General features: G+C 68.1%; 49 protein-coding genes (1 of these 49 running past the window's edge). 12 read left to right on the plus strand and 37 right to left on the minus strand.

From position 1 onward, the window contains the following. The first annotated feature begins 429 nt into the window (after window positions 1–429). Window positions 430–2106: a cache domain-containing protein gene (locus FZ983_RS14230; RefSeq protein ID WP_247883751.1), complete on the plus strand. Its 1677-nt coding sequence runs from the start codon at window positions 430–432 to the stop codon at window positions 2104–2106. Window positions 2107–2125: 19 nt separating this feature from the next. Here FZ983_RS14230 and FZ983_RS14235 read toward each other — a convergent pair whose 3' ends face one another. The 9 genes from FZ983_RS14235 to FZ983_RS14275 form a co-directional block, all read right to left on the minus strand. After that, entirely contained in the window at window positions 2126–2356 is a 231-nt protein-coding gene (locus FZ983_RS14235) for a hypothetical protein (protein WP_149224177.1), read from the minus strand. A 4-nt stretch (window positions 2357–2360) separates the two neighbouring features. After that, a complete protein-coding gene (locus FZ983_RS14240; RefSeq protein WP_149224178.1) occupies window positions 2361–2888 on the minus strand; it encodes a hypothetical protein in 528 nt (175 codons plus the stop codon). A 1-nt stretch (window position 2889) separates the two neighbouring features. Continuing rightward, entirely contained in the window at window positions 2890–4872 is a 1983-nt protein-coding gene (locus FZ983_RS14245) for a BCCT family transporter (RefSeq protein WP_149224179.1), read from the minus strand. Window positions 4873–5195: 323 nt separating this feature from the next. Then, window positions 5196–6872: an ABC transporter ATP-binding protein gene (locus FZ983_RS14250; protein ID WP_149224180.1), complete on the minus strand. Its 1677-nt coding sequence runs from the start codon at window positions 6870–6872 to the stop codon at window positions 5196–5198. A 55-nt stretch (window positions 6873–6927) separates the two neighbouring features. After that, window positions 6928–8922 carry a Fe(3+)-hydroxamate ABC transporter permease FhuB gene (gene fhuB / locus FZ983_RS14255; RefSeq protein ID WP_247883752.1) on the minus strand — a complete coding sequence of 665 codons (1995 nt, stop codon included), beginning with the start codon at window positions 8920–8922 and terminating at the stop codon, window positions 6928–6930. Continuing rightward, window positions 8915–9805, minus strand: a complete 891-nt coding sequence (locus tag FZ983_RS14260; RefSeq protein WP_149224181.1) for an iron-siderophore ABC transporter substrate-binding protein — start codon at window positions 9803–9805, stop codon at window positions 8915–8917. The genes fhuB and FZ983_RS14260 overlap by 8 nt, the downstream gene beginning before the upstream one ends. Further along, window positions 9805–10599, minus strand: coding sequence for an ATP-binding cassette domain-containing protein (locus FZ983_RS14265; protein WP_149224182.1), 795 nt, complete (start codon window positions 10597–10599; stop codon window positions 9805–9807). Before FZ983_RS14265 ends, FZ983_RS14260 begins: the two co-directional genes overlap by 1 nt. 4 nt (window positions 10600–10603) lie before the next feature. After that, complete coding sequence (locus FZ983_RS14270; protein ID WP_149224183.1) at window positions 10604–12739, minus strand: TonB-dependent siderophore receptor; 2136 nt, start codon at window positions 12737–12739, stop codon at window positions 10604–10606. A gap of 198 nt (window positions 12740–12937) precedes the next feature. Beyond that, window positions 12938–13804, minus strand: coding sequence for an AraC family transcriptional regulator (locus FZ983_RS14275; RefSeq protein ID WP_149224184.1), 867 nt, complete (start codon window positions 13802–13804; stop codon window positions 12938–12940). Between the two features lie 159 nt (window positions 13805–13963). Here FZ983_RS14275 and FZ983_RS14280 point away from each other — a divergent pair, with 159 nt between their 5' ends. Further along, window positions 13964–14701 (plus strand): siderophore-interacting protein, encoded by a 738-nt coding sequence (locus FZ983_RS14280; RefSeq protein WP_247883753.1) that lies wholly within the window; start codon window positions 13964–13966, stop codon window positions 14699–14701. Window positions 14702–14728: 27 nt separating this feature from the next. Here the strand turns inward: FZ983_RS14280 and FZ983_RS14285 are convergent, their stop codons facing one another. After that, window positions 14729–15541 (minus strand): class I SAM-dependent methyltransferase, encoded by an 813-nt coding sequence (locus FZ983_RS14285; RefSeq protein ID WP_149224185.1) that lies wholly within the window; start codon window positions 15539–15541, stop codon window positions 14729–14731. A 241-nt stretch (window positions 15542–15782) separates the two neighbouring features. Between FZ983_RS14285 and FZ983_RS14290 the strand changes: the two genes are divergently transcribed. Further along, window positions 15783–17801 carry a BTAD domain-containing putative transcriptional regulator gene (locus FZ983_RS14290; RefSeq protein ID WP_149224186.1) on the plus strand — a complete coding sequence of 673 codons (2019 nt, stop codon included), beginning with the start codon at window positions 15783–15785 and terminating at the stop codon, window positions 17799–17801. Window positions 17802–17816: 15 nt separating this feature from the next. Here the strand turns inward: FZ983_RS14290 and FZ983_RS14295 are convergent, their stop codons facing one another. The 11 genes from FZ983_RS14295 to FZ983_RS14350 all read right to left on the minus strand — a co-directional run bounded on the left by FZ983_RS14295 (window position 17817) and on the right by FZ983_RS14350 (window position 29249). After that, on the minus strand, window positions 17817–19250 hold the full coding sequence (locus FZ983_RS14295; protein WP_149224187.1) for an FAD-binding oxidoreductase: 1434 nt from the start codon (window positions 19248–19250) through the stop codon (window positions 17817–17819). 4 nt (window positions 19251–19254) lie between these two features. After that, a complete protein-coding gene (locus FZ983_RS14300; protein WP_149224188.1) occupies window positions 19255–19962 on the minus strand; it encodes an ABC transporter ATP-binding protein in 708 nt (235 codons plus the stop codon). Then, the gene (locus tag FZ983_RS14305; protein WP_149224189.1) at window positions 19955–20746 is read right to left on the minus strand and encodes an ABC transporter ATP-binding protein; all 792 of its coding nucleotides are present in this window, start codon (window positions 20744–20746) and stop codon (window positions 19955–19957) included. The genes FZ983_RS14300 and FZ983_RS14305 overlap by 8 nt, the downstream gene beginning before the upstream one ends. After that, complete coding sequence (locus tag FZ983_RS14310; RefSeq protein WP_149224190.1) at window positions 20743–21747, minus strand: branched-chain amino acid ABC transporter permease; 1005 nt, start codon at window positions 21745–21747, stop codon at window positions 20743–20745. The genes FZ983_RS14305 and FZ983_RS14310 overlap by 4 nt, the downstream gene beginning before the upstream one ends. Next, window positions 21744–22622, minus strand: a complete 879-nt coding sequence (locus tag FZ983_RS14315; RefSeq protein WP_149224191.1) for a branched-chain amino acid ABC transporter permease — start codon at window positions 22620–22622, stop codon at window positions 21744–21746. The genes FZ983_RS14310 and FZ983_RS14315 overlap by 4 nt, the downstream gene beginning before the upstream one ends. Window positions 22623–22832: 210 nt before the next feature. Next, window positions 22833–23972: an ABC transporter substrate-binding protein gene (locus FZ983_RS14325; protein WP_149224192.1), complete on the minus strand. Its 1140-nt coding sequence runs from the start codon at window positions 23970–23972 to the stop codon at window positions 22833–22835. A gap of 90 nt (window positions 23973–24062) precedes the next feature. Continuing rightward, the gene (locus tag FZ983_RS14330) at window positions 24063–24923 is read right to left on the minus strand and encodes an isocitrate lyase/PEP mutase family protein (RefSeq protein ID WP_247883754.1); all 861 of its coding nucleotides are present in this window, start codon (window positions 24921–24923) and stop codon (window positions 24063–24065) included. Further along, window positions 24907–25455 (minus strand): 3-isopropylmalate dehydratase, encoded by a 549-nt coding sequence (locus FZ983_RS14335; RefSeq protein ID WP_188092328.1) that lies wholly within the window; start codon window positions 25453–25455, stop codon window positions 24907–24909. Before FZ983_RS14335 ends, FZ983_RS14330 begins: the two co-directional genes overlap by 17 nt. Window positions 25456–25463: 8 nt before the next feature. Further along, window positions 25464–26720, minus strand: coding sequence for an aconitase family protein (locus tag FZ983_RS14340; protein WP_149224194.1), 1257 nt, complete (start codon window positions 26718–26720; stop codon window positions 25464–25466). A gap of 26 nt (window positions 26721–26746) precedes the next feature. After that, window positions 26747–28336 carry an FAD-binding oxidoreductase gene (locus tag FZ983_RS14345; RefSeq protein WP_149224195.1) on the minus strand — a complete coding sequence of 530 codons (1590 nt, stop codon included), beginning with the start codon at window positions 28334–28336 and terminating at the stop codon, window positions 26747–26749. Between the two features lie 22 nt (window positions 28337–28358). After that, window positions 28359–29249 carry an MBL fold metallo-hydrolase gene (locus FZ983_RS14350; protein ID WP_149224196.1) on the minus strand — a complete coding sequence of 297 codons (891 nt, stop codon included), beginning with the start codon at window positions 29247–29249 and terminating at the stop codon, window positions 28359–28361. A gap of 381 nt (window positions 29250–29630) precedes the next feature. Here FZ983_RS14350 and FZ983_RS14355 point away from each other — a divergent pair, with 381 nt between their 5' ends. Then, the gene (locus FZ983_RS14355; protein ID WP_149224197.1) at window positions 29631–30479 is read left to right on the plus strand and encodes an IclR family transcriptional regulator; all 849 of its coding nucleotides are present in this window, start codon (window positions 29631–29633) and stop codon (window positions 30477–30479) included. 69 nt (window positions 30480–30548) lie between these two features. Here the strand turns inward: FZ983_RS14355 and FZ983_RS14360 are convergent, their stop codons facing one another. Then, window positions 30549–32135 carry an alpha/beta hydrolase gene (locus tag FZ983_RS14360; protein ID WP_149224198.1) on the minus strand — a complete coding sequence of 529 codons (1587 nt, stop codon included), beginning with the start codon at window positions 32133–32135 and terminating at the stop codon, window positions 30549–30551. A 248-nt stretch (window positions 32136–32383) separates the two neighbouring features. Here FZ983_RS14360 and FZ983_RS14365 point away from each other — a divergent pair, with 248 nt between their 5' ends. After that, a complete protein-coding gene (locus FZ983_RS14365; protein WP_149224199.1) occupies window positions 32384–33991 on the plus strand; it encodes a class I adenylate-forming enzyme family protein in 1608 nt (535 codons plus the stop codon). 7 nt (window positions 33992–33998) lie between these two features. Here the strand turns inward: FZ983_RS14365 and FZ983_RS14370 are convergent, their stop codons facing one another. The 6 genes from FZ983_RS14370 to FZ983_RS14395 all read right to left on the minus strand — a co-directional run bounded on the left by FZ983_RS14370 (window position 33999) and on the right by FZ983_RS14395 (window position 41214). Next, window positions 33999–35081: an alpha-hydroxy acid oxidase gene (locus FZ983_RS14370; RefSeq protein ID WP_149224200.1), complete on the minus strand. Its 1083-nt coding sequence runs from the start codon at window positions 35079–35081 to the stop codon at window positions 33999–34001. Further along, the gene (locus FZ983_RS14375; RefSeq protein WP_149224201.1) at window positions 35078–35758 is read right to left on the minus strand and encodes a tetratricopeptide repeat protein; all 681 of its coding nucleotides are present in this window, start codon (window positions 35756–35758) and stop codon (window positions 35078–35080) included. Before FZ983_RS14375 ends, FZ983_RS14370 begins: the two co-directional genes overlap by 4 nt. Then, entirely contained in the window at window positions 35758–36444 is a 687-nt protein-coding gene (locus tag FZ983_RS14380; RefSeq protein ID WP_149224202.1) for a Fe2+-dependent dioxygenase, read from the minus strand. Before FZ983_RS14380 ends, FZ983_RS14375 begins: the two co-directional genes overlap by 1 nt. An 86-nt stretch (window positions 36445–36530) precedes the next feature. Further along, entirely contained in the window at window positions 36531–38828 is a 2298-nt protein-coding gene (locus FZ983_RS14385; protein ID WP_149224203.1) for a TonB-dependent siderophore receptor, read from the minus strand. A 356-nt stretch (window positions 38829–39184) separates the two neighbouring features. Beyond that, entirely contained in the window at window positions 39185–40612 is a 1428-nt protein-coding gene (locus tag FZ983_RS14390) for a glycosyl transferase family protein (RefSeq protein ID WP_247883755.1), read from the minus strand. A gap of 164 nt (window positions 40613–40776) precedes the next feature. Beyond that, window positions 40777–41214: an EamA family transporter gene (locus FZ983_RS14395; protein WP_149224205.1), complete on the minus strand. Its 438-nt coding sequence runs from the start codon at window positions 41212–41214 to the stop codon at window positions 40777–40779. A 298-nt stretch (window positions 41215–41512) separates the two neighbouring features. Here FZ983_RS14395 and FZ983_RS14400 point away from each other — a divergent pair, with 298 nt between their 5' ends. Genes FZ983_RS14400 through FZ983_RS14415 form a run of 4 tightly spaced genes read left to right on the plus strand, consistent with a single transcriptional unit; the run spans window position 41513 to window position 45179 of the window. Next, window positions 41513–42463, plus strand: coding sequence for a siderophore ABC transporter substrate-binding protein (locus FZ983_RS14400; protein WP_149224206.1), 951 nt, complete (start codon window positions 41513–41515; stop codon window positions 42461–42463). Window positions 42464–42506: 43 nt separating this feature from the next. Then, complete coding sequence (locus tag FZ983_RS14405; RefSeq protein WP_149224207.1) at window positions 42507–43466, plus strand: ABC transporter permease; 960 nt, start codon at window positions 42507–42509, stop codon at window positions 43464–43466. Beyond that, window positions 43456–44424: an iron chelate uptake ABC transporter family permease subunit gene (locus FZ983_RS14410; protein ID WP_149224208.1), complete on the plus strand. Its 969-nt coding sequence runs from the start codon at window positions 43456–43458 to the stop codon at window positions 44422–44424. Before FZ983_RS14405 ends, FZ983_RS14410 begins: the two co-directional genes overlap by 11 nt. After that, the gene (locus FZ983_RS14415) at window positions 44421–45179 is read left to right on the plus strand and encodes an ATP-binding cassette domain-containing protein (protein WP_149224209.1); all 759 of its coding nucleotides are present in this window, start codon (window positions 44421–44423) and stop codon (window positions 45177–45179) included. Before FZ983_RS14410 ends, FZ983_RS14415 begins: the two co-directional genes overlap by 4 nt. 1 nt (window position 45180) lies before the next feature. On the opposite strand, the gene FZ983_RS14420 is transcribed toward FZ983_RS14415, so the two are convergent. Next, complete coding sequence (locus FZ983_RS14420) at window positions 45181–45834, minus strand: DUF6655 family protein (RefSeq protein WP_149224210.1); 654 nt, start codon at window positions 45832–45834, stop codon at window positions 45181–45183. Between the two features lie 169 nt (window positions 45835–46003). Beyond that, window positions 46004–46570: a histidine phosphatase family protein gene (locus FZ983_RS14425; protein ID WP_149224211.1), complete on the minus strand. Its 567-nt coding sequence runs from the start codon at window positions 46568–46570 to the stop codon at window positions 46004–46006. Between the two features lie 100 nt (window positions 46571–46670). On the opposite strand from FZ983_RS14425, the gene FZ983_RS14430 reads away from it, so the two are divergent. The 3 genes from FZ983_RS14430 (at window position 46671) to FZ983_RS14440 (ending at window position 49302) form a co-directional block, all read left to right on the plus strand. Continuing rightward, a complete protein-coding gene (locus FZ983_RS14430) occupies window positions 46671–47054 on the plus strand; it encodes a DUF6152 family protein (RefSeq protein ID WP_211102907.1) in 384 nt (127 codons plus the stop codon). Beyond that, window positions 47054–47557 (plus strand): DUF6644 family protein, encoded by a 504-nt coding sequence (locus FZ983_RS14435; RefSeq protein ID WP_149224212.1) that lies wholly within the window; start codon window positions 47054–47056, stop codon window positions 47555–47557. Before FZ983_RS14430 ends, FZ983_RS14435 begins: the two co-directional genes overlap by 1 nt. Before the next feature lie 92 nt (window positions 47558–47649). Then, a complete protein-coding gene (locus FZ983_RS14440) occupies window positions 47650–49302 on the plus strand; it encodes a caspase family protein (RefSeq protein WP_149224213.1) in 1653 nt (550 codons plus the stop codon). A gap of 93 nt (window positions 49303–49395) precedes the next feature. Here FZ983_RS14440 and FZ983_RS14445 read toward each other — a convergent pair whose 3' ends face one another. From FZ983_RS14445 to eno, 7 genes are all read right to left on the minus strand, one after another. Beyond that, a complete protein-coding gene (locus FZ983_RS14445; RefSeq protein ID WP_149224214.1) occupies window positions 49396–49641 on the minus strand; it encodes a hypothetical protein in 246 nt (81 codons plus the stop codon). A 46-nt stretch (window positions 49642–49687) separates the two neighbouring features. Beyond that, window positions 49688–50695, minus strand: coding sequence for a type I glyceraldehyde-3-phosphate dehydrogenase (gene gap / locus FZ983_RS14450; protein ID WP_149224215.1), 1008 nt, complete (start codon window positions 50693–50695; stop codon window positions 49688–49690). Window positions 50696–50813: 118 nt separating this feature from the next. Beyond that, window positions 50814–51551 (minus strand): phosphoglycerate kinase, encoded by a 738-nt coding sequence (pgk, locus tag FZ983_RS14455; RefSeq protein WP_149224216.1) that lies wholly within the window; start codon window positions 51549–51551, stop codon window positions 50814–50816. 109 nt (window positions 51552–51660) lie between these two features. After that, on the minus strand, window positions 51661–52623 hold the full coding sequence (locus FZ983_RS14460) for a DMT family transporter (RefSeq protein WP_149224217.1): 963 nt from the start codon (window positions 52621–52623) through the stop codon (window positions 51661–51663). Window positions 52624–52777: 154 nt separating this feature from the next. Further along, window positions 52778–54004, minus strand: a complete 1227-nt coding sequence (locus FZ983_RS14470; protein WP_149224218.1) for an acetate/propionate family kinase — start codon at window positions 54002–54004, stop codon at window positions 52778–52780. A gap of 12 nt (window positions 54005–54016) precedes the next feature. Continuing rightward, the gene (locus FZ983_RS14475) at window positions 54017–55459 is read right to left on the minus strand and encodes a bifunctional enoyl-CoA hydratase/phosphate acetyltransferase (RefSeq protein WP_149224219.1); all 1443 of its coding nucleotides are present in this window, start codon (window positions 55457–55459) and stop codon (window positions 54017–54019) included. Window positions 55460–55876: 417 nt separating this feature from the next. Further along, window positions 55877–56661: the 3' portion of a phosphopyruvate hydratase gene (gene eno, locus FZ983_RS14480; protein WP_149224220.1), read on the minus strand. It continues 493 nt past the right edge of the window; 785 of the gene's 1278 nt are visible here — the last part of the coding sequence; its start codon lies off the right edge, out of view — the gene reads right to left on this strand; the stop codon is at window positions 55877–55879.

Raw genomic sequence — 56661 nt, forward strand, 5'->3', positions numbered from 1 at the left:
GCCATAAGGGCATGCCTGTAACGCTTTGAAATTGCTTGGTTCCCGCAGCGCGCGGCAACTACAGAAGCCGTATATGCGCCGGCGGATCAGGCGGCGGACATCTTGGATGTCAGGGATTTATGACTTTCGACGTAAACGCCGGTATGTGTCCTTGAGAAAACCTGCGGGTGACCAAATCGGACACGCCGGTCGCCCTTGTCGGTAATGATGTTGATCCATGGTGATGGCGAGTGAACGAACTTTGCGCAACAGCCATGGCCTACCAATCAATCAGTGTGACTGATGCAAAATCCTGAAGGCGAATCAGGGAATTCTTCTAACTTTTTCTTAACTGCTGTCGCTTTTTTCTTGATAGACGCTTGCCTCAAAGGCAGGGGTCGGAAAAAGAATAACACACAGTCAGCGGTCGGACCAAACCAGGGGTTGGGTATGAGGATGAAGGCTTTGTCGCTGGCGGGCAAGACGGTGGTGCTCTGTGGGGGCGGATTGCTGTTGCTTGCCTTCGCCACGTTCGGTGTCAACGAGTTGCTGCTGACCCGCTATGCCGAACGGGTGGCGATGGAGCGGCAGGAGACCAACATGCGCGTCGCCTGGGACGTGCTGAACCAGTACGGGCAGGCGTTCGACCTGCGCGATGGCAAGCTCTACGCCGGCGACCGCGCGCTCAATGACTTCTTCGAGCCGGTGGACCGGGTCAAGCGGCTGGTCGGCGGCACGGCGACCCTGTTCATGGGCGACCGGCGCGTCGCCACCAACGTGCTGAAGCCCGACGGCAGCCGCGCGGTCGGCACCACGCTGGCGAAGGGGCCGGTCCATGACGCGGTGCTGGGGCGCGGAGTGCCCTATCGCGGGCAGGCGGAAATCCTCGGCACGCCTTTCTACACCGCTTACGATCCGATCAAGGCGCCGGACGGGCGCGTGGTCGGCGTGCTCTATGTCGGCATTCCGAAGGCGGAGTTCTTTGCGACCATCCGCGACACCCAGACGATGATCGCCGCCATCAGCGGGGCCGTGACCCTGCTGGTCGCCGCCTGCTGCCTGTTGCTGGCCCGGCGCATGTTCCGGCCGCTGTCGGGCATCCGCGGCGCCATGGAGGATCTGGCGCGCGGCAACCTGTCGGTCGCCATCCCGGCGCTGGGCCGCAAGGACGAGATCGGCGGCATGGCGAAGGCGCTCAGCGTGTTCAAGGACAACGCCATCGAGGTCGCCAAGCTGCACGAAACCCAAGCGGAGGAGCGCGCCCGCTCGGTGCAGGAACGGCGCAAGGCGATGGATGCGGTGGCGCACTCCTTCGAAGGGTCGCTGCTGGGCGTCGTCGAGGTTCTGAGCGCCACCACCACGCAGTTGCAGGCCAACGCCCAGCGCCTGCACGACATCGCCGAGACCGGCAGCGTCCGCGCCGCCGCCGTCAGCACCGCCGCCGGTGAGGCGAGCGACGACGTCCGCACCGTAGCGGGTGCTTCGGAAGAGTTGAGCATCTCCATCGGCGAGGTCAGCCGGCAGGTCGAGGAGTCGGCCCGCATGGTCCGCAACGCGGTGGAGGAGGTGACGCGCACCAACCGGACGATGGACGGGCTGGCGGCGGCGGCCGGCAAGATCGGCGAGGTGGTGACCCTGATCCAGGACATCGCCGGCCAGACCAACCTTCTGGCGCTGAACGCGACCATCGAAGCCGCGCGGGCGGGGGAGGCCGGCAAGGGCTTCGCCGTGGTAGCCGGAGAGGTGAAGACGCTGGCAAACCAGACCGCGCGCGCGACCGACGACATCGCCCGGCAGGTGGCGGAAATCCAGGCGGTGACCGGCCATGCCGTGGAGGCCATCGAGGGGATCGGCCGCACCGTGCTGTCGGTCAGCGATCTGGTCGGCCGCATCGCCGTCTCCGCCGACCATCAAGGCGTCACCACGGCCGACATCGCCCGCTCGATCCAGCGCGCCGCCGACCGAACGACTGAAGTCACCCACAACATCCGCGAAGTCTCGCAATCCGCGCACGAGACCGGAACGATGGCGTCGGAGGTCAGCGCCGCGGCCGCCGACCTCGGCCGGCAGGCGATGGCGCTGCGCGATCAGGCGGAGGAGTTCCTGCGCCATGTGCGGGCGGCCTGACGGCCTTCCGGTCCACGCCTCAGTCCGTCTCGATGGCCCGGCGTTCGGCGGGGTCGATGAGAATGGCGAGTTCCTCGTCGGCCATCGTCAGGCGCGGCGCCACCGGCAGCTTGAGCAGCTTCTGCATGTCCCGCTCCTGCCGGGACAGCTGAAGGCAGGCCGGACGCAACCGGAAATGCGACCAGGGCGGCACCGGGCCGAAACAGTCCTGCATGCGTCGGCGGGTGAGGATACGGTCCAGCCAGAGCATGGGCTCAACCCTTCAGATGAAAGGGCAGCAGCAGAAAGCCGGCCGCCAGGAAGGTCAGCGACAGGATCACCAGTCGCAAGGCACGGGTGCGGCTGCGCGCGCTGACCGTGTTGCCCCAAAGATACTGCTCGAAGGCGATGGAGTAGCTGGCCGTCATCAGATCCATCATGCCGGCCGCCACCTCCTCCTCCCCTTTGCCGGCGCGCAGGCTCTCTTCCGCCTGGACCAGATCGGTCAGGCGGGGAGGTTCGTGATGGACGAACAGCCATTCCACCATGAAGACCTGATGGACGGCCCCGAGCAGGGCCAGCACGCTGACCGCGGTCAGCGCGGCGATGGCCACGGCGATGGGCTCGTTCAGCCGGGAGGCGTCGAAGCGCACCGCCAGGTTTCCCAGGGCGAAGACCGCAAATGAGATCGCCGATACCGGCGTCCCGATGCTGCTCCGGATCGACTCCCGGCGTGACCGCTCGCTGAGGAAGATCTGCCGGAAATGGTCGTGGCGGAGTTCGCGGGACGACGGCATCGTCATCTCACCAGCCCATCCATTTGCCGTATTCGCGGATGAAATCATGGCGGATGGCACTGCGGCTCATTCGCTCCTGCGGAAGTTGCTTGTGCAGGCCGCCGCGCAGGATGACCTCGGCCCGCGTCTGCCAGGGCTCGTCATCCTTCTCGATGCCCGAGAAGGCGAAGCTCATGGGATGATAGGCGCGCGCGCGGATCGCGTAGGAGAACTCCTCCTGGCCGTCCCTCAGCACGGCGATGCCGGCAGTGAAGGAACTGGTGTCGATTTCCACGACGCGGCCGTTTCGTTCCAGCTCCTCCGCGATGTCGCGCAGGGCCGGCACCACGTCGTCGGCGATGAATCGCGCCACGTTCCGCCGGGCGGCCCCGGCTCCCGGCGGAACCGCCGACTGTCCGCCCCGGCGGCCCAGCATCGCGGAAAGCCCTTGCCGCCAGTCGCTGTCGCCGGCCGCATCCGCAGCTGGAGCGGTCGCGCTTGCCGCGGCGCGGGTGGTGCGCCTGCCGGGATCGACCTTCCGCTCGCTTTGCAGGCTGACGACGAGGCCGATGCACATCAACACCATGACGAACGCGAAGGGCAGCGCCGTGGTGACCGCCGCGGTCTGCAGCGCCTGGAGCCCGCCGACCAGCAGGAGCACCGCCGCCACCACACCCGACAGGAGGGCCCAGAAAATGCGCGTGGCGATCGGCGGATCCTGATTGCCGCCGGAGCCGATGATGTCGATGACCATCGCGCCGGAATCGGCGGAGGTGACGAAAAAGGTGACGACCATCAGCGTGGCGATGGCGGAGGTGATGGTGCTGAGCGGCAACCGGTCCAGCATGACGAACAGCGCGGTCGGCACGCTGTCGGCCACCGCCGCGGCCATGCCGCCGCCTTCGAACATCTCCATGTGGATCGCCGTCTCACCGAACACGATGAACCACAGCATGGTCAGGGCGACCGGCGCGAACAGCACGCCGCCGATGAATTCGCGGATGGTGCGGCCGCGCGATACGCGGGCGATGAACATGCCGACGAAGGGCGCCCAGGAGATCCACCAGCCCCAATAGAACATCGTCCAGCTCGCCTGCCATTCCGCCCCGGAATAGGGCAGGGTGCGGAAGCTGGTGTAGGGCAGGGTCCACAGGTAGCGGCCGATGCTCTCCACCAGCGTCGACAGCAGGAACACCGTCGGACCCAGCAGGAACACGAAGGTCAGCAGCAGCACGCCCGCCAGCATGTTCAGTTCGCTCAAACGGCGGATTCCCCGCCCGACGCCGCTGGCGGCGGAGACCGTGGCCACCACCGTGATGACGGCGATCAGCACGATCTGCTGCACCAGACCCACGTCCAGCAGGCCGAGATAGGCGAAGCCGGCGTTGATCTGCATGACGCCGAGCCCCAGCGAAGTCGCGATCCCGAAGAGCGTGCCGAAGATGGCGATGATGTCGACGACATGGCCGGGCCAGCCGCGGATGCGATCGCCCAGCAGCGGATAGAGCGCCGACCGGATGGTCAGGGGAAGATCCTGGCGGTAGGCGAAATAGCCCAGGGACAGCCCGACGACGATGTAGATCGCCCAGGCGTGAAGGCCCCAGTGAAGGAATGCGAGGTTCATCGCCTCGCGCGCGGCGTCGGGAGTTCCCGCCTCGCCCACGCGCGGATTGGAGAAATGCAGCATCGGCTCGGCGACGCCGTAGAACAGCAGCCCGATGCCCATGCCGGCGCTGAACAGCATGGCAAACCAGGACGGGTAACTGAATTCCGGTTCGTCATCGTCGTGGCCCAGCTTGATCGCGCCATACGGGCTGACGAAGAGCCACAGGACGAACAGCAGGAAGCCTGCGACGACAAGCACGTAGAACCAGCCGAAGTTGCCGACAACAAATGCCTGCATCTCCGATACGCGGGAGCCGAAAGGCTCTGTGAACAACGCAGCCAAAGCAACGAACAGTAGAATCAGGCCGCCGGCTGTGAAGGAGACAGTTTTGTTTATCTGGTGCATGGAACCCCATCGTCATCGCTAGATCAGCCGGATGATACGAAGACTTCCATGCAGGGATAAAGGGCTGCGTTGGGATAATGCCGAGAGAATTCGTATTGAGAGAATATGCGGATTGCCGGTCGGGTTATACGGTGATCTGGCAGGTCATTGGACCGGTTGAGGCCGACGATTGATACCCGTTGCGCGCGCTCTGTTCCGACGTAGGCCGGGTTTGCCCCGTCGATTGGGAGAGGGATGGGGGGGACTTCAGATCTGCAACCCCTCACCCCAACCCCTCTCCCGCAAGGGGAGAGGGGCTATTGTCTCCCCGCCTTCGCGCTCTCTCAGCCGTGGGCGGCTAGTTCCTCGTGGGTGATGCGCTGGATGCCGCCTTCGGCACCGACGACATAGACCTCGTCGGCGTTGCGGATGGTCGCCAGACGGTGGGCGATGATCAGGGTCGTCCGGCCTTCCGCCAGTTCCATCAGGGATTTCTGGATTTCCCGCTCGGTCCGGGTGTCCAGCGCCGAGGTGGCCTCGTCCAGGATGAGGATCGGCGGGTTCTTCAGGAACATGCGGGCGATGGTCAGGCGCTGTTTCTGGCCGCCCGACAGCTTCACGCCGCGCTCGCCGATGATGGTGTCGAGCCCGTCGGGCAGCGAGGCGATCAGCCCGTCGAGATGGGCGCGGCGCGCCGCCTCGGTGATCTCGGCATCCGATGCGCCCAGACGGCCATAGGCGATGTTCTCGCGGATGGTGCCGCCGAACAGGAAGACGTCCTGCTGGACGATGCCGATCTGCCGGCGCAGCGAGGCCAGCGTCATGCTGCGGATGTCGAGCCCGTCGATGGTGATTGTGCCGCCGGTGATCTCGTAGAAGCGCGGCAGAAGCGAGCAGATCGTCGTCTTGCCGGCACCCGACGGGCCGATGAAGGCGACGGTGGAGCCCGCCTTGATGCTGAGGTCGACGCCCTTCAGGACCGGGCGGGCGGCGTCATAGCCGAAGGAGACGTCGGTGAAGCGGATGTCGCCCTTCAGCGGCGGCGCCGGGACGGCGTTGGGCGAATCCGCAATGTCGGGTTGGGTGTCGAGCAGGGCGGTGTAGCGGCGGAAGCCGGCGATGCCGCGCGGATAGGTTTCGATGACCGCGTTGATCTTCTCGATCGGGCGGAAAAAAGTGTTGACCAGCAGCAGGAAGGCGAAGAATCCGCCCTGGGTCAGTTCCCCCACCAGGACGAAATGGGCGCCGGTCAGCATGACGACGATCAGGATCAGCCGCATGCTCATGTAGCTGAGCGTCGTCGATGCCGCCATGATCTTGTAGGCGTCGAGCTTGGTCTTGCGGTAGCGGTCGTTGTCCTCGGCGAACAGCTTGCGCTCGTGGTCCTCGTTGGTGAAGGCCTGGACGACGCGCATGCCGCCGACATTCTCCTCGATGCGGACATTGAAGTCGCCGACGCGGGAATAGAGCGACTGCCAGTTCTTGGTCATGCGCCCGCCGTAGCGGCTGGTCAGCCACGCGATGACGGGCACGATGGCGGCGGTGATCAGCGCCAGCGGCAGATGCACCACCGCCATCAGGGCGAAGGCGCCGACGAAGGTCATCACCGCGATCAGCAGGTCTTCGGGGCCGTGGTGCGCCACCTCGCCGATCTCGTCCAGGTCGCGGGTGACGCGGCCGACGAGATGGCCGGTCTTGTTGTTGTCGTAGAAGCTGAAGGAGAGCTTCTGCAGATGGTCGAAGCTCTTCCGCCGCATCTCCGTCTCGATGTTGACGCCCAGCTTGTGGCCCCAATAGGTCACGATGGCCATCAACCCGCCATTCGCCATGTAGACCGCCAGCAGCAGTGCCGTCGCGGCGACGATCAGCGGCCAGTCCTGGGTGGGCAGAAGCTTGTCCACGAAGGCGCGCACCGCCATCGGGAAGCCCAGCTCCAGCAGCCCCGACAGGATCGCGCAGGAAATGTCGAGAATCAGCAGGCCCTTGTAGGGACGGTAGTAGGCGAGGAAGCGGCGGAGCATGGCTCTTCTCATTCCGGAACTGAAAATGGGAATAGGCACGGAGGAATGGAATGGGCTAGCCGGCGCGGGGGCTGGCCCGGCTGAGCAACCAGATCAGGTAGGGGCCGGCAAGCAGCGCGGCGAACAATCCAAGCGGCAGTTGATACGGGAAGGCGACGGTTCGCGCCAGCCAATCCGACACCACCATCAGGCCGGCGCCGATCAGGACTGCGCCGATGCCCTGCTCAGTCGCTCGGCCGAGACCGGCGAGCCGCGCGAGATGGGGGGCGATCAGGCCGACGAAGCTCAAGGGACCGACGAAGAGCGCCGCCGCCGCCGTCAGCAGGCCGGCGAACAGGACCAGAAGGATGCGGCAGCGCTGCACCGGCAGGCCGACCGACCGGGCGGTGACATCGCCGAGCGGCAGGATCTCCAGCCAGCGGGAGGCCAGCGGCAGGGCCGCCAGCAGCAGCACCGCGGCGCCCGCGCAGAACCAGGCGTCGGCCGGGCCTGCGTCGTTGGTCGACCCGCTCAGCCAGCGCAGCAGGGTGAAGGCCTGGGGCGTGCCGGTGGCGATGACGGCTGTCAGGACGGCGCTGCACAGCGCGCTCATGGCGATGCCGGCCAGCAGCAGCCGTTCCGGCCCGAAGCCGGCGCGCAGCGACAGCGCCAGCATGGCGGCAAGCATCAGCACCGCTCCCGCCGCGGAAGCCGCTATCTGCAGGCCGATGCCGGGTGCGGCGACCAGGAACAGCGCGGCGGTGAGCCCGACGCCCGAGCCGGTGCCAACGCCGAGGATTTCCGGGCTGGCCAGCGGGTTGGCGGTGATGCGCTGCAACAGCATCCCGGCCGCCGCCAGCATGGCGCCCGCCGCCGCTGCGACCGCCACGCGCGGTCCGCGCCATGCCAGCAGCCGGTCGAGGAGGGAGCCGGTGGCCAGCGACCAGCCGTCCGGGCCGTAGCCGACGGTCAGGGCAAGGGCCGCGGCGGCAAGGCCCAGCAGGGCGATCACGCCGATCAGCAGGCGGGGATGGGGGCTGCGGCGCGACGGGGCGGGCCGGTTGTTCAGCGACGGCCATTCGAACATGCGCAGGCGCGGCAGCAGCCACAGCAGCAGCGGGCCGCCCAGCAGGGCGGTGGCGGCGCCGGTCGGCACCCGTTCGCCATTGGCGCCGGCCAGAAGCTGCACCAGCCCGTCGGTGACCCAGAGCAGGACCGCGCCGATCAGCGGTGCCGCGACCAGTTTCTGGCTCTGGGTGCGCGCGCCGCTGAGATGCGCCAGGGCGGGGGCGGCCAGCCCGACGAAGCCGATCACGCCGACCTCCGCCGTCACGCTGGCGGCCAGCCAGACCGCGACGCCGATGACGGCGAAGCGCGTGGCGTTCAGGGCGACGCCCAGGCTGCGGGCGCTGGCGTCGTCAAGGCCGAGGATCGCCAGCGGGCGCATCAGCAGGACGGCGGCGGCGAGCCCGACCAGCAGGCGGAGCGCGATGGTCAGGGTCGGCCCCCAGCTTTGCTGCGCCAGCGCGCCGCCGCCCCAGATGAAGATGGAGAAGAGATAATCGCCGTTGGCGAGGATCAGCGCGGCGCTGGCCATGGTCGCGGTCAGCGCCACCATCATGCCGGCGAGGATGACGGCGACCGGCTCCAGCCCGCGCCGCCATGTCATGGCGAGGATCAGCCCAACCACCGCCAGCCCGCCGGCCAGCGCCACGCCCTCGCGCGCCCGATCCATCAGGGCCGGGGCGTAGAGCAGCCCCACCGTCATGGCGAGCTGGGCGCCGGCGGATACGCCAAGCGTCGATGGCTCGGCCAGCGGGTTGCGCAGGACGCGCTGGAGCAGCAGCCCCGACAGGCCCAGCGCCGCCCCGGCGACCAGCGAGACGGCGATGCGCGGCAGGACGCTGTGATAGAGGATGATGGCGTCGAGCCAGTCGGCACCGGTGGGCGACGCGCCGGCCGGGGCCGGAGAGGCGAGATGCCCGGCGACCTGGACCGTCGACAGGCAGGCGGCGAGGATGGCCAGCCCGCCCCACAGCAGGATGCGGTTCATCGGCGCGCGCTCAGCCATTGCCGTTTCCTTGCAGAAGGGCGGCGGTGGCGAGGCGGGCGAAGCGCAGGGCGGCCGGCAGACCTCCGAAATGGTTGACCGCCTCGATCACCGCCACACGGTTTTCCCGCACCATCGGCAGGGCCTGCCACAGGGCGCTGTCCGCCAGCGTCCGCACCGCGTCGGCGGGAACCGGCGGCACGACGATGACGGTGGCGTCGGGGAAGCGGGCCAGCGTCTCGATGCCGACCGGGGCGGTGGCGCTGTAGCTGGACTGTGCCGCCCAGCCATTCTCGACGCCGAGCCGGTGGAGCACGTCGCCAAACATGCTGTCGGTGCCGAAGGCGCGGAAATGGCGGGCGTCGCCGAAATTGATCGCCAGGACCGGCCGGCGGCCGATGCCGGTCAGGCTCCCGCGCAGGCGGGCGATTTCCGCTTTCGTGTCGACGACGACGGCCTGCGCCCGTGCCTCGTGGCCGAGCAGCCGGCCGAGGGTGAGGGCGGCTTCCGCAGCGGCGGCGTAGGGCGGGACGCCCGGCGCGTAGATCGACAGCGACACGGTTTCCGCGACCCGCTCCAGGCTGGCGCGCTGGCCCTCGTAGTAGTTGGAGGTGAGGATCAGGTCCGGCTCCGCGAGGTTCAGCGCCTCGTAGTTCGGCGTGCCGCGCAGGCCGATGTCGCTGACGGAAGCCGGCACGGTGGGCTCGACGACGGTCTTGCGGAATTGCAGCAGTTCGGTGGCGGCGACCGGGACCACCCCCAGCGCCAGCACCGTTTCCAGCAGCGCCCAGTCGATGACCGCCACCCGCGTCGGCAGGGCGGCCAATGCTAGGCGGGGCATCAATGCAAGCCCGGCGGTCAGGCCCAGCGCGTGGCGCCGCGATATCGTCCTTGCCGCAGCCATCACAGGACGTAACCGATGGGGTCGCCGGTGACCGGATGCGGGACGATGCCCATGGCGAGGCGGTAGATCGCGCCCAGCGTCTCGCCGGTCATGATGGCGTCCGGCGTTCCCTGGGCGATAAGCGCGCCGCCGCGCATCGCCAGGATTTCGTCGCAGACGCGGGCGGCCATGTTGATGTCGTGCAGGACGATGACGGCGCCGATGCCGCGGGCGCGGCTCAGCCGGCGCACCAGCCCCAGCATCTCCACCTGGCTGGCGATGTCGAGCGCCGAGGTCGGCTCGTCCAGCAGCAGGCAGCGCGTGTCCTGCGCCAGCATCATGGCGAGCCAGACGCGCTGCCGCTCGCCGCCCGACAGGCTGTCGACCAGCCGGTCGGCGAAGGCGTCGAGGTTGGTCTCGGCAATCGCCTCCGCCACCTTGGCGGCATCCTCCGCCCCGAAGCGGCCGAGCGCGCCGTGCCAGGGGAAGCGGCCGAGCGCCACCAGCTCGCGCACCGTCATGCCCTCCGCCGGCGGGGTGAATTGCGGCATGTAGGCGACGGTGCGGGCGAAGTCGCGCTCGCCGATGCGGGCGATCTCGGTGCCGAGGCAGCGGATGCGCCCGGCCCCCGGCGGCTGCTGGCGGGCGAGCATGCGGATCAGCGTGCTCTTGCCGGAGCCGTTGGGGCCGACCAGCCCGTAGATGCGTCCTTGCTCCAGCCGAAGCGACAGGTCCGACAGGATCGGCCGGCCGGCCGCCGAAAATCCGACGGCATCCAGTTCGTACAGGGCAGGGGTGTGGTCCGGGCCGGGCATCAGGTTACCAAGTCATGTTGAGGGTCAGCAGGGCGGTCCGCCCCTCCGCATAGCCGCAGGAATACTGGGTCTGGCAGCTGGCGACGTATTCCTTGTCGAACAGGTTGGTGACCGACAGGTTGGCGCCCCAGTTGTCGCGCTTGTAGCCGACCCGCGCGTCGAAGACGGTCGCCGCCGGGACCTTCAGCGTGTTCTCGTTGTCGGCCCAGGACGACCCGACATAGCGCACGCCGCCGCCGACCGACACCCCGGTCAGCACGCTTTCACGGAAGGTGTAGTCGAGGAAGGCCGAGCTCTGGATTTGCGGCACGATGTAGGGAGTCTTGCCGATCAGGGCCGGGTTGGCGTCCTTCTTGATGTCGAGGTCGAGCGCCGTGAAGGAGGCGGTGGCCTTCAGGCTGGGGGTGATGTTGGCCTTGGCCTCCAACTCGACGCCGCGGGAATTGACCTCGCCCAACTGGGTCTCGGCGTTGAAGGCGCCGGTCACCACGTTGGTGCGGGTCAGGTCGAACAGGGCCGCGGTGAAGATGGCGTCCATCCAGGCCGGGCGGTACTTGACGCCGACCTCGTACTGGCGGCCGCTCTCCGGCTTGAAGACGCCGACGGCGGCCGACGAGCCCAATACCGGGTTGAAGAAGGTGGAGGCGCTGACATAGGGGGTCAGGCCGTTGGCGAACTCATAGGCCAGACCGGCTCGGCCGCTGAACTTGCCGGTCTTGCCGTCATAGGCGGGCGTCCCGTCTGCGTCGGTCGAGGCGATGTCGTAGCGGCCGCTCAGCGTCACCAGGAAGCCCTGGCCGAAGCGCATCTGGTCCTGCAGATAGACGCCGAGCTGACGCATCGTCAACTCCTGGTCGATGTAGGCGAAGCGCTGGCCCTGGGGCGCACCGTAGACCGGGCTGGTGGCGCTGATCGTCGTGGCGGAGCCGGACGCCTGCACCTGATCCATGGCGAAATACTTGTAATCGACGCCGACCAGCGCCGTGTGCTCGACCGGACCGGTGCGCAGCTTGCCTTCCAGCTGGTTGTCGATCAGGACGCTGTTGACCTCGGTCGTGTGCTCGAAATTGATGCGTGACAGCAGGTTGTTCGGATCGGCCGGCGTGGCCGAGAAGCCGCCGTAGCCGAAGGGGTAGACCGAGATCTCGTGGACCTTGCTGTAGTTGTAGCGCGCGTTCTGGCGGAAGATCAGGTCGTTGTCGAAGCGGTGTTCGAACTCGTAGCCGATGGCGGCTTGGCGGCGGCGGTAGGTGTCGATGCCGGGTTCGGTGAAGTTGGCCTTGCGGTCGATCCGGCCGAAGGGCGCGTCCACCACCGTGCCGACATAGGGCAGGAAGGCGCCGCCGTTGTGCGTCTCGTCGATGTCGGTGTAGTTGGTCAGGACCGTCAGGCTGTTGGCGTCGTTCGGCGACCATTTGAAGCTGGGCGAGACGGTGCCGCGGAAGCCGTCCGCGAAGTCGGTGTAGGTGTCGCCGCCGGCGATGCGGCCGGTCAGCCGGTAGCTCAGGGTCGGATCGAGCGCACCGCCGACGTCCAGGCCGAGAAAGGCGGTGCCGTGCTGGTCGATGCCGGCCTCGACCGAGCGCTCCGGCGTGCCGCCCGGACGCTTGGTGACGTAGTTCAGTAGGCCGCCGGGGTTGCTGCCGCCGTAGAGCACAGAGGAGGCGCCGCGCAGGACCTCGATCCGCTCCAGATTGTAGCTGTCGACGAACTGGCCGCCGAAGCCGTAGGCGTAGAGCTGCAGCCCGTCCTGGTAGACGCCGGACTGCGTCGCCTGGAAGCCGCGGATGAAGACCCAGTCGGTGTCGCTGTCACGGCCGAAAGGCTGGCTGAAGACGCCGGGGGTATAGCGCAGCGCCTCGTCCACCTTCTGGGCGCCGCGGTCGTCCATCTCCTCGCGGCCGATCACCGACACCGACTGCGGGATTTCCTCCAGCGGCGTGTCGGTCTTGGACCCGGTGGCAGACCGGGCCGGGACATAGCCGTTGACCGGGCTGGTCGCCGTATCGACGGCCCTGCTGCCTTCGACGGTCACCGGACCGAGGATGGCGGGCGTGCTTGCGTCCTGCGCCTGAGCTTGGGAAAGGGCCGGCATCAGCAGGGCGGCGAGCGCCGTGCCGTTCAAGAGGAAACGGGTCATTCGCTTGATCGAAAAGTGAACCATCGCAATCGGCCTCGGACTGTATGCACCACCCGCGAAGCGCCACCGGACCATCCTGTCCGAAGGTGGAGCTGTTGTTGCGAATGATTAGCATATGCATGAAGGCCCGGATTGAACCGTCTTTGGATGGGTTGGACGATCTTTCGACATTCGTCGTGCATCGGCGTCGGCATCGGCTCACGCGGACTGGTCGCGCAGCCAGGCGGCGGGGGTGACGCCCACGATCTGGCGGAAGACGCGCGTCAGATGCGCCTGATCGGAGAATCCGGCCATCGCCGCCGCAGCCGCCAGCGTCACGTCAGAGGTGGTCAGCAGCGACTTGGCGCGCTCCACCCGTACCCGCATCTGCCATTTGTGCGGCGGCACGCCGGTCGACGCCTTGAAGGCGGAGCAGAAATGAGCGGGCGACAGGCCGGTGAGGTCGGCCAGCTCCTGCAGTCGGATCGGCCGGCTGCAATGTTCCTCGATATAGTCGATCACGCGCCTCAACTGGCGCGGCGGCAGCTGGCCGCGCTTGCGGTCGGTCGCCGGCTCGGTCTGGACGAGGCCGATGAACAGGGCGGCCATCAGGCTTTCGCCGTAAAGGTCGTGCAGGTTGCCCGACGTCCGGCATTCCGCCGCGATCAGCCGGGCAAGGGAGAACAGCCGGTCGTCGGAGAAGTTCAGCCGCGGCCGGTCCATTTCCGCGATGTCCAGACCCTCGGTGAAGCGGCCTTCCAGCACGGACATATCGAAATGCAGGTCCAGATGGGTCAGGCGGCGGATGCTCTCGGTGCGGGACCAGACCTTGAGGCCGGCCGGAACGAAGCTCATGGGCTGGCGCCGGCTCAGCCGGTGGGACTTGCCGCGGTCGGGGGAGTCCATGACATGGAGGGCGCCGTCGCCGAGCTGGTCGAGCACCACGACGAGACGCGGGGCCTCCGACACATATTCGCCGCCGGCATGCTGCTCGCAGGCCACCGTCCAGATGTCGGCGATCATCCCGTTCCAGGCGCGCCATTGCAGATCGCCGAGAATGGTGATCCCTTCGGTGCTGCTCTGCATTCTCGGATGAAACGGCATCGATCGACTTTCTGGCCGCAAATCGCGCGGTTCCGGCACCCTTCGTGACAATCACCTCCTATAGGGCAAAGCGCTATTGCGAACAAGTCGTATTCTTATTTAGCATGCGCCACCATCGGTGCCGGCGCGGAGTGGCCTGTCTTGAGCAGCAAGTATCCCTGTGATCTTCGGTGGGTGGAGCTGGTCGCCGTTTCCGCCCTGACGCCGCGCATGCGCCGCATCGTCTTTGGCGGGTCGGCGCTTGAGGGGTTCACGCTGAAGCCCGGTGTCCTGGCCCCGCACATCGGTCTGGTGGTTCCGGCGGGGAACGGCGCCGGTTCTCCGTTGCGCATCTATTCGGTGCGGCGCTTCGATGCCGCCGCCGGGACGCTGGAGGTGAATTTTGTGCTGCACGGTGCCGGCGTGGCATCGGGATGGGCTGCCCGCGCCCGGCCGGGGGAAAGGGTGGGGATCTCGGTCTCGGGCGGGATCGCGATGAAGCCGGCTAGCCGCTATGTGGTGGCCGGCGACCATGCGGCGCTGCCGGCCATCGCCCATCTGCTGGAAAACCTGCCGGCCGATACCTCGGCCGAGGTGTTCGTCGAGGTGCCGGGGGAGGGCGAAGAGCAGGAGCTGGCATCGCCGGCCGCCACCTCCGTCACATGGTTCCACCGGGACCGACACTCCACGCCGGGCGTCTCGCCTCTGCCGGCGGCGGTGATGGCGGCGGCACCGGCCGGAGCGCAGGGGCTCGCGGTGTGGAGCGGGACGGAGCATGGCACCGCCCAGCGCATCCGCGGCCATGTTCGCCAGACCCTTCGCCTTCCCGCCGATGCCTGTTCGGTCGTCGCCTATTGGAAGGCGAGCGTCGCCCAGGGCGGCTTCGAGCATTATGGCTGAATCCGCCCTGTCCTGAGTTGGAAGGGGTTACCGCCGCCGGCCGAGCGTGAGCTGGAAGGTGCGCGGAACGTGGATCCCCCCGCCCTCGCGGAACCGCTCGTGGAAAGCGACGAAGTCCCGTTTCAGAGCGGAGCGTCGTTCCTCGTCCAGGCTGGCGGCCAGGGTGCGCGTCGGGCCGTAGCCGGTCACGAAAGTGTTCCAGGCCGCCTCGCCGCCGGTTTCGACGTAGTGGCTGGTCAGGGTCGTGACCTTCAGGTCGAAGGCGCCGCCCAGCAACTCCTCCAGCCGCTCGCTGCGGCCCCAGGCGAAGGGCGATACCGCCGGCGGCGCCGCCATGTAGGGGCGCATCAGTGCGAACATCTCGGCGATGGCGCCGTCCGGCGTCCAGGTGGTCAGGGCCAGCCGGCCGCCGGGCCGGCAGACGCGGGCGAGTTCCTGTGCCGCCGCTTCCGGCTTGGCGGCGAACATGACGCCGAAGGTCGACACCACCGCGTCGAAGCTGGCGTCGGCGAAGGGCAGCGCCTCGGCATCGCCCAGCCGGTAGTCGATGGAAAGCCCGTCGGACAGCGAGCGTGCGGCGTCCAGCAATCCGGCGGCGATGTCGATGCCTGTGACCTGCGCGCCGCGCCGGGCACAGGCGCGCGCCGTGATGCCGGTGCCGGTCGCGACGTCGAGGATGCGTTCGCCCGGCTGGGGCGCGAGCCCGGCGACGGCTGCGTCGATGCCGTCATAGACGCCGCGGATGATCTCCTCGTAATCCCGGCCGCCCGAACTCCACACGGCGGCGGCCCGCTCGTTGTGCGGCTGAATGGTGGGAGCGGTGGCGATCAGGCCGTCCATGTCATTCTCCTTGGGGTGTGCGATTGCGGATTGTGATTGCGCCCGGTGACGGCGGGCTTCGGCCGCGAGGATGGCGGGGGTACGTCAGCCGGGCGTCGTCCGATCGTCAGCCCTCGCGTCAACCGATCGTCAAAATGCCGACCCGTCCTTCAGGGGTAGCCCCCTGGGCCGACGCGTGTCTGACAGGATTCGTCCCGCCTGCTATGATCGGGGCGGTGTGTAATTTCCGTTTTGGTGCGGCATGGCCGGGCCGACGCTTAGGCTGCTGGGCGGCTTCTCGCTCGCCGATGCCGGCGGGCGTGCCCTCCCTCTGCGCGGGCGGAACGCGCAGCTTCTGCTTGCCTATGTCGCGATGACCGCACCGCGACCGGTCTCTCGCGAACGGCTGGCCGCCTTGCTGTGGGAGGACTGCGAGGACCGGCGGGCGTTGCACAGCCTGCGCCAGTGCCTGATGGAGTTGCGCCACCTCGGCGGGCAGGCGGGCCTTGATTTGATCCGCACGGACAGGAACGAGGTGTCGCTGGCCCTCCCGCCCGAGTGTGTCGACGGCGTGATGGTGGAGCGGCTGGCGCGGGAGGGCACGGCCGGGAGCCTGCGCGCCGCCGCGGCCCTGTGCGCCGGCCCGCTGCTGTCCGATGCGGAGACCTGCAGGCAAGGGTTCGATGACTGGCTGGCCGGCGAACGCGCCCGTTTCGCCCGCTTGGCGGCCGGGATCTTCGCGCGCCTGACGGCATCGTGCGAGACGGAGGGGGACTGGGACGGCGTGGCGTCCACGGCGGAGCGCTGGCTGGCGCTCGATCCCGCCTGCGAGGAGGCGCACCGCGCGCTGATGCGGTTGCATGCACGCAACGGCCGGCGGTCGGACGCCGTGCAGCAGTACCGGGTCTGTGCCGAGGCGGTGCGCCGCTGCCTCGATGCCGACCCGGAGGAGGAGACGGTCGAGCTGCTGCACGGCATCCGCGACCGCCACCCAGCCGCAACCGTGGCCGCAACAGTGGCCGCAACCATGGTGGAGCGGCCTGCCGGACTGCTGCCTGACCCCTCCCGGTCAAGCCGGCCGGTGCTGCCGGACCGGCCGTCGCTGGCGGTTCTGCCCTTCGGCACGATCGGCGGACCGGCCGAGGGCGGCGGCCTTGCCGACGGGGTGGCCGCCGACGTGCTGGTGCGGCTTTCGCGGCTGCGCTCGCTGTTCGTCATCGCCCGCGGGTCCTCTTTCCGCTTTCGCGGGACCCAGATCGACCCGTGTACGGTCGGCAGGGCGCTCGGCGTGCGTTACCTGGCTACCGGGGGGATCCGCACCGATGGGCACCGGCTTCGCCTGACCGTCGAACTGGTGGAGGCTGAAACCGGTGCCGTGATGTGGAGCGACATCTACGACCGCCGCCTGGACGCTGTGTTCGAGGTCCAGGACGAGCTTGCCTCCCGCATCGCCGCCGCTCTCGACGACGAGATCGAAGCGGCCGAAATGCGGCGCGCCCTGTCGGTTCCGCCGTCCTCGCTGGAAGGCTGGAGCGCCTATCATCGCGGCCTGTGGCACATGTACCGCTTCACCCGCGACGACAACGAGACGGCGCGCGGCCTTTTCCAACAGGCGCTTCGGACCGACCCGGCGAGTGCCCGGCTGCATGCCGGCCTGTCCTTCACCCATTTCCAGGATGCCTTTCTGCATCGCACCGGACAGCGCGGCATCGAGGCGGAGCACGCCTACCGCTTCGCCGAGCAGAGCGTGGGTTTGGACGAGCGCGATCCGACGAGCCATCTGGCCCTGGGCCGCGCGCTGTGGCTGCTGGGGAGGCAGGACGATGCGGTGGAGGAACTGAGCCTTGCGGTCGGCCTGAACCCCAACTTCGCGCTCGGCCATTATTCCCTCGCCTTCGTCCAGGCGCAGGGGGGCGATGCACGGGCCGCGCTGAGTGCCGCCGACGTCGCGCAGCGGCTGAGTCCGTTCGATCCGCTGCTGTTCGGCATGCTCGGCGCGCGGGCGCTCGCCTGCCTCAATCTGAAGGAGCATGCCCAGGCGGCGCTGTGGGGCGACCGGGCTGCGCGGCGGCCGAACGCCCATGTCCACATCCAGGCCATCGCCGCCTTTTCCAATGCCTTGGCGGACCGGCGGGAGGAGGCCGGAGGATATGCCCGGCGGATCAAGGAGACCGCGCCGTCCTACCGGTGCGACGACTTCCTCGCCGCCTTCCACACGCTGACGCCTTCCGTGGTCGACCTCATCCGGCGCGTCGGGCCGAGCATCGGTCTTCAATCCTGATCGTCGCCGTGCTGATCACGGCTCGTCGGTAGCGACGACCTTGCCGGGATTCATGATGCCCTGCGGGTCGAACAGCCGCTTGATGCCGCGCATCAGCGCCATCTCCGCCGGTCCCTTGAAGGCGGCGAGCGCGTCGCGCACGCTCTGGCCGATGCCATGCTCGGCGCTGATGGTGCCGTCCAACTCGATCGCCACGCGGTGGACGGCGGCGCTGATCGCATGGGCGATGGTTTCCAGCGGTTGGCTTTCCGTCCTCGCGCTGTTTGGCAAGATGACGACCAGATGGATGTTGCCGTCGCCGATATGCCCGACCGCCGCCACGCGGGCATCCGGCCGCAGCGCCTCGACGGCCGCGGAGGCGCGGGCGACGAAGTCGGGGATGCGGGCGATCGGCACCGCCGTATCGTGGCCGATGACGATGCCGCTCTTGCGATTGGCCTCCGACACGCTGTGGCGCAGCTTCCACAGGGCATCGGCTTGGGCATGGCTGCGGGCGACGGTCGCGTCGGCGACGCTGCCGTCCTCCAGCCCTTCGGCCAGCAGTTCCTCCAGCGCAGCGGCGAGATCCAGGCCCGCCATCGGGTCGGTGACCTCGGCCAGCAGATACCAGGGCATGGCCGCGGCGAGCGGACGGACGGTGCCCGGCACATGGGCGAGCACGGCGGCGAGCTGCGAGTCCGACAGGATTTCCGCGGTGGTCACCCGGTCGCCCAGCGCCCCGCGCAGCCGGGCGAACACCCGCAGCGCCGCGTCCAGCGAGGGCAGGGCAAGGAAGGCGGTGGCGACGCTGCGCGGGCGCGGGAACAGTTTCAGCGTCGCCGCGGTGACGATGCCCAGCGTCCCTTCCGCGCCGATGAAGAGGTGCTTCAGGGCATAGCCGGTGTTGTCCTTGCGCAGCGCCCGCAGGCCGTTCCACAGCGTACCGTCGGGCAGCACCACCTCCAGTCCGAGCACGAGGTCGCGCATCGGGCCGTAGCGCAGGACGGCGGTGCCGCCGGCATTGGTGGCGATGGTGCCGCCGATCTGGCAGGTGCCCTCGCTGCCGAGGCTCATCGGGAACAGCCGGTTGGCCTGTTCGGCGGCGGCCTGGACTGCGGCCAGGGTGCAGCCGGCCTCCACCGTCAGGCTGTCGCCGATGGGATCGACCGCGCGGATAAGGTTGAGGCGCGACAGGCAGAGCACCAGACTGTGGCCGGAGGCATCTGGAATGGCGCCGCCGACCACGCCGGTGTTGCCGCCCTGCGGAACCAGCGGCGTGCCGGTGTCGGCGCACAGCCGGACGATGGCCGCCACCTGCACCGCGTCGGCCGGGCGGACGACGCCCAGCGCCTCCCCCCGGTAACGGCCGCGCCAGTCGGCCAGGAAGGGCGCGGTGTCGGCCAGGTCCGACAGCACATGCGCCGGCCCGACGATGGCGCGGGCGCGGTCGAGAACATCGCTCCCCGCCATGCCCTCACAGCCCCAGATAGGCGGTCTTGATGCGCGGATCGGCCAGCAGGGTCTGCGCCGCATCCTCCATCACCACCCGGCCGGTCTCCAGCACATAGGCGCGGTCGGCCAGCCGCAGCGCCAGATCGACACGTTGTTCGACCAGCAGGACGGTGATGCCGGATTTGTGCAGGCTCTTGATCGTATCGGCCAGCGTGTCGACGATGATCGGCGCCAGTCCCAGCGTCGGTTCGTCCAACATCAGGCATTTCGGGTTGGCCATCAGGCCGCGCCCGAAGGCGACAAGCTGCTGCTGACCGCCGCTCATGGTGCCGGCCCGCTGGGTGCGGCGTTCGGCCAGGATGGGGAACAGCTCGTAGACCCAGCGCAGCCGCTCTGCGAAGCCCATGCTGCCCGGCCGCCCGCGCAGGGCACCCAGCTCCAGATGCTCCAGCACCGTCATGTCGGGGAAAAGCTGGCGGCCTTCCGGCACATGGACCAGCCCGCGTTCGATCACCTGATGCGGCGCCATGCGGTCGATCCGCTCGCCGTCGAAGGTGATCGTCCCGCCGCTCGGCCGCAGCAGGGCGGAGATCGCCTTCAGCGTCGTCGTCTTGCCGGCGCCGTTGGAGCCGACCAGCGTGACCAGCTCCCCTTCCTCCACGGTCAGGGAAACGTTGTGGACCGCCTCGCGGTGGCCGTAGCTGACCTTCAGACCTTCGACCTTAAGCATCGACCGGCTCCCGTCCCAGATACACGCGGATCACTTCGGGGTCGTTGAGCACCTGGGCCGGCGCTCCTTCGGCGATCTTCACCCCATGGTCCAGCACCACCAGCCGGTCGCAGACGCTGGCGACCACGCGCATGTGATGTTCCACCAGCAGCACGGTGACGCCGCGGGCGCGGATGCGGCGGATCATCTCTACCAACCGCTGGCCTTCCTCCGGATTCATGCCGGCGGCGGGCTCGTCCAGCAGCAGCAGGCGCGGTTCGGCGGCGAGCGCGATGGCGATCTCCAGCCGGCGCTGCTCGCCGTAGGACATGGAGTCGGCCAGGGTGTCGGCGCGATGGTCGAGATCGCAGAAGGCCAGGATCTCCATCGCCTTGCGCCGAAGCTCCGCTTCTTCCCGGCGATAGGCGGCGTTGCGCAGGATCGCGGCGCCCCAGCCGGCCCGCGTGGTGCGGTAGGCGGCGCTGCGTACGTTGTCGAGCGCGGTCAGGCTGGGGAACAGGCTGGTGATCTGGAAGGTGCGCGACACGCCGCGCTGGCCCATGACATGCGACGGCGCGCCGGTGCAGTCGCTGCCGTCGAAGCGGATGCTGCCCGAGGACGGCGGCAGCGAGCCGCCCAGCATGTTGAACAGCGTCGTCTTGCCGGCGCCGTTCGGCCCGATCAGCCCGACCACCTCGCCGGCCTGCACCGACATGGTGACGTCGCGTACCGCGGTCAGGCCGCCGAAGATACGGGTCAGGTTGCTGACGGACAGGATCTCTCCTGCGTTGGCGGTGGCGTTCATTTCGCACCTCCCTCTGCACTGGGCAGGCCGGTGGGGGTGGCCGGCTGGGTGTTTTCCGACTTGTTGCTGTTGCGCCAGCGCTGCCATAGGCTGACCAGGCCGCCCGGCAGGAACACGACGGTGCCGGTGAGCAGGGCCGCGAAGATGACCATGCGCAGCGGGCCGGCGACGCGCAGCGATTCCAGCAGGCCGATATAGACCAGCGCCCCCAGGATCGGCCCCAGGATGGTGCCGCGCCCGCCGATGATCACGACGATGATCAGGGCGGCGACATTGTGGACGCCCATGATGTCGGGGGTGATGACGCGGATGTAGTGGGCGTAGATGGCGCCGCCGATGCCGGCGATGGCGGTGGCGGCGACGAAGCCCAGCAGCTTGGTGTGGAAGACGTTGATGCCGAGCGAGGCGGCGAGCGGCGCGTTCTCCCGCACCGCCAGGAAGGCGCGGCCGGTGCGGCTGCTCACCAGCGCGTGGCAGAGATAGGCCGTCGCCAGCACGAGCGCCAGCACCAGATAATAGGTCGGGCGGGCGCTGTCGAAGGCCAACGGACCGATCGCCATCGGCGGGATGTCGGTGATGCCCATCGGGCCGCGCGTCAGGTCCACCCAATGATTGGTGATGGTGAACAGGATGGCGCCGAAGCCCAGCGTCAGGATGGCGAACTGCGGCCCGACCACCCGCAGGGCGGCATAGCCGATCACCAGCCCGAACCCCGCCGCCACCAGCCCGGCCAGCGGCAGCCCGAGCAGCGGCGGCAGGCCGAACTGGGTGGAGAGGATGGCGGAGGTGTAGGCGCCGACGCCGACGAAGGCGGCATGGCCGAAGGTGAGCTCGCCCAGATAGCCGATGACGATGTTGAGGCTGAGCGCCAGCAGCGCATACAGCATCCACAGCACCAGCAGATGTTCCAGATAGGCGTTCCCGGACAGGAAGGGCAGGACGGCCGCCGCCGCCACGCCGCCCGCGATTGCCAGGGTCTGGCCGTGGGAATTGGTGTTCATCGCAGACCCCTTGCCGTGCTGAACAGGCCGTGGGGGCGCCACAGCAGGACCGCGATGATCATCGCGTAGCCGATCGCCTCCATGAAGCCGAGGGAGATATAGCCGCCGCCCAGCGATTCGATGACGCCCAGCAGCAGGCCGGCGAACAGGGCGCCGGTGACGCTGCCCAGACCGCCCATGATGACGACGATGAAGCCCTTCAGCACCGCCCAGTTGCCGATGGTCGGGAAGATCATCACGGTGGGGCCGACCAGCGCGCCCGACAGCGCCGCCAGCCCGCAGGCCAGCGCGAAGGTGTAGGCGTGGACCAGCTTGATGTTGATGCCGGTCAGCGCGGCGCCGTTCGGATTCTGCGCCGTCGCCCGCATCATCTTGCCGAAGCGCGAATAGCGGATGAACAGGTAGACCGCGATCAGCGCCACCACCGCGGCGGCGAAGACCAGAACGCGCTGCTGGGTCAGCGTCACCGTGCCGATGTCCAGCACCTCGTCGGCGAAGGGACTCTCGACATATTTCGGATCGGCGCCGAACAACAGTTCGCCGCCGTTGGCGATCAGCAGGGCAAGCCCCAGGCTGGACAGCAGGATGGTGAATTCATGGTCGCGGCGCAGCGGCCAGAAGATCAGCCTGTTGGCGGCGATGCCGAGCCCCGCCACCACCACCGCCGAGATCGCAGCAGCCGCGATGTAGTCGAGCCCGAGCAGGGTGCCGACGAAATAGGTGATGTAGGCGCCGAGCATGTAGAACTCGCCATGGGCGAAGTTCACGATGCGCAGCACCCCGAAGACCAGCGTCAGCCCGGTGGCGATGAGCACATAGGCCATCCCGTTGACCAGGCCGTTCGCGATCTGCTGGGCGAAGACGGTGAAATCCATATCGAATCTTCCTGTCGGGGGGCGGGCGGTCGGATGCACATATCTCGCGATCCCGGAAGGATCCCCTCTCCCCCCCGGGGAGAGGGTTAGGGTGAGGGGGTGGCGTGGCGGGATTTTCCCGAGAATCCTCACTGTGCGTCCCCCTCACCCCGACCCTCTCCCCGGGGGGAGAGGGGGAAAAGGGGGGGAGAGGGCTTTCAACGCAGCCCCTCAGTCCCGGACGCTGACGATCTGCTTCTTCTGGATCTGCACCAGATGGATCGCCTGGTTCGCCTGGCCCTTGTCGGAGAAGCGCAAGGTTCCCATCACGGTCGGGACCTCCTGCGACTTCAGGGCGGCTGCGATCTTGTCGTAGGCGCGCGGGTCGCCGCCGGCGGCTTCGACGCCGAAAGCCAGGGTCTGAACCGCCTGGGCGCCGAGCGCGGCGATGAAGGACGGTTCGTTCTTGTAGGACTTGCGGTACTGCTCCAGCCACGGCTTCAGCGACGGGGCGCTGCCGTCCTCGGTGAAGGGCGAGGCGGAATAGACCTGCTCCAACGCATTGCCGGACAGTTCCACCAGCTTCGGGTTCATGTTGCCGGCGGACGCGATGACCTTGCCGCGGTAGCCGGTCTGCTTGATCTGCCGGTAGATCGTCGCACCCTGCGAGGTGTTGATCGCCGCGACATAGATCGCGTCGGCGTTCAGCGACTTCAGCTTGGTCAGCGCGGTGGTGAAGTCCGTGTCGGTGCGGTTGTAGAACTCGTGCCCCTTCACCTCGATGCCGCAGCCGGTCAGCAGCTTGGTGTAGTTGTCCAGCTCCAGCCGGCCCCAGTCGTCGTTGACGTTCATGAAGGCGATGGACTTGGGCTTGATGCGCTCGCAGATCGCCTTCGAATAGAACTCCGACATCATGGCCGAGGTGGCGTTCAGGCGGAACAGGTACTTGTGCCCCTCCTCCGTCACCTTCGGGTGCTGGGAGCTGGTCATGACGGTGATGATCTTGTCGCGCGTCACTTCCTTCATCGACAGGGCGACGGCGCTGAACCAGCCGCCGACGATCATGTCGACGTTGTCCTGCTCCATGGCGCGCTTGGCGGCGCTGACGCCGTCCTCGGGGGAGCCCTTGTCGTCGTAGGTCAGCAGCTCGATCTTGCGGCCGCCGGCGACGCCGCCCTTGGCGTTGATGACCGCGACCATCGCCTGCGCGCCTTCCAGGCCGAGTTGGCCTTCGAAGGCGCCGGTGCCGCTCATCGGGCCGATCAGGGCGATGCGGACCGGGGGCTGCTGCGCGTGAGCGCCGGTGCCGGCGAGGGGAATGGTCAGGGCCAGGGCCGCCGCGGCGGCAAGGAGAGTGCGCCTACCGAACATGGGGTTCCTCCGTGGATTGGTCGTCTTTTGCTTGGGCGTCTTTTGATTTGCCCTTGGAACCGGCGGGTGGTGCGCGCCGGCAAAGGATCGTCAGGCGGTTTTCAGGTAGCGCTTCTGCAGTTCCTCGATCTGCGGGAAGCCGATGAAGTCGATGAACTCGTTGTGGCCGGTGACCGGGCGCGGCAGGCCGCTGGTGGAGCGGCGTTCCGCAAGCGCGGCCAGATTCTCCTTCAGCGCCGAGGCGACGGTCATCAGCGGCACCAGCGCGTAGGTCGCCATGCCGGCCACCTCCTCGACCTCGTCCGCCGACAGCTTTTCCAGCCAGCCGAGCAGTTGGAGCGACAGCGGCACGCCGACCGCCTCGCGCATGGCGCGCAAGCCGTCGATATCCTTGAAGCACTTGCTGATCGGCTGGATCATGTCGGCGCCGGCCGCGACATAGGCGCGCCCGCGCTCCATGGCGGCGGCCGGATCGACCACGTCGGTGCGGGCGATGATCAGCATGTTGGGATCGCGCCGGGCCTCGACCGCCGCCTGGATCTTGGCGACGCCCTCGTCCATCGGGATCACCTCGACCCCGCCGACGCAGATCGGGCAGCGCTTGGGCGCCACCTGATCCTCCATGATGACGGCGGACACGCCCGACGCCTCGAACTCGCGGATCGTGCGCATCACGTTGATGGCGTTGCCGTAACCGGTGTCGATGTCGGCGATGACCGGCACATTGACCGCCGACACCACGTTGCGGACCACCGTCAGGTTTTCCGACATGGTGTAGAGCTCGGCATCCGGCTGGCCGAGGAAGGAGGCGGAGACGCCGAAGCCCGAGGTCATCAGCGCGTCGAAGCCGGCCGCCTCGATGAAGCGGGCGGACAGGGCGTCATAGGCGCCGGCCGACCAGACAGTCTTCTGCGCCAGGACGCGGTTGCGGAATTCAGAGCCCCGGGACATGCGCATGATCCTTTTGTTCGCGTTGCTGGGCCGCCTGCCGCTTCAGGAAGGGGACGAGGCCGCCGGCCTCGATCATCTCGGCATCCGCCTGCGGCAGCGGCTCGTAGGGAGTTTCGGTGCCTTGGCTGTGGTTGCGGACCACGCCCGCCGCCCAGTCCACCTCGATCTCGTCCCAGCGCCGGACGAAGCCGAGGATCCCGGGGCAGCTGACCTGCGGGAAGCCCATGCTGACCTCGCCGCGCCAATAGCCGGGAGAGAAGGACTCGGCGATCACCCCGGCGATGCCGAGATGGCGCATCGCCTTCATCGGTGGATAGTGCGGGTGGCCGTAGCCGAAATTGTCGGCGCCGACCAGCAGGTCGCCCTGCCGCACCGACTTGGCGAAATCCGGGTCGTAGCTCTGCATGGCAAGCTGCGCCAGTTCGGCCACGTCGGTGATCTTGATGTTCTTGACGCCGACGATCTGGTCAACGTCGAAGTTGATCTCGTCGAAGATGAAGGCGACGCGGCCCCGCATGATTGGCATTGTCATGGCGGCCCTCACAGATACGGGCGCGGATCGGTGATCCGGCCCTCGATGGCGGAGGCGGCGACCACCGCGGCGTTGCACAGGTAGATTTCCGAATCCGGGCTGCCCATCCGGCCGCGGACGTTCAGCGTGCCGGTGGACACCGCACGCTGGCCCGCCGTCATCGTCGCGATGCGGCCGAAGCAGTAGTCGCAGCTGGGCGAGGAGACGAACGCCCCGGCCTCCACCAGCGTGGACACGAGCCCCTCGCGCGCCGCCGCCGCCATCAGCTCCTGGCTGGTCGGCACGATGTGCAGCGACACGCCGGTCTTCACCCGCCGGCCTTCCAGCACCTTGGCCGCAGCCCGCAGATCCTCCAGCCGGCCCGAGGCGCAGGAGCCGAGATAGCCGGCATTGATCTCCAGCCCCAGGAACTCAGTCAGGTCGCGCGTGTCCGCCGGGGTAGGGGGCACAACGACGATCGGCTCCAGGTCGGACAGGTCGATGTCGTGGACGGCGGAATAGCGCGCGTCCGGATCGCTCGACACCGGGTCGAGCTTCTTGCGGGCACGCGGCAGGGCGTAGTCGAGCCGCACCGGGTCGGGATTGACGATGGCGGTCAGGGCGCCGGTGAACATGGCGAGCCCGGTGATGGTCTGAAGCCCTTCGGTGGACATCGCCGCCACCGACGGGCCGCCCAGCTCCAAAACCTGGAAGCGGCAGGAACTCGGCCCCAGCCGGCGCACCAGATGGTGGAAGACGTCGCGCGCCATCACGCCGGGCCGCAAGGACCCGCGCAGGTTCACCCGCACGGTGTCGGGCACGCGGATCGACACGGTGTCGCTGACGAAGGCTTCCATCACGTTGCGGCGCAGCCCGATGGCGAGCGTGCCGAAGGTGCCGAGCTGGCTGACATGGCCGTCGAAATGGACGACGAAGGCACCCGGCGTCGCATAGCCGACCTCGGCCGCCACCTGATGGCCGATGCCGTGCCGTTCGAACAGCGGCACATCGTTCTCCGCGCACCAGTTGCGCGTGTTGATGTGAAGCTCTTCCTCCTTCGCCGTGGCGGTCGGCACCATGTGGTCGATGAAGATGCCGAAGCGTTCCGGCTCGGCCACCCGCTCGATGCCGAAGTCCTCCTTCATGGTCTTGAAATAGACGTCGGTGTAGCCGGGGAAGTCGTAGGCCAGCACGAAGTCCGGCTTCGCCTTGATGTCCTGTCCGGCGCGGACCGCGGGCAGCCCCGCCGCGCGTGCCAGGATCTTCTCGGTGATGGTGTAGCCCATGGCGTGGATCTCTCCGCTCCCGTCCGTCAGCTATCGAGGCCGAGGGAGCCGGGATTCATCAGCCCCTGCGGATCGACGGCGCGCTTGACGCCCTCCAGCAGCGACCAGGTTTCGGGGGTCATGATCTCGCGGAACGGATAGTCGCGGGCGACCTGCCAGCTGACGCCGCCCAGGCTGCAATACAGCTCCTGCGTCGCGCGGCGCAGTTCCGCCACCGCGTTGCGCGCCTCCGGGTTGGCCGGGCGGTCGCGCCAGGGCTTCACCACCTCGTCGCCCAGGCTGGCGGCGTGCAGCGGCGTGATCTCGTCGTTCCAGTAGAAGGCCGGCTCAAGGAAGAAGTCGTTGCCGACCGTCATGGTCATCACCGAATAGATGATGCCGTGCTTTTCCATGAATCCGCGCTTCTCCGCGAAGAAGGCATCGTTGGCGGCGACCACCTTGTCGGCGTCGCCCAGCGGGAAGATGGCGTGGATCGGCACCCAGCGCTGGCCCTCGCGCCCCAGCATGCCGCGCACCGGGCCGAAGGGCTTGGAGCGCATCACCTTCGGCACGCTGTTCTCGATCTCCTTGCCGTGGCGGGCGCCGATCTCGCGCACCGTCTGCATCGCTTCGCGCAGTTGAGCCTCGCTGCGCCCCTCGACCACCAGATGGAGGGTGAAGTTGTGGTCCTTGAGGAAGGCGGTGCCGGCGGTGGCGACGCTCAACGCCTCCTTGGCGCCCTGGAACAGCGACTTGCCGGCCTTCGCCACGTTGCCCAGTGTCTTCAGCCCGTCGGACAGCTTATTGACGCTGGCCGAATGCTCGACCTTGGTGCGGTCGATGCCGAAGCCTTCCGAAACGCAGCGCGCCCGCGCCATCTCGACCTGCGCGGCGGCCATCGCCTGCATGGTGGCGAAGCCGAAGGACAGGAAATCGCTGTGTTCCGGCCGGCGGTGGAGCCGCAGGGTCGCCGCCACCTTGAAGCCCATGGCGCCGTTGTCGCCCAGGAACAGGCCGGTCAGGTCGGGACCGCCCGACCGCGTGAAGGGCTTGGTCCCGACGCGCCCGCCCGATCCGGTGGTGACGACGCGCCCGTCGGCCAGCACCACGGTGACGCCCAGCACGCTTTCCGCCACGGTACCGTGCAGGGCGGAGCCGAAGAAGGCGCTGTTCTGCGACAAGGCGCCGCCGATGGTGGCGTTGATGCCCGACAGCGGCCCCCAATAGCCGGTGCGCAGGCCGGTGCCCTCCAGCGCCTCGTTCAGCGCGGCCCAGGTGCAGCCGGTCTCCACCGTGACGTAGAGGCTGTCGGTGTCGAGGTCGATGACGCGGTTCAGCCGGCGGCTGTCGATGACGACCGAATCCGGCCGCTTGGGCAGATAGCCCTTGGTGTAGGACATGCCGCCGCCGCGCGGCACCACCGCCACGCCGGCATCATGCGCGGCGCGGATGGTGGCGGCGACCTGATCGCGGTCGCGCGGCAGGGCGATGGCGAGCGGCGGAATGCCCGGCTGCCAGAACACGTCGTTGGCGTAGAAGTCGCGGCTCTTCTCGTCATCCAGCAGGCCGTCGGCGCCGAGGGCGGCGCGCAGGGCGTCAAGCAGGGTGGCCGTGCCTTCGAGGGCGGCGATGCTCATGGAATGTCCCTCTTGGGTAAGGTCAGGCCGCGAGCGGCTCGAACCGGAAATCCTCGGCCGTCCGGCGGACATAGCCGGTGTGGGGAGCGCCGAAATGGGCGGGGAACACCAGGGCGTTGCGGTCGGCGGCATGGTCAAGCAGCCGGCGCCGGGTCGCCACCGCCTGCGCCTGGTCCTCGCAGAAGCGGCTGTTCCAGTCGGGACGGCACACCTGCATCGGCTGGTGCAGGCAGTCGCCGGTGAAGTAGGCGGCGTGGCGGTCGGACTCGAGCCGGACGAACATCTGCCCCGCCGTGTGGCCGGGGGCCAGTTCGACCGACAGCCCGTCGAGGATGCGGTCGCCGTCCTCGATCAGGTCCACCTGTCCGGCTTCCCATACCGGCATGACGCTGTCCTCCATCACCGGGCCGTTGCCGGGCATGCCGACCAGACCGCCTTCGGGGCTGCGCCAGTGCTTGAACTCCTGCGCGCCGTAGATGTAGCGGGCATTGGGGAAGGTCGGGACCCAGCGCCCGTCGACCAGCTGGGTGTTCCAGCCGACATGGTCGATGTGCAGGTGGGTGTTGATGACCAGAGTCACGTCCTCCGGCCGCACGCCGGCGTCGGCGAGGTGGCGCAGATAGGGCTTGTCCAGCATGTGGAAGCGCTCGAAGCCCGGCGTGTGGCGTTCCTTGTGGTTGCCGCAGCCGGTATCGACCAGGATCACATGGCGGTCGGTGCGGATCAGCCAGCTGTGCATGCTCGACATCAGGCGCTTTGATGCCGGGTCGAGGAAGTTCGGTTCGGCCAGATCGGGGTTCCGGGTCAGGATCGCCTCGTCATAGGCGGGAAACAGGAAGCCGGGGTCGAAACCCGGCGTCAGCATTTCCTCGATCCGCGTGACCGTGAACGCACCCAGGGCGATGGTTTGCATTGTCCTCCCCTCGTGCAGGGTGCCGGCGGCCGTGTCTCATGAAATCGGAAGATTGACGTCGGGAGACGGCGGCAGGCCGGAGCATGGGGCGCCGGCCTGCCGGGGCGATGGCGGCGCGCTTGTTCTGTTTGTTCGCCAATGAAACCATTTGCGCTCTGCAGTGTCAACAGGCAAAAATGGTGTCACTGTTTGACACGGGCGGCGGACTGCGTCAGGGATGGTGGAAAGGGGTTGCGCAACCGCGCGGACGCCTTCAATGCTACCGGCGCACTGCACCTGTGACGGGATCAGCGCGACTGCGCCGCCATCTACCGGCTGTGCCGGACACCGAGGCTTCCGCCTGGCATCGGGGCACGCGACATCCATAAGGGGCTTGAACGTATGGACACCGAACAGGACGACAACCAGGGCGCGGAAAAGAACGGTCTCAGCGTTCGCGCCGTGTCGCGCGCTCTGGCCGTGCTGCGCAGCTTCTATCAGGAAGGGCCGACGCTGACCTTGACCGAGGTCGCGAGCGCCGCGAAGCTCGACAAGGGAACGGCGCGGCGCATCCTGCTGACGCTGGTGCAGGACGGCTTCGCCGCCTTCGACGCGCAGAGCCAGAAATACAGCCTGGGGCTGGAGATCCTGAAGCTGGCGGGGGCGGTACCGGAGCGGCGCGACCTGCGCCAGATCGCCTCCACCATCCTGTCGCGGCTGGCGAAAACCACCGGCAGCACGGTGTTCCTGTCTGTCTACCATGACGGATCGGCTGTGTGCCTGGACCAGTTCCACAGCGACCGCTCGGTGGAGGTGCGCTGGTGGATCGTCGGCGGGCAGCTGCCGATGAATTGCGGTGCCGCACCGCGCGTGCTGCTGGCCTATCTGCCGGAGGCGGAGGTCGAACGGGTGCTGGCGCGCGGGACCACCCGCCTCACCCCCCACACCACCACCGATCCCCGCCAGTTGGCGAAGGAGTTGGAGGAGGTGCGGGAGCGCGGATGGTCGATGGCGGTCGACGACGTGATCGAGGGGCTGGCCGCCATCGCCATGCCGCTGTTTGACCCGGACGGGCGGCTGCTCGCGGCGGTCAGCCTGACCGGCCTGACCCCCCACATCGTCCGCAACGGTCAGCCCAATTTCCTGGACGACATGCGCGGCGCGGTGCGGGAGATCTCGTCCAACCTCAATTCGCTGTCGGCCCCGCCGCTGCACCGGGCTGCCCGCGCGCAATCCGTGCTCGGGGGGTGATGGTGGGGCCGGCAGCGGAAAGGGCGCTGTGTCGCTCTATGCAACGCGGTGCGAATTGACGATCACGGCCTACCCGTTCAGGAAGGCGGCGTAGCAGGCGATGGTCGCTTCCACGGCGTCCGCCGCCTGGCCGGGATACCAGACGGTGGCTGGGGTCGGCGTGACCTCCGTTCTGGACGGCGCCAGCCGCTTCGCCTCCGCCAGCCCTTCCACCAGCATGTCGGCAGGACCGGCGCAGATCAGTGCCGGCCGGGTCAGGCGCGGCAGGCGGGCGCGGGTGTCGTAATGGAAGGCGGCGCGGTAGGACCGGTCGTAATGGGCGCCGCTCGCCAGCAGGCCCATGGTCCAGTCATGCAGCACCGCCGCGTCGGGCACGCCGATGGCGCGGGCGGCAGCGCGCTCCTGCCTGTACCACGGCCAGAACAGGAACATGTCGCGCCGCATGTTCCAGGCCTGGAGCAGATGCAGCCCCCAGCGGTCGGCGACCAGTGGCGGAAAATAATTGGTCAGAATGTCGGCGCTGAAGTCGGGCGGGATCAGCACCGGCGCCTCCAGCACTGCACGGCCGACGCGGTCGGGATGGCGGACCGTCAGTTCCAGCGCCACCAGCGCGCCCGTGTGAGTGCCCCACAGGTCGAAGCGGTCGAGGCCGAGCGCATCGGCGACCGCCAGCGCATCCTCGGCCAGCATGCCGATATCGACCGTGCGGTCGGGCTTGTTGGATTCGCCGTTGCCGAGATAGTCGGGGGCGATGACCTCCCATCCCGGAGCCAGCCCGTGCAGAAGCGGCAGCAGCGGCTTCGAGGATCCGGGAGCCGATTGCAGCGCCAGCAGCGGCCGGCCGCGCCCGGCGCGGCGCAGATGGACGCGGCCCTGCGGCGTGTCGGCGTAGTCGTGCCAGACCTGTAGCGGGTCGGAGAAGGGCTGCGTCGGCGGCAGGGGCTTGGCATCGGGCCGGCCGGACAGCATGGCCGACAGGGTGCCCGCAGTTTCTTGCAAATCCTCGACACGGAGGATGCCGGATTGGCCGGCAAGCCGCGGCATGGCGTCGAGGCACAGGCTCCACAGCGCTTCATAACGGTGCGGAGCCGCTGCGGCGGTGCGCAGCATCGCGTCGAGGGCCGCGGCGTCGGGCAGGGGGGCGCCCCGTGCGGCCGGATGCCGGGCGTCGCGCGGCTCCAGCACATGGGCGTCGCGCAGATGCGCCCACAGCACGGCCAGATGGGTGCCGTCGTCGCGCGGTGCCAGCGGGGCGGGGGTCAGGCGGCGTTGCGTCCAGCCTTCCGCCGCTGCCGCATCGGCGAGCAGGACGGTGTCGGGACGCCAACTTGTCCCGCTGTCCTGCAGCGCGACGGCCAGCGGCGCCGCAAGGTCGAAGGAGAGCAGCGGACAGGGTGAAAGGCCCAACGCGCTTGCAGCCTCCGCAGTGATTTGGGCCAAGCCGGCGATGTCCTCCGCCCATGCGCCGCTCGACCCGCCGGTTCCCGGCAGATCCACCGCGGTGACGGTCCAGCCCGGCAGGTTGCGGGCCAACTGGTCGGCGCGGGTGGAGGCGGCGGCGATCAGGCCGGGCAGCACCAGCAGGTCGGGACCGGACCCGCTGCGCCAGACGCGCAGCTGGCCTTGACCGATGGTCACGTAATGGGGTGTCGACATGGATGTCCTCCCGGTCGGCAGGCGCAGACTGCCTGCATGTCTTCGTGCGAAGGGGGTGTCGAGTGCCGCGGGGGCCATTGCGGCCATTTTGTTGATGTCGCGGACTGTGCCGCTGTTTGACACTCAGTTCATAGAATGACATAGTCTGACGGAGATCGACAAGGGCGGTGCCGGTTCATGCGCGGAGGTCCGCGGCTACGGCGTTGCCCCATTCATGGAATCCAACGAAATCGGCAGGGAGGACGGGCATGGCCTGGCCGGAAGGAACGGGCGTTCCCAAACGACGCGAGCTGCTTTTCGGCACGCGTCTCGTACCATGCTACAGCGAGCGTCCGGCGACCATCGACGCGATGTTCCGCGACGCCGTCGCCCGCCGGCCCGATGGCGAGGCGCTGGTGGATGGCGAGCGGCGCTACAGCTATGCCCGACTCGATGGGCTGGTGACGCGGGCCGCTGCCGCGTTGTCAGCACGGGGTGTAGCGCCGGGCGAGCGCATGGCCCTGGTGCTGTCCAACCGGGCGGAGTTCCTGATCGCGCTGCTGGCGGCGGCGCGCGCCGGCATCGTCGCGGTGCCGATCAGCGCGCGCGAACAGCGGCCGGGCATCGCCGGCATCCTGAACGATTGCGGCGCCTCCATCCTCGTCCACGACGCCGCGCTCGCCGATCGCATGCCGATTGCCGGGGAGGTGCCGTCGCTGGCCCTGCGGCTGTCGGTCGGCGGTGCGGTGGAGGGCTGCCGGCCGTTCGAGGATCTGCTGGAAACCGACGCCGCCCTGCCGGAGAAAGCGGAGCCGCAGGGCGAGGAGGACACCGCCGTCATCCTCTACACCTCCGGCACCACGGGGAAGCCGAAGGGCGCGCTGCTGGCCCATGTGAACATCATCCACTCCGCCATGCATTTCGAGGAATGCTGGGACTATCGCGAGGGGGAGCGGGCTGTGCTGGCGGTTCCGGCCTCGCACGTCACCGGGTTGGTCGCCGTGGTGATGGCGATGATCCGGGTCGCCGGCTGCACCGTGATGATGCCGGCCTTCGACGTCGCCGGCTTCCTCGATCTGGCGAGCCGGGAGCGCATGACCACCACGGTGCTGGTCCCGGCGATGTACAATCTCTGCCTGCTGCGCGCCGATTTCAGCCGCTACGACCTGTCGTCCTGGCGGATCGGCGGCTTCGGCGGCGCGCCGATGCCGGAGGCGACGGTGGAGGCGATGGCGGAGCGGCTGCCCGACCTCCATCTGCTGAACGCCTATGGCTCCACCGAATGCGCCACCATCATCAGCGTGGTTCCCATCGGCCACACCCGCGCCTGCCTGGATTCGGTCGGGATGTGCGTGCCCTGCGGCGACCTGCGGATTATCGACGAACAGGGGCGCGAATGCCCGCCGGGGGTGAGCGGAGAGGTGTGGATCCGCGGGCCGATGACCATCCGCGGCTATTGGAACCGCGAGGACGCCACCCGCGACAGCTTCGTCGACGGCTATTGGCGGTCGGGCGACATCGGTGCGCTGGATGCGCAGGGCTATCTGCGGCTCTATGACCGCAAGAACGACGTCATCAACCGGGGCGGCCACAAGATCTATAGTGTGGAGGTCGAAAACCTGCTGGTCCGCCATGCCGACGTGGTGGAGGCGGCGGTGGTCGCCCATCCCGATCCGGTGCTGGGCGAGAAGATCCATGTCTTCGTCATCTCCAAATCCGGCGGCCTGACCGAGGACGACGTGCGCGACTTCTGCCGGGCCAATCTCGCCGACTACAAGGTGCCCGATTACGTGACCCTGCTGAGCGACGCGCTGCCGCGCAATGCCAACGGCAAGGTGACCAAGCGCGTGCTGCGCGATCAGGTCTCCGCCGCGTGAGCCCGGCTCAAGCGGACGGGTAGATCACCGAGCGGTCGATCTCGGCCAGGGTCGCGCGGCCGGTCAGCGCCATGGCGACCTCCAACTCGGTCTGGAGCAGGGTCAGCATATGGGCGACGCCGGCCAGACCGCCGACCGCCAGGGCGTGCAGCACCGGCTGGCCGACCAGCACGGCGTCGGCACCGAGTGCCAGCGCCTTCAGGATGTCGGTGCCGCGGCGGATGCCGCCGTCCATCAGCACGGGCAGGCGGCGGGCGGCACGTTCCGCCACCGCCGGCAGCGCGTCGATGGAGGCGGGCAGGGTGTCCAGCGTCCGGCCGCCATGGTTGGATACGATGATTCCACCGGCTCCGGCCGCGATGGCGGGGTCCACATCGTCGGGGTTGAGGATGCCCTTGAGCAGGACGGGCAGGGGCGTCTCGCCGCACAGCCACGCCACCGTCTCCCAGGTCGGGGCGGCATGGAGCAAGCCCTGGAACACCGGGCTGCCGGGCCGCAGCGGTTTGAAGTTGTCGGGAGCGAGGCCGGCGAGGTTGACCGGGGCGATGGTCGGCGGCAGGCGGAAGCCGGCGCGCTGTTCCATGTTGCGCATGCCGTTGACCGGCGCGTCCACCGTCAGGACCAGGGCGCGGCATCCGGCATCCTCCGCCCGCCGCATCAGGGTCAGCGTGTCCTCCCGCCGCGGCTGGGTGTAGAGCTGGAACCACAGCGGCGCCGTAGCCCGCGCTGATATCTCGTCCAGGCGCACGCTGGCCTGGGTGCTGACCGTCATCCAACTGCGCGTCAGGCCGGCGGCTTCCACCGTCGCGAGTTCGCCGTCGGGATGCACCAGCTTGTGATAGGCCATCGGCGCCAGGATGATGGGGTAATCGAGCGTCTCGCCGAACAGGTCCGAGCGCGCGGTGGCGTTGGACAGGTCGCGCAGCACGCGCGGCATCAGCCGCAGGCGGTCGAAAGCCTGGCGGTTGGCGCGCTGGGTGATGCCGTCCGCCCCGGCCCCGCCGATATAGGCGCGGGTGGCCGGATCGACGCGGTCGTTGAAGTAGCGTTCATAATCGAACAGTGAAACGGTGTCGGGCGGAACGCTCATCGGCGGCTTTCCTGCGGCGAGCCGGGGTCGGCGAGTGCGACGGCCTGCGCGGCGAGCGTCTGGATCCGCGGATCGGGGTGCGGCGCCAGAGCCGCGGCCATGCTGCGGTAGAAGTCGGGGAAGCCGCAATCGAGCGCAAGGCGGAACCAGCGCAGCGCCTCGTCGCACAGGCCGTCGAGCAGAAGCATGCGGGCATAATTGAAGCGGCCCCAGCAGTCGCCGCCCTCCGCCGCCGCCTTGAACAGGGCGCGCGCCGCCGCATCGTCGGCGGGCACCGCGCGTCCGCTCTCGTGGAACAGGCCCAGCATGTTCAAGGCCTTGGCGATGCCCTTGGCGGCTGCGGCGGCATAGAGCCGGTAGGCCGCCTCGTCATCGGCGGGAACGCCGACGCCGCGGCAGTGGAGGTCGGCCAGATTGAACAGCGCCCAGCCGTCGCCCAGGTCGGCGGCTTTGCGGTAATGGGCGGCGGCCTGGACCGGATCGGTGGGAACGCCCCAGCCATGCTCATGGCAGCGGCCCAGCATGTTGACGGCGCGCGCGTCGCCGCCGCGCGCGGCGCTGCGGAACCAGCCATAGGCCTGCTCGCCCTCGCCGCGGTCGAGGCAGGACTGGCCGAGCGCCAGCAGCGTGTCCGCGACGCTCAACCCCGGCGATCCGGTCCGCGCACGCTCCGCCATCACACCTCCGCCCAGCGGCGCAGCAGGTTGTGATAGTGGTTGACCAGCGACAGCACGGCATGATGGCCGTCGCCCAATTCCTGCCGCAGTTCGATGATCGCCATGTCGAGATCGTAGAGCATGGCGCGCAGCCCGTCGTCGCGCACCATCGACTGGGTGAAGAAGAAAGAGGCCCAGCGCGAGCCCCGCGTCACCGGGCTGACCTGATGCAGGCTGCTGGACGGGTAGACCACGGCGTGGCCGGCCGGCAGCTTCACCGATTTGGTGCCATAGGTGTCCTCGACGATCAACTCGCCGCCGTCATAATCCTCGGGATCGCTGAGGAAGATGGTGGTCGACACGTCGGCCCGCATGCGCATGCCGCCGGTGCCGGGGATGGCGCGGATGCTGTTGTCGACGTGATAGCCGTAGGTCATCGCCCGGTCGTACCGGTTGAACATCGGCGGCAGGACCCGCAGCGGCAGAACGGCCGAATTGAAGGCCGGGCTGCGGGCAAGCGCGCGGAGGATGACCACGCCGAGTTCCCGCGCGGTCTCGCTTTCCTCGGGGATCTGCAGATTGTGCTTGGCGCCGGCGGCCTGATCGCCCGCGGTGGTGCGCCCGTCGACCCAGGGCGAGGCTTCCAGCACCGCCCGGCACTGCGCGACCTCGTCTGCGGTGAGAATGTCGGGGATCTGCAGGAGCAAGGCGTGTTTCCTCGTACAAGTGGCCGGACCGCTTGTTGGGGCGGCCCGGCCGGCTTTTCAGACCATGTGATGGACGATCAAAGCACTCAGAACGTCAGCCCCGTCGTCAGCATGACGGTGCGGCCGGAGGCCGGGACCGCGCGGACGGCGTTGAAGGCCGAGGTGTAGTTGCGATGGTCGGTCAGGTTGTAGCCGTTCAGGGCCACGGAGACGTTGCGGTATTCGTAGGACACCACCGCATCGGCCGAGAAGGTGTGGGGTACGCGGGCGGTGTTGGCGCTGTCCGACCAGTATTCCGACGCCACCTGCATGCCGCCGCCGACTGTGAACTTGCCGGGGATGCCGGCTTCGAACTCGTAGGTCGTCCACAGGCTGGCATTGTGCTTCGGCACGTTGGGAGCCACCTTGCCGACCAGTGCCGGATTGCTGCGGGAATCCGTCACCTTGCCGTTCAGGTAGGCGTAGTTGGTGTAGATGTTCCAGTGCTCCGTAACCTTGCCGCTGATGCTGGCCTCGAAGCCGCGGACGCGGACGCCGAGACCGGCTTCGGAAAAGCCGTCGGTGACGGTTCCGGTGGCGGGATCGACCGAGTAGGTGTTCGACTTCTCGGCCTGGAAGATGGCGCCGCTGACGCCCAGGCGGCCGTTCAGGAAGTCGGCCTTGCCGCCGATCTCGTAGAGGTCGGTCTGCTCCGGATCGAAGCTGCGGGCGCCGTTCGGCGTCTCCGCCGTGCCGTTGGTGACCGCCGCGGCAATGTCGGTGCCGATCGGCTTGTAGGAGCGCGAGTAGGAGGCGTAGACCGACGAATCCGGGGTCGGCTCATAGATCAGGCTGACCGACGGGCTCCAGGTGCGGTCGGAGGCCGAACCGCCGGCGATCGCCGGATCGGCGGCGCTGAAGCTGGTGCGGAAATAATCCCAGCGCAGGCCGCCCTGGACCGACAGCTGGTCGAACAGCCACACGCGGTCGGTGACGAACAGGCCGGTGTTGGTCACGCTGGCTTCGCGCCCGCCGGCCGCCGGATAGAGGATGGCGGTGTTGGCGGCGTAGCTGTGCGACGGGTTGCGAACCGTCTGGGTGTTGGTGCGGTTGACCCAGCTGCCGGATTCGCGCTTGTCGCGCTGATAGCTGACGTCGACACCGCCATTGAACGAGTGGCGCAGACCGAACAGCTCGCCGTTCACCTTGGCGCCGGTGACGTTCTGGACGCCGAAGCCCTGCTGCTTGAAGGCCATGCCGCCGCCAGCGCCATAGGTCAGCGTCGGATTGCGACCGGCCAGGAACTGGGTGGCGGCGGCACCGGTGAGCGACGCCGGGTTGGTGGCGGCGAAATTGCGCTCGTAATGGCTGAAGCGGGAGTCGTTGTAGACCGACAGTGCCTTGTTCACCTCATGCGCGAAGGTCGAAGTGAGGATGTGGTTCTCGGTGTCGTCGCGGTCGAGGTTGCGGACGTAGGAGGTCGAGCGGTCCAGGCCGAACTCCCCCGCCGGACGGAAGATGCCGTCGCGCCCCTGCACCATCGGCTGGCCCATGTCGGGCGTCTTCTCGCCCTTCAGGAAGGCGTAGTTCAGGTGCCAGGTGGTCGGCGTGCCGAGGCCGAGGCCGAGGTCGGCCGCGATGCCGCGCCGGTCGGCTTCCACCTCGTCGCGGTCGGCGACGTTCTGGGTGTGGTAGAGGCCGTTCACCCGCAGCGCCGCGGTGTCGCTGAGCGGCTGGTTGATGTCCACCGTGGTGCGGTAGGTCGGGCCGGTGCCGACCGACTGGTCGATCTGGACCTTCGGCTGCAGCGACGCCTTCTTGGTGCCCTGGTTGATCACGCCGCCGGAGTTGCCGACGCCGAAGCCGTTGCCCGACGGGCCCTTGAAGACCTGCACCGTCTCGGTGTTGAAGACGTCGTGGGTGTAGACGCCGAAATCCTTCAGGCCGTCGGTGTAGATGTCGCCGCGCGCGGTCAGGCCGCGGATGCGGAACTGGTCGCCGTTCTGGCCGCCGTTGCCTTCACCGGTCGAAATGGTGATGCCCGGCACGTTGCGCAGGGTCTGTTCCAGGGAGGTGGCGCGCTGCTGTTCGATGATCTCCTGCGGCACGACGTTGACGACGCGGGGCGTGTCCTTGACCGTCTCCGGCAGGCGGGAAACGCCGGTGGGGGCGGCGTTGACGTTGCCGGTCTCCGGCGCCACCGCATCGACCTTGATCGAATCGAGTTGGAGGGCGTCGGTGGACGAGCGCTGCGGCGTCGGACCCGTCCCCGGAGCGCCCGTTCCCGTGCCGGCCGTCTGCGCATCGGCCGTCGCCGGAATGGCGAAGGTCATGGCCAGGCTGGCCGTGGCGGCCGCACCGGCCAGAAGGGGTCTCAGTCCGGTGGGGGACGTGGTCTGTCGCATCAAGCTCTCCCGAAATGCGCCGAGGTGATTGGACGATCGCTGGACCGCCTTCTACCAATGGGATAGCTCCCTCCTACAACAGACGAAATTCAGAATCATTCTAAATTGCAAAATCGCCAACCTACCAAAGCGGGTGCGGATGAGCTTTTCTGCGCCGAGCAGACGTGGAGAGGCGACCGCTAGCCAGGAGGGAGCGCCACCAGACGAAACTCATTTTTCCTTTTTGTGTCAGTGAGTTAGAGTGGGACGACTCCAGCGGATTCACTGTGCGGGCGCGACGTTGGCGGACGGCAGCATCAGTTGTGTTGCTGAAATATCACGCCGTTAATAAGAATGATTTGCATCCGCATCGCGGTTCAGCGCGACTGCCGTTGCTTCCACAGATAGTCCGCCCTGTCCATCGCCTCATCGAACCCGCCGCCCGTAGTGCCCGGCAGGGAGAACAGGGCGAAGGCCGCGGTGCCGACGATGATCCGCTCCGCCCTGCTGTCGCGCATCGCACCGGTCCACACTCCCTGCCAGTACTCCAGGCTGGTGCCGCGCGGCCGGGGTGTTACCGGCGGCTCCGCCATGCGGGAGGGGAGGGCGAGGTCGTCCGGCTCGCCGTCGATCAGGCGATGGATGGTTGCCGGGCGGAAGGGCGTGTATTGGGCGACGTCACGCACGCTGCCCAGCACGGAGATGTGGGGCAAGCCCAGCAGGCGCGCGGTGTCGCGATGCAGTTCGCGGTGCGACGGCTTGGTCACGCCCAACAGGCTGGTGTGACCGCCGGCCGGCCTCAGCAGATGGACCGCCTCCAGGGCTGCGTTGCGGAACTGGGTCAGCCGGTGCAGACCGATCAGCCGGTGGATCTGGGGAGCAAGCGCCGTCAGCGGAACATAGGCGATCCGCTGCGTCGCCAAAGCGGCGCCGATGTCGTCCGCGGTCGAGCAGACGGGGATCCCGAGCGCGGCGGCCACCACCTCGTACCGCCCGGCGGCGGGGCCGCTGCCGGTGTTGCCGTGCAGCAGGACGCGATGCCCGGCCTGCGCCACCAGCTTGGCTGCGTGAAAGAACCAGGGTGGATTGTGGTAGTTGGGTGAGGTGAAGCAGGGCCAGTCGAGGTCGGCCTCAAGACGGGATGCCGGTCCGGAGGCGTGCGTCCCGCCAAAGCGGCCTTCGAACCGGGCGGCGACATGACCCTGCATCGCCCGCACGAAGCCGGCGAGTTCCGGCGCGGTCGCACCGCGCACGCGCATCATGCCGAACAGCGCGCCGGTCTGGATCGGATCCGCTTCGCCGGCCAGGACGATGGCCATCGCCTCTTCCGCTTCCTCCATGGTCAGCGGGCGGCCATGGCCGCCGCCGGCAATGCCGAGAACGCCGATGTTCCGGGCCAGCCGGTCATGGGGGGAACTGCTCTCGCCGACCCGATCAAGATTGGCGGCCACCTCCGCCGGGGAGGGCTGGCCGTCCAGCAGGTTGGCCGGCCGCATCGCCAGCGGCGGGACCGGAATGGAGGACGGGACGTTCCAGCCCGGATCGAAGGGCTCGGACTGCCGGCTGGCGACGGTCGGTTGGAACAGGTCGTCGATGGCCGCCGCCAATGCCTGCACCTTCGGCCGCAGCGCCTCGGCGAAGGGGGTGGGGACGAGGCCGCGGCCGGAGCGGACGAACAGCGGATCGCCGAACTCCTCCCGCATCTGGCCGAGCAGGCGGCTGAGCGCCGGGGTCTGCATGTCCAGTTCCCGGGCCGCCAGCGTGACGTTCCGCTTCGACAGAAGGGCATCCAGAGCCACGATCATGCGCCCGCGCGTCAATTTGTCGCTCGCTTGGCGGCATCCCTGGCGGGACTCGAGCCGGTCCGCAGGCGCGGGGGGAAGATCGCTCATGCTGCCCATATGGTGCTCTCTTCGGTCTCTTGGAGGCCGGCGATAATGATATGCAGTCGCGTTGCGGGGCAAGCGGCCTACTTGAAGGCCAGCAGGATCACCCCGGCGGCGATCAGGACCACGCCGAGCCAGTTCGGCGCCGACAGCTTCTCGCCGAGGAACAGCACGCCGAACAGGGCGACCAGCACGACGCTGAGCTTGTCGACGGGCGCCACCTGCGAGGCGGGACCGAGCTTCAGCGCGCGGAAATAGCACAACCAGGATGCCCCGGTGGCGAGGCCAGACAGGACCAGGAACAGCCAGGTCCTTCCCGAAACCGCCGACGGCGACAACGACTGGCCCGACGAGACGACGATGCCGATCAACAGCAGGAAGATGACGGCCGTCCGGATCAGGGTCGCCATGTCGGAACCGACACCCTCCACCCCGACCTTGGCGAAGATGGCGGTCAGCGCCGCGAAGCAGGCCGACAACAGGGCCCACACCATCCAGGACGGAAACAGGCCATCGGTCATTCTCTTGATTTCCTTCATCTTTCCTACTTCGGGGGCTGGCGCGCCGGCGGCATCCGAGGCATGGAGCCTGCAACGGATGCGGTGGTTTCGGGAAGCCGGCTCGTCGCCGCGTCGCGGCCATCCATGCTGCGTCGCATCGCCCCACGCGGAAGTTTTTGCAAGTGAGAATTAGAGTCGTTAGCATGTGGCATCGGGCCGGTCTCGGGGGGCGCACCGGCCCGCTCTGCCCGCCCGGACCTGCCCTGCGCCCATCGGCGCCCGCAGGCTCGGCGCATTCCGGATAATATTGGGAGTTGTGATGACCATCGTGACGCGCCGCAGGGATCTGTTGACGGCAGGTCTGGCGATCGGGGTTTCCGGCTTGGCGCCCTTCCTGATGCCGCGTGCGGCCTTCGGCCAGACCGCCGCCGGCACCATCCGCCATTCCCAGGGCGAGACGAAGCTGCCCAAAGCGGTCAACAAGGTGCTGTGCTTCGACATGGCGTCGCTCGACACTCTGGATGCGCTGGGCGTTCCGGTGGCGGGCGTGCCGACCCAGTCGAAGCCGGCTTACCTCGCCAAGTATGACGGCCCCGGCTATGCCAGGATCGGCACGCTGTTCGAACCGGATTACGAGGCTGTGAACGCCGCCCAGGCCGACCTGATCATCGTCGGCGGCCGGTCCGCCCCGAAATATGCCGAGCTGTCGGCCATCGCCCCCACCATCGACCTGACGGTGAAGCCGGAGCGCTTCTTCGACAGCGCGCTGGAGAATGCCGACATCCTGGGCCGCATCTTCGGCAAGAGCGCCGAGGTGAAGGCCCGTGCCGACAAGCTGCGCGCGACGGTCGCCGAGGTGAGGTCGATCGCGGGCGGGGCGGGCAAGGGCCTGCTGATCCTGACCACCGGCGGCAAGATCAGCGCCTATGGTCCGGGGTCGCGCTTCGGCGTGCTGCACACCGAATATGGCGTGGTGCCGGCGGCGGAGAAGCTCGACACCTCCAACCACGGGCAGGCGATCAATTTCGAGTTCATCCTGCAGACCAACCCGGACTGGCTGTTCGTGATCGACCGGGATTCCGCCATCGGCCGGGAAGGCCAGTCGGCAAAGCAGCTGCTGGACAACGACATCGTGCGCCGGACCACCGCATGGCAGAAGGGGCAGGTGGTCTATCTGAACGCGGCGAACTGGTACCTGATCGGCGGCGGGCTGACCGCCATGCAGCAGGATGCCGACGACATCAAGGCGGCGCTGACGGGTAAGGCGTGACGATGTCCGCCTTCGCAATCGCTGCCGGCGGTGGGGCGCCAGCATGAGGGGGCTTGTCCTGGCCGCCGCCGGCGTCACCGCGCTGGCGGCGGCCAGCCTGTTCGTCGGCGTCAGCGACCTGACGATCGGCACTCTGCTGAGCGGAACCTCGGACGAGGCGGCGCAGGTGCTGCTGGTCAGCCGCATCCCGCGCACGCTTGCCCTGGTCCTGGCCGGAGCCGGCATGGCGGTGTCCGGCCTGATCCTGCAGATGCTCGCCCGCAACAAATTCGTGGAGCCGTCCACCGCCGGGACCGCGGAATCGGCGGTGTTCGGCATGCTGATGGTGACGCTGCTGGCGCCGGAAACCCCGATGCTGGGCCGGATGCTGGTGGCCGGCGCCTGCGCGCTGGCCGGAACCGCGCTGTTCCTGGCCATCCTGCGGCGGATGCCGTTGCGCTCGCCGCTGATCGTGCCGCTGGTCGGCATCATGCTGGGCGCGGTCATCACCGCCTCGACGGAGTTCGTCGCCTACCGCACCGACATGCTGCAGTCGGTGCGGGCATGGGAGACCGGCGACTTCTCCGGCGTGCTGCGCGGGCGGTACGAACTGCTGTGGATCGGCGCCGTGCTGACCGCCGTCGCCTATGCTGCGGCCGACCGCTTCACCGTCGCCGGGCTGGGGGAGGATTTCACCACCAACCTGGGCCTCAACCACCGGCGCGTGGTGTCGCTGGGGCTGGTCATCGTCTCGCTGGTGACGGCGGCGGTGATCGCCACCTGCGGCATGATCCCGTTCCTGGGCCTGATCGTGCCCAATCTGATCAGCCTGATGCGCGGCGACAACATGCGGCTGTCGCTGCCCTGGGTGGCGCTGTTCGGCGCCGGGCTGGTGCTGGCCTGCGACATCGCCGGCCGGCTGGTGATCCGCCCCTACGAGATCCCGATCGGCACGACCATGGGCATCGTCGGCAGCGCGATCTTCCTTTACCTGCTGCTGCGGAAGAACCGCCATGCCGCCTGACCGCCGTTCGCTGCCTCCGGCCATCCTGATCGCCGGGCTGGGCGGGCTGGCCGCCGCATCCATCCTCCTGTTCCTGACCGTCGGCGCCAAGGGAAGCTGGAGCTTCATCCTGACCTTCCGCGGCACCAAGGTCGCGGCGATGGTGCTGGTCGGCTGGGCCATCGCCATGTCCACCGTGCTGTTCCAGACCATCACCAACAACCGCATCCTGACCCCGTCGATCATGGGATTCGACGCGCTCTACCGGCTGATCCAGACGGTGCTGGTGTTCCAGTTGGGATCGGCCGCGGTGGCGGCCTTCGACCCGCGCCTGCGCTTCGGGATCGAGGTCGCGGCGATGGTGGCTTTTTCCTGGCTGCTCTATCGCTGGCTGTTTTCGGGAAGCCTGCGCGGGCTTCACCTGCTGATGCTGGTCGGCATCGTTTTCGGCGTGCTGTTCCGCAGCCTCACCAGCTTCCTGTACCGGGTGATCGACCCCAACGAGTTCCTGGTGGTGCAGGACCGGATGTTCGCCAGCTTCAACCGGGTGGACGGCCAGCTTCTGGCCGTGTCGGCGCTGGTCGTGCTGGCGGTGTCGGTGGCGGTGTGGCGCAAGGCCGGGGTGCTGGACGTGCTGGCGCTGGGGCGGGACGCGGCCATCAACCTGGGCGTCGATCACCGGCGCGAGGTGATGCGGGTGCTGGTGATGGTGTCGGTGCTGGTCGCCGTCTCCACCGCGCTGGTCGGTCCGGTCACCTTCTTCGGCCTGCTGGTCGCCAACCTCGCCTATCTGCTGGTGGATACGCACCGGCACCGTCTGATCCTGCCGGTGGCGGCGCTGGTCGCCATTCTGGTGCTGATGGGCGGCCAGCTCGTCCTGGAACGGCTGTTGGGCTTCAACGGAGCGCTCAGCATCGTCATCGAGTTCCTGGGCGGAATCGTCTTCCTGACCATCCTTGTGCGGAGAGCGGCCCGATGATCGAGGTCCGGAATGCCAGCAAGTCCTATGGCGAAACCGTCGTCGTCGACGACGTGTCGGTCACGCTGCCGGCCGGCGGCGTGATCTCGCTGATCGGGGCGAACGGGGCCGGAAAATCGACCCTGCTGTCGATGATCAGCCGGCTGCTGCCGGTGCCCGCCGGGACGGTGACGGTGGAGGGCATGGACGTCACGACGACGCCCGGCGACGTGCTGGCGCGTCACCTGTCGATCCTGCGGCAGGACAACCAGATGACGGCGCGGCTGACCGTGCGCGACCTGATCGCCTTCGGCCGCTATCCGCACAGCAAGGGGCGGCTGACGGTGGAAGACCGGGGCCATATCGAGCGCGTCATCCGCTATCTGGAACTGGAGGCGGTCGCCCACCGCTTCCTGGACGAGCTGTCGGGCGGCCAGCGCCAGCGCGCCTTCATCGCCATGGTGCTGTGCCAGGACACCGACTATGTCCTGCTGGACGAGCCGCTGAACAACCTGGACGTCAAGCATGCGGTGGCGATGATGAAGCTGTTCCGCCGCACCGCCGACGAGTTCCGCAAGACCATCATCCTGGTGCTGCACGACATCAACTTCGCCTCCTGCTATTCGGACCGGATCGTGGCGATGCGCAACGGCCGCATCGCGCATCAGGGCCCGCCGGAGGACATCATCACCCCCTGCGTCATCCGCGACGTTTATGGTGTGGAGGCCGACATCCACGAGATCGACGGCAAGCGCGTGGCGCTGTATTTCCGTTGACTCAGTTGTCCCAGGGTTTCGGATCGGGGCGGGTGTCTGGCGGCAGCAGGTCGTTGGTGTCCCAGCTCAGCATCAGCAGCAGCACCCACTCCGCGCGGTTGGAGAAGCCGTATTGCGGCCCGCTGGAGGAGACCAGTTCGCCGCTGTTTTTATCATAGGCGGTAGCGGCGATCTTGGCGACGCCCTGCGTCAACTCCTTCTTGAACAGTGAGATCTCCGGGGTGGAGGAACTGCCGCCGACCGGCATCGGGATGTCGATGCTGGGGATGCCCAGGAGCGAGCGCTCGCTGTCCACCGACAGGGCGCCGACGCGCAGTTCGACGACGGTGGCGGCGGCGTCGCGCGTCTGTGCCATGGCGGCGCCGTGGCGGAGCAGGGCGTCGCGGACGGCGAAGACGGCGTATTTGGTGTCGTAGCCCTCCACGCCGCTGGCATCGACATAGACGCTGCCCTTCACTGCCAGCCGGCCGGCCAGACGCTCCGCCGCCTGATCCGCGGCAGTGGAGATCAGAAGCTGCTCGGTGGCGGAACGCGCAGGTGTCGTGACCTGTACGGAAGAGCATCCAGCGAGATAAAACCCTGCGGCTGCGAATATTAGAGAGGTGGCATTCCTGTATAGATGATGCCATGCCCTATCCATCGCTGGTTTGGACATGTGGAATGCAATCGTCCGACTACAGAACATTTTCCTTTTCCCTGGCCTTAACCGCCGGCAGCCCTGCGTGCGGCAGGGTGTCACCTGAGGCGGCCTATCCAGACCGAGGCCTTCGTTCCGGTCAACGGCGCAAATGTTCAGGTCGGGCGCTATGCGCCCGGAGCAACCCTCAGCGGTTCGGCAGTCGGTCGAGTTGGTCGGGGGTGGGGGTGCCGTTCGCCCGCAGCAGGATCGCCTCGCCCGATGCCGGGAAGATGCCGGTCAGTGCAGTGACGGTGACCTGATGCGTCACCAGCACGACCGGCTGGCCGTCGCGCGGCAGGTCGGCCAGGAACTGGCGCAGTTCGGTGATCTTGTCCTTTTCCTCTTCCGGCCGACGGATGAAGGAGTTGAGGGCCGACATCTCCGTCACCGGGCCGAGGTCCAGCAGCCGCGCGGTCTCCAGGCAGCGGCACCACTGGCTGGACAGCACGCGGGCTTTGGCGATGCCGAGCTGCCGCAGCCGCTCGCCGATGCGCTTGGCCTGGGCGCGGCCGTCGTCGCTGAGGTTGCGCTGGGTCGCGCAGTCGTCCAGCGTGAAGCCGGGCGGGTCGCCGGTGCCGGGAGCCTCCGCATGGCGCATCAGCACGACGAGACCGGCAGTCTCCACCGCCGCGGCGGGAAGCGCACCGCCCAAGGCGGCTAGCAGCGCTACGGCGGTAAGAACCATCAGGGTATGGCGGCGCTGGACAGGCATCGGCATCTCCGTTGGCGGTGCGGCTCTCCGCCCCCACTTGCCGGGACGGCGGTCCACCCCATGTGTGGCGAGGATGCCTGATGAGAGGGAGTGCGTCACCATGGTCCGCAGCCGCCTGCTCAACACCCGATCCCGCGTCTTTGTTGCCGCAGGCTTCGCAGCCATTACCGCGGCGGTGGCGCTGCCGGCGCTCGCCCACCATGGCTGGGGCGGCTATGATTCCGACAAGACGCTGACCCTGACCGGCACGGTGGACCAGTTCGCCTTCAGCAATCCGCACGCAATGCTGAACCTGCAATCGGACGGCAAGCTGTGGCATGTGGTGCTGGCGCCGCCCGGCCGCATGACCGCGCGCGGCCTGCCGGACGGGACGATCAAGCCCGGCCAGACGGTGACCGTCGTCGGCTATGCCCACAAGTCGGAACCGGCGGAACTGCGGGCGGAGCGCATCACCGCTGACGGCAAAACGGTCGAGCTGCGCTGATGGACCACAGCCAGGGCCCGACCGGACCCGGCTGGCTGGTGGCGCTGGAGACCTCCGGCCTGGGCGAGGCGCTGCGCGGGTCGCTCTGGCTCTATCCGCTGGTCGAGGTGCTGCACATCCTGGGGCTGGCCTTGCTGGTCGGGGGGATCGCGGCCTTCGATCTGCGGCTGATGGGCCTGCACGCCCGCCTGCCGGCCGAAGCGCTGTCTCGCCTGTTGCTGCCGGTGGCGGTCGTCGGCTTCGTCCTGGCGGTGCCGACCGGGATGCTGCTGTTCATCAGCGAGGCGACCGCGCTGGCCCGCAATCCGGCCTTCCTCGTCAAGATGGGGCTTCTGATTGCCGCGCTCGGCAACATCGCGCTGTTCCATCGGGGTGCCGGGCGGCGGATCCTCGATTGGGGCGGGGGAGGGCGGCCACCGCCGGCGGCGCGCGTGGCCGGCGCGGCCTCGCTTCTGCTGTGGATCGCGGTTCTGGCCGCCGGGCGGCTGATCGCCTACGTTTAGGGGGGGCGCATAGCCCCTTCGGAGTATCGCCGGCCTTGCAAGCGCAAGCGTTGCCTGGGCAGAGTGGCGCGACGCTTCCGATCCGAAGGAAAATGGCTGTGAGCACCCTGGGACGCACCCCCGCGCTGGCCTTGTCGCTGGCCCTGTCCCTCTTCGCCTGGGTGTCCGGGACATGCTGGGCGGCGGGTACGGAGCGGCGGGTGGCTCTGATCCTGGGCAACAGCGCCTATCGGCATGCTCCGTCGCTGCCCAACCCGGTGAATGACGCCAAGGCGATGGCCGAGTCCCTGCGCGCGGCCGGGTTCGAACTGGTCGGCGGGGCGCCGCAGATCGATCTGGACCGGGCAGGGACCGAGCGGGCGATCCGCAGCTTCGGCGCCAAGCTGGCCGGGGCGGATGTCGGGCTGTTCTTCTATGCCGGGCACGGCATGCAGGCGCGCGGCACCAATTACCTGCTGCCGGTCTCCGCCAATCTGGAGAAGGAGTCGGACGTCCGCTATGAGCTGATTGACATCGCCATGGTGCTGGACGAGATGGCGCTGGCGGAAAGCCGGATGAACATCGTCATCCTGGACGCTTGCCGCAACAATCCCTTCGGCGGCCGCGGCCTGCGCGCGGCGTCGCCCGGGCTGGCGCAGATGCAGGCGCCGGCCGGCACGATCATCGCCTATGCGACGCAGCCGGGCGCGGTGGCGGCCGACGGCACCGGATCGAACAGCCCCTATACGGACGCCTTGTCGAAAGCCCTGCTGAAGCCGGGGGAGACGGTGTTCGACGTCTTCAACGATGTCGGCATCACGGTCAAGCGCAACACCGGCGGCGTCCAGCAGCCCTGGGTGTCGGCCTCCCCCATCGAAGGGCGCTTCTATTTCCTGGGGCCGACGACGGTGGTGACCCAGCCGCCGGCCGAAGCTCCCCTTGCAGCGGGAGCCGACAAGGAAACGCTGTTCTGGGACAGCATCAAGGGCAGTTCCAACCGCGGGCTGTTCGAAGCCTATCTGAAGCAGTTCCCGCAGGGCACCTTCACGGCGATTGCCGAGGCGCGGGTCGCCGAACTCGGCGGGACGGCGAATGCTGCCGCCACGGGGGAACGGGCGCCGGTGTCGGTCGCCGCCCTTGCCGCTCCGCCGGTTCCTGCGCCCACCCCAGCCGCTCCGCCCACGCCGGCCGCCCGGCCGGTCGATGTCGAGGCGATCCCCTATCTCAGTGCCAAGGCGCGCGCCGCACTGGCCGTGTATCCCGGCCTGCCGTCGCCCAAGGCTCTGGCGATTTCGACCAAGGGGAACTACGCCTACTTCTCCAACAAGTCGAACAGCCGGACCGCGGACGACGTCAGGCGCAGCGCCCTGCAATATTGCCAGTACAGGGCGGAGGAACCCTGTACCCTCTATGCCGTCGATGATGGCGTGGTGATGGACGGCAAGCGCTTCGTGCCGATGCCGGTGGAGATCCTGGGAGCCGGCCCCTTCGATCCGGCGCGCGTCCCCTTCGTCAGCGAGCGCACGCGCAAGGTCGGCATGGTCAACTACCAGCGCAACCCCGGGCACAAGGCTCTGGCCGTGACACTGACCGGCCGCTGGGCGTCGGTGTGGGACCGCGACAGCGAGGAAGAGGCCGGCACGGCGGCGGTGGAGAAATGCGAACAGGCCGGTGGCAAGGAGGAGTGCATGCTCTACGCCGTCAACGACGAGATCGTGCTGGACGAACCGCCGGAGGACGAGACGGCCGAAGACGAGGAGGAGTGATCCGGCATCCCCGTAAGCGGTGTCGGGAAACGGAACGGGCCGACACCTTGAGGATGCCGGCCCGTTCCGCTTTGCCGTTTCGACGCCGATCCGTCAGCGGTCGCCCAGATCATGTTCGATTTCGGTGACCAGCCGTTCGGCGCATTGCACGGCGCGCCGGCGGTCCTCGTCGGTCATGCCCTGCATGGGATCGGATTGCGCCGGGAAGGACTCCGACCGGCAGAGCCGGCGACCCGATGCGCAGACCATCACTTCGTACTGGCGGCTGTCCTCGTTGAACAGGCACTCGGACTCGAAGCCCTTGGCGTCGGTTTCAGTCCACATGATCGTCTTGCTCATCGTCCGGCTCCTTTGGTCTGGGTCGGCGTTCTTGGTTGGGCGCGGTTTACTTGGCGTTCGCCATCGCGACGGCGGTGTCGGCCATGCGGTTGGAGAAGCCCCATTCGTTATCATACCACGCCATGACGCGCACGAAATTGCCGTCGATGACTTTCGTCTCCTTCAGTGCGAAGGTCGAGCTGTGCGGGTCGTGGTTGAAATCCGAGGACACCAGTTCCTCGTCATAGGCGCCCAGCACGCCCTTCAGCGGGCCGTTGGCGGCGTCGCTGATCGCCTTGGTGATCTCTTCCACCGAGGTGGCGCGCCCGGCGGTGAACTTGAAGTCGACGACCGACACGTTCGGGGTCGGCACGCGCATGGCGGTGCCGTCCAGCTTGCCCTTCAGCTCCGGCAGCACCTTGCCGACGGCCTTGGCCGCACCGGTCGAGGTCGGGATCATGTTCAGGGCCGCGGCGCGGGCGCGGTGCAGGTCCTTGTGGTTGGTGTCGACGATCCGCTGATCACCCGTGTAGGAGTGGATCGTCGTCATGAAGCCCTTCTCGATGCCCACCAGATTGTGGAGGACATGCGCGACCGGAGCCAGGCAGTTGGTGGTGCACGACGCGTTGGAGACGATTCGGTGCTCGGCGGTCAGCTTGTCGTGGTTGACGCCGTAGACGACGGTGATGTCCTCGTCGGTGGCCGGAGCGGAGATCAGCACCTTCTCGGCGCCGGCTTCCAGGTGCTTGGCGGCATCGGCGCGCTTGGTGAAGATGCCCGAGCATTCCATGGCGATCTGGACGCCCAGATCCTTCCACGGCAGCTTGGCCGGGTCACGCTCCTGCACGACCTTGATGGAGTGGCCGTTGACGATCAGGACACCGTCGCCGGTCTCGATGGTGCCGGGGAAGCGGCCGTGGACGCTGTCGTACTTCAGCAGGTGCGCGTTGGCCTTCAGATCGGCCAGGTCGTTGATCGCCACGACCTCCACGTCCTTGCGGCCGCTCTCGTAGATGGCGCGCAGAACCAGACGGCCGATGCGGCCAAAACCGTTGATCGCTACCCGTACAGCCATGATCGTGCTCCAGTCGTTCCGTTGCGGTCTCGTGCCGATAGGGGCGGAGACTCGATTTAACCGTGGAAGGCGGGTTTTGGCCCGCCGGAGGTGCAATTTTAAGGCGCAGACTCGGCCCTCAGGCCGGGACCGCGCGAGGAGAAGCGATGTCCAGCCACGCCGGAAGGACGTCGCGGCTGGTCAGCTCGCTGAAGCGGCCGTCCACCCCTGCCGCGGATAGTGCCGCGATGGTGTCGTCACCGGCCGCCACCGAGCGCAGGCCGGCGTCGCGGGTGCGCCGGGCGATGAACCAGGCCAGCGCGTTGGTGCCGCCGTCGAAAGGGGCGATCTCGTAGACGCCGAGCGGGCCGGTCCAGACGACCGTTCCGGCGGTCTCGACGCAGCCGGTCAGCCGGGCCGCCGTCGCCGGACCGATGTCGAGCACCATGTCCTCCGGACCGATGGCGGCACAGGATACGACGCGGTCCTCCGCACCCTCCCGTGCCTCGGTCGCCACCACCACGTCCACCGGCAGCAGCATCTCGCACCGGCAGGCCCTCGCCTTGTCCAGGAGCTTGCGCGCCTCGCCGATCAGTTCGTGGTCGCACAGCGAGGCCCCCATGTCGGTGCCGGCCGCGGCCAGGAAGCTGTTGGCGATGCCGCCGCCGAGCGCCAAAACGTCGACCCGCGTTATCAGCCGGGCCAGCAGGTCCAGCTTGGCCGACAGGCCGGTGCCGCCGACGACGGCGAGAACCCGGCCGGAGGCCGCAAAGGGTGACGGCCGCTCCGGGGAGCCGATGCTCCGTCCACCCTGGATCAGTTGCATCCGGCCGGTCAGGCGGGGAGCCGGAATGCCATGGACATCGGTCGTAACCATGATGCCTGTCCTTTCCTTGAAATCAAAGTATATTAATATATCAGTAGTCGGCGCAAGGATAATCCGCTTCCGGGCGGGGGCATGATGCCACTATGCCGCAACGACTTGCTCACGCGGTCCGGACCGGACCGGCGCTTTGGGCTTGCGTCTTCGGGCACGGGTCCACCTGCGGGGCGGGAGCCGCGGCGCGGCGGGTCTCGCGGTAGAGGATCAGCAGGCCGCTGGCGATGACGATGGTGGCGCCGATCATCACATGGGCGGCCGGCACGTCGCCCCAGACCAGCCAGCCGAGGATCGTCGCATAGATCAGGCTGGCATAGCTGAAGGGGCCGACCACCACGGCGCGGGCCAGCGAATAGGCCCGCGTGCTGAAATACTGGGCACCGCCGCCGGCAATCCCCATGCCCGCCATCAGCGTCAGCGCATGCGCATCCGGCGTGATCCAGTCGAAGGGCAGGGCCAGCGCGCTGAGCGCCGTGGAGATGACGGTGAAGTAGAACACCGTAGTCACCGGCTTTTCCGTGCGGCCCAGCTGGCGCATGGCGATCATCGCCAGGGCGTAGCAGACGGCCGCGGTCAGGGCGACGATGGCGCCGCGGTCGATCATGTCGGGGCCGGGCTGCACCATGATCAGCACCCCGGCGAACCCGACCACCACCGCACCCCAGCGGAAGGCGCCGACCTTCTCGCCCAGCAGCGGGACCGACAGCGCGGTCAGGAACAGCGGGGCGGAGTAGGAGATCGCCACCGCATTGGCGAGCGGCATCAGGTGATAGGCCCAGAACAGCAGGACCATCGAGGTCAAGCCGACGACGGCCCGCCACAGATGCCCCTGCCAATGGGTGGTGTGCAGGCAGCCCCGCCCACCCGCCGCGACCACCATGGCGACCGCCGGCAGAAGGGCGAACAGATTGCGGAAGAAGGTGACCTCGCCCAGCGGATAGCTTTCCGCCAGGATCTTGGCCAGGGCGTTCATGATGGTCATCAGGACCATCGCCAGCAGCATCGACAGGATGCCGAGCCGGACATTCTCAGTCGGGCTTGCGGTCGAGCTTGTGGGGATCTGTTCCATGATGACGTTTCCGATCTCCCTCTCCCCCCTGGGGAGAGGGTCGGGGTGAGGGGGAATGCAAGGCGTGGATTCTCGGTAACGGACCGCCGCGCTCCCCCCTCACCCTAACCCTCTCCCCGGGGGGAGAGGGGACACCACTGGTGGGAGAGGGCCTTTACGCCGCCCGGCTCAACGCCTCGACGGCGATGACGCCCAGCGTGTGGCGGGCGATCATCCGTTCCTCGTCGGTCGGGATGATGAACACCGGCACCCGGCTGTCCTGGGCGGAGATGCGCGTCGCCTTCGCCCGGTTGGCCGCCGGGTCGATGGACACGCCGAGCCAGCCCAGCTTCTCCGCGACCCGTGCCCGCACCAGCGTGGAGTTCTCGCCCACGCCTGCGGTGAACACCACCGCGTCCAACCCGCCCATCGAGCCGGCCAGCGCCGCAACCTGCTTGGCGACGTTGTGACAGAACAGCTCCACCGCCTCGGCCGCCGCCGGAAGATCGGAGTTCTCCAGGTCGCGCATGTCGTTGGAGAGGCCCGACACGCCCAGCATGCCCGACTTGTGATAGAGCAGCTTCTCCAACTCGTCGGCGCCGTAACCCTTCTCGCGCATCAGGTAGATCAGCACGCCGGGGTCGATGGCGCCCGGCCGGGTGCCCATCGGCACGCCGTCCAGCGCGGTGAAGCCCATGGTGGTGTCGACGCTGTGCCCGGCGCGCATGGCGCACAGGCTGGCGCCGCTGCCGAGATGGCAGACAACCACATGCGCATTCGCCAGCTCCGGCGCGACCTGCGGCAGGCGGTGGGCGATGTATTCGTAGCTCAGGCCGTGGAAGCCGTAGCGCCGGATGCCCTCCGCCGTCAGTTCGCGCGGGATGGCGAAGGTCTGCGACTGCCAGGGCTGGGTCTGGTGGAAGGCGGTGTCGAAGCAGGCCACCTGCGGCAGGGAGGGGTAGACCTGCGCCAGCGCCCGCATGGCGGCGATGTTGTGCGGCTCGTGCAGCGGAGCGAGCGGGATCAACTCCTCCAGCTGGTCGAGCACGGTCGGGGTGACGCGCACGGGGGCCGAGAAGCGGGTGCCGCCATGGACGACGCGATGGCCGGCGGCCACCAGCGTGGCGCCCTTCAGCGTGTCGCCGATCCAGTCGAGCAGATGGTGGAGCAGTTCCGGACGGCCCGGATTCTCACCGGCGGCCCAGCTGTGGTCGGCGATCTTGTGGCGGGCGGCGTCCTTCGCCTCGAAGCGGGGAGCCGTGCCGATGCCGGAGATCTGGCCGGTGACGACCGGCTCCAGCTCCGCCGCGCTGCCGCCCTGGAAGACCGAGAACTTCAGGCTGGAAGAGCCGGCGTTGATGACGAGGCAGGCGTCGCTGCCGGAATTGGAATGTGCAGCCATGACGAAAGCGTCCTATTCGGCGGCCAGCGCGAGCTTGGGCTGGCGTTGAGCGGCGGCGACCAGCGAGGCGACGGCGCAGGAGGCGAGACGTGCCCGCACATTGTCGGCGCGGCTGGTGAGGATGACCGGCACCTTGGCGCCCAGCACGATGCCGGCGAGGTCGGCGTTGGCCAGGAAGGACAACTGCTTGACAAGCATGTTGCCGGCTTCCAGGTCGGGCGCAAGCAGGATGTCCGGCTGGCCGGCGACCGGGGAGGTGATGCCCTTGGTGCGGGCGGCCTCGGCGGAGATGGCGTTGTCGAAGGCCAGCGGGCCGTCCAGGATGCCGCCGGTGATCTGGCCGCGGTCGGCCATCTTGCACAGGGCGGCGGCTTCCAGCGTGGTGTTGATCTTCGGGTTGATCGTCTCGACCGCCGACAGGATGGCCACGCGCGGGGTGTCGACGCCCAGCACCTTGGCGAGGTTGATGGCGTTCTGGACGATGTGGACCTTGTCCTCCAGCGTCGGATAGATGTTGATCGCCGCGTCGGTGATCAGCAGCGTCTTGGAGTAGGTCGGCACATTCATCAGGAAGACGTGGCTGATCCGGCTGGCGGTGCGCAGGCCGGTCTCCTTCTTCACCACCTCGCCCATCAGTTCGTCGGTGTGCAGGCTTCCCTTCATCACCGCTTCGGCCTCGCCGGTGCGGGCCAGTGCCACGGCGGCTGCCGCGGCGGCACGGCTGTGAGCGGCGTCGACGATGCGGTAGCGGGCGATGTCGAGCCCGTTGGCTGCGGCGACCTTGCGGATGACGGCTTCCGGACCGACCAGGATCGGCTCGATCAGGCCCGCCTGGGCGGCCTCGACGGCGCCCTGGAGGGAGCTGGCGTCGCAGGGATAGGCCACGGCGGTGACGACCGGCGGCAGCTCGTCGCATTTGCCGAGCAGCGCGTCATGCTTGTCGTGGCGGATCATCTGAATCTGCGGCAGCTCATGGGCCGGGCGGATGACCTTCTGGGTGGGGGCGATCACTTCGGCAGTGCCGAGAACGACGACTTCGCCATCCTGGTTGGTGCAGACGCAGTCGAAGACGACGACGTTCTTGGCCGGGCGCTTTTCGATGACGGTGACGGTGGCGGTGACGATGTCGCCGAGGCCGACCGGGCGGCGGAACTGCAGGCTCTGCCCGGCATAGAGCGATCCGGCGCCGGGCAGGTAGGTGCCGAGCACGCCGGAGATCAGGGAACCCGACCACATGCCCGGCCCGATCACCTTCTGGAAGCGGCTGTCGGCCGCGAATTTCGGGTCGAGATGGGCCGGGTTGATGTTGCCCGACACGGTCGCGAACAACTCCACATCCATCAGCGTCAGCTGGCGGGAAAGGCTGGCCGTCTGGCCGATCTGAATCTCGTCGAAGGTCACATTCTCGACCACGGCGCCGATGCCGTTGCCGAACGCTTCACCACTGGCACGCATTTTTGAACACTCCGGTTGACCGGGTCGATCGAGCGGCCCGTTTTAAGGCTCGACAGGGCGGCGCCTGGAAAATCGGAAACGTTCCGCTGCCGGCTTGTGCCGGCTTTCTGCGCCGCGCGGGAACCATAGATATATTAGTATATTAAATGTGCATTGCAACATAGAACCAACGGAAACCCCGGCCCTTGACACTATGCCGCAGGTCTATGGTGCGGCTGGGCGGGGAACCCCCCTTCCCCCGGGGAGAGAGTCGGGGAAAGGGGGCAGAAGGGCGAGCAATCTCAGCGATCACGACGCTCGCCGCCCGTCCTGGAAGCCCCTTTGGGCGCGGCCTTTCCGGTTCTTGTCGCTTCTCCGGGGGCGGGAGAGAGCGGGGCGGGACGGTCGCGGGGCAGGGGGCCTCCGGATCTCTGGAAATCAGGCCTTCAGGATGCCGCGGCCGGCGAAGCGGGCGGCGACGCCGAGCTGCTCCTCGATGCGGATCAGCTGGTTGTACTTGGCCAGACGGTCCGAACGGCTCAGCGAGCCGGTCTTGATCTGGCCGCAGTTGGTGGCGACCGCCAGATCGGCGATGGTGCTGTCCTCGGTCTCGCCCGAACGGTGCGACAGCACGGCGGTGTAGCCGGCCTTGTGCGCCATATCGACCGCTTCCAGCGTCTCCGACAGCGTGCCGATCTGGTTCACCTTCACCAGGATCGAGTTGGCGACGCCTTGGCGGATGCCTTGGGCCAGACGCTTCGGGTTGGTGACGAACAAATCGTCGCCGACCAGCTGCACCTTGTTGCCGATGGCGTCGGTCAGCGCCTTCCAGCCTTCCCAGTCGTCCTCGGCCATGCCGTCCTCGATCGAGATGATCGGGAAGCGGCCGACCAGATCGGACCAGTAGGCGACCATCTGTTCCGGCGACAGCGACTTGCCTTCGCCGGCCAGCTCGTACTTGCCGTTCTTGAAGAACTCGGTCGAGGCGGCGTCGAGCGCCAGCATGACGTCGTCACCCGGCTTGTAGCCGGCGGCCTCGATGGCCTTCATGACGAAGCCGAGCGCCTCGTCGGTGGAGCCGATGTTGGGGGCGAAGCCGCCCTCGTCGCCGACATTGGTGTTGTGGCCGGCGTCCTTCAGCTTCTTCTTCAGCGACTGGAAGATCTCGGAACCCATGCGGATGGCGTCGGCGCCGGTCTCGGCGCCCACCGGCATGATCATGA

This window comes from Azospirillum sp. B21 (assembly GCF_008364825.1).
Taxonomy (GTDB): Bacteria; Pseudomonadota; Alphaproteobacteria; order Azospirillales; family Azospirillaceae; genus Azospirillum.

Excerpts from the sequence above, each read along its gene's own strand:
- FZ983_RS14230 (WP_247883751.1), top strand. The coding sequence starts at position 430 with ATGAGGATGAAGGCTTTGTCGCTGGCGGGCAAGACGGTGGTGCTCTGT.
- FZ983_RS14235 (WP_149224177.1), bottom strand. The coding sequence starts at position 2,356 with ATGCTCTGGCTGGACCGTATCCTCACCCGCCGACGCATGCAGGACTGT.
- FZ983_RS14240 (WP_149224178.1), bottom strand. The coding sequence starts at position 2,888 with ATGACGATGCCGTCGTCCCGCGAACTCCGCCACGACCATTTCCGGCAG.
- FZ983_RS14245 (WP_149224179.1), bottom strand. The coding sequence starts at position 4,872 with ATGCACCAGATAAACAAAACTGTCTCCTTCACAGCCGGCGGCCTGATT.
- FZ983_RS14250 (WP_149224180.1), bottom strand. The coding sequence starts at position 6,872 with ATGCTCCGCCGCTTCCTCGCCTACTACCGTCCCTACAAGGGCCTGCTG.
- fhuB (WP_247883752.1), bottom strand. The coding sequence starts at position 8,922 with ATGGCTGAGCGCGCGCCGATGAACCGCATCCTGCTGTGGGGCGGGCTG.
- FZ983_RS14260 (WP_149224181.1), bottom strand. The coding sequence starts at position 9,805 with ATGGCTGCGGCAAGGACGATATCGCGGCGCCACGCGCTGGGCCTGACC.
- FZ983_RS14265 (WP_149224182.1), bottom strand. The coding sequence starts at position 10,599 with ATGCCCGGCCCGGACCACACCCCTGCCCTGTACGAACTGGATGCCGTC.
- FZ983_RS14270 (WP_149224183.1), bottom strand. The coding sequence starts at position 12,739 with ATGACCCGTTTCCTCTTGAACGGCACGGCGCTCGCCGCCCTGCTGATG.
- FZ983_RS14275 (WP_149224184.1), bottom strand. The coding sequence starts at position 13,804 with ATGCAGAGCAGCACCGAAGGGATCACCATTCTCGGCGATCTGCAATGG.
- FZ983_RS14285 (WP_149224185.1), bottom strand. The coding sequence starts at position 15,541 with ATGGACGGCCTGATCGCCACCGCTCCCACCATTCAGCCGCACAACGAG.
- FZ983_RS14290 (WP_149224186.1), top strand. The coding sequence starts at position 15,783 with ATGGCCGGGCCGACGCTTAGGCTGCTGGGCGGCTTCTCGCTCGCCGAT.
- FZ983_RS14295 (WP_149224187.1), bottom strand. The coding sequence starts at position 19,250 with ATGGCGGGGAGCGATGTTCTCGACCGCGCCCGCGCCATCGTCGGGCCG.
- FZ983_RS14300 (WP_149224188.1), bottom strand. The coding sequence starts at position 19,962 with ATGCTTAAGGTCGAAGGTCTGAAGGTCAGCTACGGCCACCGCGAGGCG.
- FZ983_RS14305 (WP_149224189.1), bottom strand. The coding sequence starts at position 20,746 with ATGAACGCCACCGCCAACGCAGGAGAGATCCTGTCCGTCAGCAACCTG.
- FZ983_RS14310 (WP_149224190.1), bottom strand. The coding sequence starts at position 21,747 with ATGAACACCAATTCCCACGGCCAGACCCTGGCAATCGCGGGCGGCGTG.
- FZ983_RS14315 (WP_149224191.1), bottom strand. The coding sequence starts at position 22,622 with ATGGATTTCACCGTCTTCGCCCAGCAGATCGCGAACGGCCTGGTCAAC.
- FZ983_RS14325 (WP_149224192.1), bottom strand. The coding sequence starts at position 23,972 with ATGTTCGGTAGGCGCACTCTCCTTGCCGCCGCGGCGGCCCTGGCCCTG.
- FZ983_RS14330 (WP_247883754.1), bottom strand. The coding sequence starts at position 24,923 with ATGTCCCGGGGCTCTGAATTCCGCAACCGCGTCCTGGCGCAGAAGACT.
- FZ983_RS14335 (WP_188092328.1), bottom strand. The coding sequence starts at position 25,455 with ATGACAATGCCAATCATGCGGGGCCGCGTCGCCTTCATCTTCGACGAG.
- FZ983_RS14340 (WP_149224194.1), bottom strand. The coding sequence starts at position 26,720 with ATGGGCTACACCATCACCGAGAAGATCCTGGCACGCGCGGCGGGGCTG.
- FZ983_RS14345 (WP_149224195.1), bottom strand. The coding sequence starts at position 28,336 with ATGAGCATCGCCGCCCTCGAAGGCACGGCCACCCTGCTTGACGCCCTG.
- FZ983_RS14350 (WP_149224196.1), bottom strand. The coding sequence starts at position 29,249 with ATGCAAACCATCGCCCTGGGTGCGTTCACGGTCACGCGGATCGAGGAA.
- FZ983_RS14355 (WP_149224197.1), top strand. The coding sequence starts at position 29,631 with ATGGACACCGAACAGGACGACAACCAGGGCGCGGAAAAGAACGGTCTC.
- FZ983_RS14360 (WP_149224198.1), bottom strand. The coding sequence starts at position 32,135 with ATGTCGACACCCCATTACGTGACCATCGGTCAAGGCCAGCTGCGCGTC.
- FZ983_RS14365 (WP_149224199.1), top strand. The coding sequence starts at position 32,384 with ATGGCCTGGCCGGAAGGAACGGGCGTTCCCAAACGACGCGAGCTGCTT.
- FZ983_RS14370 (WP_149224200.1), bottom strand. The coding sequence starts at position 35,081 with ATGAGCGTTCCGCCCGACACCGTTTCACTGTTCGATTATGAACGCTAC.
- FZ983_RS14375 (WP_149224201.1), bottom strand. The coding sequence starts at position 35,758 with ATGGCGGAGCGTGCGCGGACCGGATCGCCGGGGTTGAGCGTCGCGGAC.
- FZ983_RS14385 (WP_149224203.1), bottom strand. The coding sequence starts at position 38,828 with ATGCGACAGACCACGTCCCCCACCGGACTGAGACCCCTTCTGGCCGGT.
- FZ983_RS14390 (WP_247883755.1), bottom strand. The coding sequence starts at position 40,612 with ATGATCGTGGCTCTGGATGCCCTTCTGTCGAAGCGGAACGTCACGCTG.
- FZ983_RS14395 (WP_149224205.1), bottom strand. The coding sequence starts at position 41,214 with ATGACCGATGGCCTGTTTCCGTCCTGGATGGTGTGGGCCCTGTTGTCG.
- FZ983_RS14400 (WP_149224206.1), top strand. The coding sequence starts at position 41,513 with ATGACCATCGTGACGCGCCGCAGGGATCTGTTGACGGCAGGTCTGGCG.
- FZ983_RS14405 (WP_149224207.1), top strand. The coding sequence starts at position 42,507 with ATGAGGGGGCTTGTCCTGGCCGCCGCCGGCGTCACCGCGCTGGCGGCG.
- FZ983_RS14410 (WP_149224208.1), top strand. The coding sequence starts at position 43,456 with ATGCCGCCTGACCGCCGTTCGCTGCCTCCGGCCATCCTGATCGCCGGG.
- FZ983_RS14415 (WP_149224209.1), top strand. The coding sequence starts at position 44,421 with ATGATCGAGGTCCGGAATGCCAGCAAGTCCTATGGCGAAACCGTCGTC.
- FZ983_RS14420 (WP_149224210.1), bottom strand. The coding sequence starts at position 45,834 with ATGTCCAAACCAGCGATGGATAGGGCATGGCATCATCTATACAGGAAT.
- FZ983_RS14425 (WP_149224211.1), bottom strand. The coding sequence starts at position 46,570 with ATGCCTGTCCAGCGCCGCCATACCCTGATGGTTCTTACCGCCGTAGCG.
- FZ983_RS14430 (WP_211102907.1), top strand. The coding sequence starts at position 46,671 with ATGGTCCGCAGCCGCCTGCTCAACACCCGATCCCGCGTCTTTGTTGCC.
- FZ983_RS14435 (WP_149224212.1), top strand. The coding sequence starts at position 47,054 with ATGGACCACAGCCAGGGCCCGACCGGACCCGGCTGGCTGGTGGCGCTG.
- FZ983_RS14440 (WP_149224213.1), top strand. The coding sequence starts at position 47,650 with ATGGCTGTGAGCACCCTGGGACGCACCCCCGCGCTGGCCTTGTCGCTG.
- FZ983_RS14445 (WP_149224214.1), bottom strand. The coding sequence starts at position 49,641 with ATGAGCAAGACGATCATGTGGACTGAAACCGACGCCAAGGGCTTCGAG.
- gap (WP_149224215.1), bottom strand. The coding sequence starts at position 50,695 with ATGGCTGTACGGGTAGCGATCAACGGTTTTGGCCGCATCGGCCGTCTG.
- pgk (WP_149224216.1), bottom strand. The coding sequence starts at position 51,551 with ATGGTTACGACCGATGTCCATGGCATTCCGGCTCCCCGCCTGACCGGC.
- FZ983_RS14460 (WP_149224217.1), bottom strand. The coding sequence starts at position 52,623 with ATGGAACAGATCCCCACAAGCTCGACCGCAAGCCCGACTGAGAATGTC.
- FZ983_RS14470 (WP_149224218.1), bottom strand. The coding sequence starts at position 54,004 with ATGGCTGCACATTCCAATTCCGGCAGCGACGCCTGCCTCGTCATCAAC.
- FZ983_RS14475 (WP_149224219.1), bottom strand. The coding sequence starts at position 55,459 with ATGCGTGCCAGTGGTGAAGCGTTCGGCAACGGCATCGGCGCCGTGGTC.